Source organism: Caulobacter sp. GW821-FHT12A07 (genome assembly GCF_058807655.1).
Map to the genome: position 1 here is coordinate 1 of NZ_JBXAQX010000010.1, position 57,671 is coordinate 57,671.

General features: G+C 69.2%; 40 protein-coding genes (1 of these 40 running past the window's edge). 29 read left to right on the forward strand and 11 right to left on the reverse strand.

Annotated features, from left to right (window positions below; translation table 11 throughout):
* Positions 1-426 precede the first annotated feature (426 nt).
* Positions 427-3,663 (reverse strand): autotransporter domain-containing protein, encoded by a 3,237-nt coding sequence (locus AC1RRS_RS18675; protein ID WP_492856404.1) that lies wholly within the window; start codon positions 3,661-3,663, stop codon positions 427-429.
* A gap of 240 nt (positions 3,664-3,903) precedes the next feature.
* Between AC1RRS_RS18675 and AC1RRS_RS18680 the strand changes: the two genes are divergently transcribed.
* A complete protein-coding gene (locus AC1RRS_RS18680) occupies positions 3,904-4,128 on the forward strand; it encodes a hypothetical protein (protein WP_110133049.1) in 225 nt (74 codons plus the stop codon).
* A gap of 30 nt (positions 4,129-4,158) precedes the next feature.
* On the opposite strand, the gene AC1RRS_RS18685 is transcribed toward AC1RRS_RS18680, so the two are convergent.
* Positions 4,159-4,743 carry a hypothetical protein gene (locus AC1RRS_RS18685; RefSeq protein WP_492856405.1) on the reverse strand — a complete coding sequence of 195 codons (585 nt, stop codon included), beginning with the start codon at positions 4,741-4,743 and terminating at the stop codon, positions 4,159-4,161.
* A gap of 622 nt (positions 4,744-5,365) precedes the next feature.
* Here AC1RRS_RS18685 and AC1RRS_RS18690 point away from each other — a divergent pair.
* The 9 genes from AC1RRS_RS18690 to AC1RRS_RS18730 all read left to right on the forward strand — a co-directional run bounded on the left by AC1RRS_RS18690 (position 5,366) and on the right by AC1RRS_RS18730 (position 20,547).
* Positions 5,366-8,236 (forward strand): M16 family metallopeptidase, encoded by a 2,871-nt coding sequence (locus tag AC1RRS_RS18690; RefSeq protein ID WP_492856406.1) that lies wholly within the window; start codon positions 5,366-5,368, stop codon positions 8,234-8,236.
* 39 nt (positions 8,237-8,275) lie between these two features.
* Positions 8,276-10,453 (forward strand): porin family protein, encoded by a 2,178-nt coding sequence (locus AC1RRS_RS18695; RefSeq protein WP_492856407.1) that lies wholly within the window; start codon positions 8,276-8,278, stop codon positions 10,451-10,453.
* Between the two features lie 168 nt (positions 10,454-10,621).
* Entirely contained in the window at positions 10,622-12,304 is a 1,683-nt protein-coding gene (locus AC1RRS_RS18700) for an MFS transporter (RefSeq protein ID WP_492856408.1), read from the forward strand.
* Complete coding sequence (locus AC1RRS_RS18705) at positions 12,301-13,449, forward strand: HlyD family secretion protein (protein WP_492856409.1); 1,149 nt, start codon at positions 12,301-12,303, stop codon at positions 13,447-13,449. Before AC1RRS_RS18700 ends, AC1RRS_RS18705 begins: the two co-directional genes overlap by 4 nt.
* Positions 13,449-14,834: an efflux transporter outer membrane subunit gene (locus AC1RRS_RS18710; RefSeq protein WP_492856410.1), complete on the forward strand. Its 1,386-nt coding sequence runs from the start codon at positions 13,449-13,451 to the stop codon at positions 14,832-14,834. Before AC1RRS_RS18705 ends, AC1RRS_RS18710 begins: the two co-directional genes overlap by 1 nt.
* Before the next feature lie 400 nt (positions 14,835-15,234).
* Positions 15,235-17,733, forward strand: a complete 2,499-nt coding sequence (locus AC1RRS_RS18715; protein ID WP_492856411.1) for a TonB-dependent receptor plug domain-containing protein — start codon at positions 15,235-15,237, stop codon at positions 17,731-17,733.
* 276 nt (positions 17,734-18,009) lie between these two features.
* Positions 18,010-19,590 (forward strand): flavin monoamine oxidase family protein, encoded by a 1,581-nt coding sequence (locus tag AC1RRS_RS18720; protein ID WP_492856412.1) that lies wholly within the window; start codon positions 18,010-18,012, stop codon positions 19,588-19,590.
* Positions 19,591-19,621: 31 nt separating this feature from the next.
* Positions 19,622-20,023 carry a c-type cytochrome gene (locus tag AC1RRS_RS18725; RefSeq protein ID WP_110118707.1) on the forward strand — a complete coding sequence of 134 codons (402 nt, stop codon included), beginning with the start codon at positions 19,622-19,624 and terminating at the stop codon, positions 20,021-20,023.
* 29 nt (positions 20,024-20,052) lie between these two features.
* Positions 20,053-20,547: a RidA family protein gene (locus AC1RRS_RS18730; RefSeq protein WP_492856413.1), complete on the forward strand. Its 495-nt coding sequence runs from the start codon at positions 20,053-20,055 to the stop codon at positions 20,545-20,547.
* 924 nt (positions 20,548-21,471) lie between these two features.
* On the opposite strand, the gene AC1RRS_RS18735 is transcribed toward AC1RRS_RS18730, so the two are convergent.
* The 3 genes from AC1RRS_RS18735 to AC1RRS_RS18745 all read right to left on the reverse strand — a co-directional run bounded on the left by AC1RRS_RS18735 (position 21,472) and on the right by AC1RRS_RS18745 (position 24,263).
* A complete protein-coding gene (locus AC1RRS_RS18735; protein ID WP_492856414.1) occupies positions 21,472-22,923 on the reverse strand; it encodes a serine hydrolase domain-containing protein in 1,452 nt (483 codons plus the stop codon).
* 151 nt (positions 22,924-23,074) lie between these two features.
* Complete coding sequence (locus tag AC1RRS_RS18740) at positions 23,075-23,620, reverse strand: DUF1697 domain-containing protein (RefSeq protein ID WP_487291865.1); 546 nt, start codon at positions 23,618-23,620, stop codon at positions 23,075-23,077.
* A 175-nt stretch (positions 23,621-23,795) separates the two neighbouring features.
* Positions 23,796-24,263 carry a MarR family winged helix-turn-helix transcriptional regulator gene (locus AC1RRS_RS18745; protein ID WP_492856415.1) on the reverse strand — a complete coding sequence of 156 codons (468 nt, stop codon included), beginning with the start codon at positions 24,261-24,263 and terminating at the stop codon, positions 23,796-23,798.
* A gap of 143 nt (positions 24,264-24,406) precedes the next feature.
* On the opposite strand from AC1RRS_RS18745, the gene AC1RRS_RS18750 reads away from it, so the two are divergent.
* From AC1RRS_RS18750 to AC1RRS_RS18770, 5 genes are all read left to right on the forward strand, one after another.
* Positions 24,407-24,826, forward strand: coding sequence for an organic hydroperoxide resistance protein (locus tag AC1RRS_RS18750; RefSeq protein WP_492856416.1), 420 nt, complete (start codon positions 24,407-24,409; stop codon positions 24,824-24,826).
* 133 nt (positions 24,827-24,959) lie between these two features.
* Positions 24,960-25,991, forward strand: coding sequence for an alpha/beta fold hydrolase (locus AC1RRS_RS18755; RefSeq protein ID WP_492856417.1), 1,032 nt, complete (start codon positions 24,960-24,962; stop codon positions 25,989-25,991).
* A 26-nt stretch (positions 25,992-26,017) separates the two neighbouring features.
* Positions 26,018-27,094 carry a hypothetical protein gene (locus tag AC1RRS_RS18760; protein WP_492856418.1) on the forward strand — a complete coding sequence of 359 codons (1,077 nt, stop codon included), beginning with the start codon at positions 26,018-26,020 and terminating at the stop codon, positions 27,092-27,094.
* A gap of 32 nt (positions 27,095-27,126) precedes the next feature.
* Entirely contained in the window at positions 27,127-27,903 is a 777-nt protein-coding gene (locus AC1RRS_RS18765; protein WP_492856419.1) for an alpha/beta fold hydrolase, read from the forward strand.
* A gap of 24 nt (positions 27,904-27,927) precedes the next feature.
* Positions 27,928-28,752 (forward strand): oxidoreductase, encoded by an 825-nt coding sequence (locus AC1RRS_RS18770; protein WP_492856420.1) that lies wholly within the window; start codon positions 27,928-27,930, stop codon positions 28,750-28,752.
* A gap of 235 nt (positions 28,753-28,987) precedes the next feature.
* On the opposite strand, the gene AC1RRS_RS18775 is transcribed toward AC1RRS_RS18770, so the two are convergent.
* The 3 genes from AC1RRS_RS18775 to AC1RRS_RS18785 form a co-directional block, all read right to left on the reverse strand.
* Positions 28,988-30,820 (reverse strand): DUF885 domain-containing protein, encoded by a 1,833-nt coding sequence (locus AC1RRS_RS18775; protein ID WP_492856421.1) that lies wholly within the window; start codon positions 30,818-30,820, stop codon positions 28,988-28,990.
* Between the two features lie 186 nt (positions 30,821-31,006).
* A complete protein-coding gene (locus tag AC1RRS_RS18780; protein ID WP_492856422.1) occupies positions 31,007-31,978 on the reverse strand; it encodes an HAAS signaling domain-containing protein in 972 nt (323 codons plus the stop codon).
* An 11-nt stretch (positions 31,979-31,989) separates the two neighbouring features.
* A complete protein-coding gene (locus AC1RRS_RS18785; protein ID WP_110118688.1) occupies positions 31,990-32,319 on the reverse strand; it encodes a PadR family transcriptional regulator in 330 nt (109 codons plus the stop codon).
* Between the two features lie 215 nt (positions 32,320-32,534).
* Here AC1RRS_RS18785 and AC1RRS_RS18790 point away from each other — a divergent pair, with 215 nt between their 5' ends.
* The 3 genes from AC1RRS_RS18790 (at position 32,535) to AC1RRS_RS18800 (ending at position 35,488) form a co-directional block, all read left to right on the forward strand.
* Entirely contained in the window at positions 32,535-34,052 is a 1,518-nt protein-coding gene (locus tag AC1RRS_RS18790) for a hypothetical protein (protein ID WP_492856423.1), read from the forward strand.
* A gap of 47 nt (positions 34,053-34,099) precedes the next feature.
* Positions 34,100-34,513: a DUF1810 domain-containing protein gene (locus AC1RRS_RS18795; protein WP_492856424.1), complete on the forward strand. Its 414-nt coding sequence runs from the start codon at positions 34,100-34,102 to the stop codon at positions 34,511-34,513.
* Positions 34,514-34,585: 72 nt separating this feature from the next.
* The gene (locus AC1RRS_RS18800; protein WP_492856425.1) at positions 34,586-35,488 is read left to right on the forward strand and encodes a hypothetical protein; all 903 of its coding nucleotides are present in this window, start codon (positions 34,586-34,588) and stop codon (positions 35,486-35,488) included.
* 177 nt (positions 35,489-35,665) lie between these two features.
* Here the strand turns inward: AC1RRS_RS18800 and AC1RRS_RS18805 are convergent, their stop codons facing one another.
* Positions 35,666-38,593: a DUF2135 domain-containing protein gene (locus tag AC1RRS_RS18805; protein WP_492856426.1), complete on the reverse strand. Its 2,928-nt coding sequence runs from the start codon at positions 38,591-38,593 to the stop codon at positions 35,666-35,668.
* 154 nt (positions 38,594-38,747) lie between these two features.
* Here AC1RRS_RS18805 and AC1RRS_RS18810 point away from each other — a divergent pair, with 154 nt between their 5' ends.
* From AC1RRS_RS18810 to AC1RRS_RS18840, 7 genes are all read left to right on the forward strand, one after another.
* A complete protein-coding gene (locus tag AC1RRS_RS18810) occupies positions 38,748-40,271 on the forward strand; it encodes a hypothetical protein (protein WP_492856427.1) in 1,524 nt (507 codons plus the stop codon).
* A 93-nt stretch (positions 40,272-40,364) separates the two neighbouring features.
* Positions 40,365-42,632: an excinuclease ABC subunit UvrB gene (gene uvrB, locus AC1RRS_RS18815; protein ID WP_492856428.1), complete on the forward strand. Its 2,268-nt coding sequence runs from the start codon at positions 40,365-40,367 to the stop codon at positions 42,630-42,632.
* Positions 42,633-42,821: 189 nt separating this feature from the next.
* Entirely contained in the window at positions 42,822-44,939 is a 2,118-nt protein-coding gene (locus tag AC1RRS_RS18820) for a DEAD/DEAH box helicase (protein WP_492856429.1), read from the forward strand.
* Positions 44,914-45,636 carry a DUF2290 domain-containing protein gene (locus AC1RRS_RS18825; protein ID WP_492856430.1) on the forward strand — a complete coding sequence of 241 codons (723 nt, stop codon included), beginning with the start codon at positions 44,914-44,916 and terminating at the stop codon, positions 45,634-45,636. The genes AC1RRS_RS18820 and AC1RRS_RS18825 overlap by 26 nt, the downstream gene beginning before the upstream one ends.
* Positions 45,637-46,417: 781 nt before the next feature.
* Positions 46,418-46,711 carry a hypothetical protein gene (locus AC1RRS_RS18830; protein ID WP_492856431.1) on the forward strand — a complete coding sequence of 98 codons (294 nt, stop codon included), beginning with the start codon at positions 46,418-46,420 and terminating at the stop codon, positions 46,709-46,711.
* 119 nt (positions 46,712-46,830) lie between these two features.
* On the forward strand, positions 46,831-47,523 hold the full coding sequence (locus AC1RRS_RS18835) for an RDD family protein (protein ID WP_492856432.1): 693 nt from the start codon (positions 46,831-46,833) through the stop codon (positions 47,521-47,523).
* Between the two features lie 124 nt (positions 47,524-47,647).
* Complete coding sequence (locus AC1RRS_RS18840; RefSeq protein ID WP_492856433.1) at positions 47,648-48,544, forward strand: pirin family protein; 897 nt, start codon at positions 47,648-47,650, stop codon at positions 48,542-48,544.
* 170 nt (positions 48,545-48,714) lie between these two features.
* Here AC1RRS_RS18840 and AC1RRS_RS18845 read toward each other — a convergent pair whose 3' ends face one another.
* Complete coding sequence (locus AC1RRS_RS18845) at positions 48,715-49,938, reverse strand: serine hydrolase domain-containing protein (protein ID WP_492856434.1); 1,224 nt, start codon at positions 49,936-49,938, stop codon at positions 48,715-48,717.
* A 129-nt stretch (positions 49,939-50,067) separates the two neighbouring features.
* On the opposite strand from AC1RRS_RS18845, the gene AC1RRS_RS18850 reads away from it, so the two are divergent.
* The 3 genes from AC1RRS_RS18850 to AC1RRS_RS18860 all read left to right on the forward strand — a co-directional run bounded on the left by AC1RRS_RS18850 (position 50,068) and on the right by AC1RRS_RS18860 (position 54,703).
* Positions 50,068-51,987 (forward strand): hybrid sensor histidine kinase/response regulator, encoded by a 1,920-nt coding sequence (locus AC1RRS_RS18850; RefSeq protein ID WP_492856435.1) that lies wholly within the window; start codon positions 50,068-50,070, stop codon positions 51,985-51,987.
* Positions 51,988-52,073: 86 nt separating this feature from the next.
* A complete protein-coding gene (locus AC1RRS_RS18855; protein ID WP_492856436.1) occupies positions 52,074-53,303 on the forward strand; it encodes a TetR/AcrR family transcriptional regulator in 1,230 nt (409 codons plus the stop codon).
* A 95-nt stretch (positions 53,304-53,398) separates the two neighbouring features.
* Positions 53,399-54,703 (forward strand): metal-dependent hydrolase family protein, encoded by a 1,305-nt coding sequence (locus AC1RRS_RS18860; RefSeq protein ID WP_492856437.1) that lies wholly within the window; start codon positions 53,399-53,401, stop codon positions 54,701-54,703.
* A gap of 184 nt (positions 54,704-54,887) precedes the next feature.
* Here the strand turns inward: AC1RRS_RS18860 and AC1RRS_RS18865 are convergent, their stop codons facing one another.
* Positions 54,888-55,916 (reverse strand): adenosine deaminase, encoded by a 1,029-nt coding sequence (locus AC1RRS_RS18865; protein ID WP_492856438.1) that lies wholly within the window; start codon positions 55,914-55,916, stop codon positions 54,888-54,890.
* 467 nt (positions 55,917-56,383) lie between these two features.
* On the opposite strand from AC1RRS_RS18865, the gene AC1RRS_RS18870 reads away from it, so the two are divergent.
* Positions 56,384-57,671 carry the 5' portion of a 3-hydroxyacyl-CoA dehydrogenase NAD-binding domain-containing protein gene (locus AC1RRS_RS18870; protein ID WP_492856439.1) on the forward strand. 791 nt of this gene lie beyond the right edge of the window, so only the first 1,288 of its 2,079 coding nucleotides appear in the window; it begins with the start codon at positions 56,384-56,386; its stop codon lies off the right edge, out of view.

The window sequence follows — 57,671 nt, forward strand, 5'->3', positions numbered from 1 at the left end:
ATTTGACCGAGGGGAAAACCTCAGTCGCGTATCTGGTTTGCATAGTTTCTTGACGAGTTCCCATCACACAATGACCAAGCCATAAAGCTCAGCCACCGTATAAATGGTGTCTTCAAGAGACCGCATTCGTCAGCGCCTATTGCGCCATCCCGAAGGATGGCCGCCAGAGCGCCGCCGCCTGCGTTTCTCTTTCCAAATCAACAATGTCAAAGACCTGGGCCTGAGCCCTAGACCGCCTCGGAAGTCCCGGGAGCGGCCCCCGCCGGTGCGTTGCGCTGCGGCGGAGGCGGCTATCTAGACTACCCTACGGAGATGTCAAACAGGTTTTTCACGTAACGTTGGTTTAAATGCATTCTGCCTCGGGAACATCGCCCCCTGGGCCTTCACGAACCCGGCGCGGGCGCACCCGAAACCCAGGAACGGCCCCTAGAACATCGCCCGCCCGCTGAAGCTCAGCTTGTAGGCCTTCTGGTGGCGCGTGGCCTCCACCCCGCCCTTGACGGCGAAATAGGACAGGGCCGAGCCCGCCTTGACCCCGAAGTCGAGCGTCAGCGCGCCCTGGCGGTTGTCGATCGAGCTGATCGTGAAGCTGGAGCCGCCGCCGGTGAAGGCCGCCACGGTCTCGCCGATGTCGCCCGCCACGGTCTGGCGATAGCCGACCCGCACCTCCGGCTCGAACCATACCCCGTCGGCGTTCTCGTAGCGCTTGCCGTAGGCCACGCCGAGATTGGCCGACAGGTTGCTGAACGAGCGCGCCTGGATGACCTGGTCGAAGCCGTCGCCGCCGCCGTACTGCTCCTGCTTGCTCTCGTAGAGATAGGTGTAGTCCATCCGCGCCTCGGGCCGCAGATAGGCCTTGCCGAAGTCCTGGCGGTAGGCGACGCCGCCGAAGGCGTAGCCGGTCAGGCCGTACCAGGCCGAACGGTTCTTGAGATAGACGTCGGCCTCGCCGTCGCTGTCGACGTCCTCGGAGATGAACACCCGCCGGCCCTTGAAGCGGCCGCCGCCGCCTCCCCCGCCGAGATTGAACCGCCAGCCGCCGACCGAGCGACGCCAGTAGACGCCGGTCTGGCCGAACATGCCGCTGTTCTGCTCGCCCACCTTGGCGGCGGTGTCCTTGGACTGCAGATTGACCAGCGACAGGGTGACGCCCAGCGCCCCGCCCGCGTCGCCCATGGCCTCGTAGCCGGCCACGAAGCCCACCGCATAGGTGTCCGAGCCCAGGGTGTCGCCGTCGTCGATGCGCACCAGGGCGTTGACCTCCTGCACCCAGACGCTGTCGGGACCATAGCGGTCGCCGGCGTCGGGCCGGTCGGCCGTGGCCTCGCCGATCTGCTGGTTGATCGAGGTCAGGGCGCGGAACGCCCCTACCCCGGTGTCCGGCAGCATCTGGTTGTAGAGATTGTAGAATCCGTCGCGCGTGTACTGCACGAGGAAGGCGTCGGCGATGCTCGAATCCGCCCCCAGGGCGCCGAACACCGCGTCATAGGCCGAGGCCTGGCCGCTGCTCATCCCCGCCTCGGCGGCGGTGCGGCGGCGCACGTCCAGATAGACGCTGTTGTCTTCGGCATAGGCGCTGGCGACATAGAGATAGGGCGCCTGCGAGACGCTGCTGGCCAGGGTTCCCGCCGTCAGGGTGTCGGCGGTCAGCACCGTATAGGTGGTCGGCTCGGTCAGCAGGCTGGTCAGGCGCACGCCGATGGTCGCGCCGCTGGCGATGGTCGCCGTGCCCACCGTGAACGAGGTGTTCTCCCCGGTCGTCGGGTTGGCGGTGATGTAGAGTTCGGACTCCGAGCCCAGGTTCAGGCTCTTGACCGCGATGGTGTCGGTGTTGGTCACCGTCAGGCGGCCATCGCCGATGGTCAGCGAGCCCAGGCCGTCCGGGTCGATCAGGTCGCCATAGGCGGTGGCCCCGCCGTCGATGTTGAGGACGTCGTCGCCCTCGCCGAACGACATCGCCCCGATCAGGTAGCCGGCGTAGATGTTGAGGGTGTCGTCGCCCGAACCGAACAGCACGTCGCCATAGATGTAGGGCGTGATCGTCGTGGCCGTGCTGGTGGTCAGGGTCACCGAGGTCGTGCCGGCCACCGAGCCGCTGTTCGAGGTGGCGGCCGTCTGGGTCAAGGTCACGCCGGTGGTGTTGGCCGTCAGGTCGAAGGCGATGGCAGAGCCGGTGGCCGTGGTCGTCACCGTGTCGCCCGCCGTGGTCACGGTCGGGGCCACCACCGCGGCGTAGATGTGGCCGCTGTTGGTGATCGAGGTCAGGGTGCCCGACTCGTCGAGCACCGCCACCGCATCGCCGCTCTCGCCGGTGCGGGTCACCGCGATCGTGCCGGTGTTGTTGAGGCTGCTGAGCGTCGCGCCGGAATCGATGACCAGGCCGTAGGCCGTCGCCGTCGTGCCGGACTCCGCATAGGAATAGGAACTGGCGCTGATCGTGCCGCGATTGAACAGCGTCTCGACGTCGGCCCCGGACTTCAGGTGGATCGCCGTCGAGTCGGCCTCGTAGGACGACGACGAGATCGAGCCGTCCAGGCGGATGCCGCCAGTAAGCGTCGTGGTGTAGCCGGCGTCGCCGCCGATCTGCAGGGCCGTCGACGTCACCCCGTCATAGATGCCCGCCGCCGAGATCGAGCCCTTGATGATCAGGGCGTAGGCGTCGGCGTCCGTGCCGACCGCCCCGATGGTGACGTCCTGGGTGTCCGAGCCGATCAGCAGGGCCGGCGCCTCGCCCTGCACCGAGATCGAGCCCGTGCCGGTCGAGGAATAGCTGGTGGTCACCGTGGTGGTCGTGGTGCCGTCGACGGTGACGGTGCTGTCCGAGCCGGTCAGGATGATGCCGCCGGCCACGTCGGCCGAGACCACCACGGCCGAGCCGCCCTGCAGCAGGTTGTCGGCGTAGGAGGTGATCTTGGCCAGGGTCGAGGTCGCGCTGGCGCGGCTGGTGTAGCGATAGCCGGTGGCGTTGACGCTTCCCTCGATCGACAGCGCGCCCGAAACGGCGGAATCCACCGACAGGCCGATCGAGTTCTCGCCCTGCACGCTGATCGAGCCCGACTGGGTGACATTGCCCGTCACCCCGCCCGAGATCTTGATGCCGGTGCTGTCGTCGCCGACGATCGAGATCGAGCCGCTGTTGATCAGGTTCCCGATCAGCGGGGATTCCAGCAGGATCCCGTAGGAGTCGTTGCCCTCGATGGTGATCGTGCCGCTGTTGGTGACGTCGCCGGTGAAGGCGTCGGTTCCCTTCAGATAGATGCCGTACCGGCCCGAGCCCTCGGCGAAGGCGCCGTGGACGATGCTGGAGGTGGTCGTGGCCGAATAGTCCTCGGTCAGCGAGATCGTGCCGTCGTTGGTCACCGTGCCGGTGTTGCCGCCCAGCACGAGGATGCCGATGGAGTCGGAGACGTCCTCCGAGCTCAGCGTGCCGTTGTTGGTGACGGTGTTGCTGCTGTCGAGCGTGACGATCGCGCCGGAGGTCGACAGGGTGATGGCGCCGGCGGTCGTGATCTTGACGTCGTCGGCCGTGCCGTCGCTCGCCGTCGAGGTGGCGATGGGCGTGGTTCGGGAGTCGCTGGTGATCGTCTTCTCGGCGTGCGCCACGGGGCCGATCGCAAGCAGTGGCGCGGTCGCCACGGTCGCGATCAAGGTCAGTCTCTTCATGACGCGTCTCCTGTATGAGCGCGTCGATAGGGACCGTGTGCAGCGAGACGATGGCCCCGGATTTGCGGCGAAGCTACGATAACCGCGTTCTCTGCAAGGATCGGCCGATCCCTGCAAGACTTGGTCATGAGCACGCCATCTCGAGGGGTTTTCTTGCAGTGCTCGCGCCCCCGGAGCCCCCTCCCCCACTCCCGCCGGCGGCGCCCCAGTCCGCAAGCTGGCGACGATGGAGAGCGTTTGATGTCGACCCGACTGGCCCTGAAGTGCGAGGCCTGCGGCGGCCCCGCCGTGCTGACCCTCAAGCAGGACGTGCTCGACCTGCTCAGCAGCAAGGTCTCCGTGAACAAGCCCTGCCCGGCCTGCGGCGGCGCCCTCAGCTCGCCCGGCGGCTACTACCGCAAGAACGCCGAGGGCGTGCTGGTCCGCCTGGCCGGCTACAGCCCGCCGTCCGCCGCGATCAACTGAGGCGGCGAGTATGGGCGGACCGAGACACTGCTAGTCCGCCACTTCCCCCGATTGCTCAAGACTTTCCGCAACCTTCCACGCGGCCGTCACCAGGGACGTAAGCAACAGGGTCTGGGCGACAAGCAAAGATCCCGTGAGTAGCAACGCTGTCTCTGCCGATTGTTGATCCATCAGCGTTCGCACTCGGCTCGAGATGGATGAGCTGGCCAACGCCTCGATCCAATCGTACTGCAAAGGCGCAACCAGTTGATCCAGTTCGTGGCTTGGCCGAAGGGGAACCAGAACGACATCTTCCGTATCGTTCGCCGCGCCAGCGGTGATCACATGCGTCATTGCGAACACGGCGGCGAAAGAACCGGCGATGGCGCCGAGTACGCCGGTTACAAGCACGAGGATCACGACGAATTTCGCGGACAAACGCGTCAGGAAATCACGAAGCAGATAGATCGACAGCACAACGGCTACGCCCAGGCAAAGCGCCAAGCTGCCCACAAGCGTCTGGAACTTGGGCGGCAACTGCACAGCACGCGCGAGCAGCGCCACGCCCGGCGCCACCGCGACCAAGCCGCTCGCTCCCTTGAGTACGTTTTCGAGTCTTTGGAACGGAGAGTTCACGAACACCCCACAACGACAGCTTCGCTCTCGCGACGTATCGTTGGATAGACCGTACGCTCCCAGGCAGGCCCGGCGCTGCAAATCGGCACCAGGCGATACTGCGCATTCGTTCGAAGAAACTGCTCATCGCCGACCTGGAAGGGTCCAAACGCAGCGCCTGATATCAGGCCCTGGCGCCGCTCGGCCTCGTTCCTTCCCAAACCTGGCCAAAGGTCATTGCGAATGGCGTAGAAGCGCGACGCGCTTGTCGATTCAACCTTGACCGACGCGTACTTTACGTAGCCTGGCCACCGAAACCACGTCCCCTTGGTAGCGCATCCACTGAGTATGGTCGCCACGGCCCCCAACCCTATGATCAAACGCATCTTGGGGCTCATGCCCCGTCGACGCCGTCCAACAGTCATGTCCCGCCCCCGTCGCTGGCGACAAACTCAACCATGGAATGCATCTTCAGTAAATTCCCGCAAAATAAATGCTGCTTGGCAGAATATTTCGCGAGGAAAAGCGCAGCTGCACGGACTTGACTTCCTGCGAGGGAAATCGCGACAAGTGACACAACTGTAAATTGCCTATGGGCGCTCGGGCGCCTATGCCTAGGCGGTCAGCTTCGGAGTATTCGAGAATGATCCGCCCCGCCGCCGTGTCCGCCTTCGCGGCCCTGGCCGTCGCCACCACCGCCCTGACCCCGATTTCGGCCGCCCAGGCCGCCTCGCCCGCCGAGCCGGCCGCCGCGGCTTCGGCTCCGAAAGCCTCGATCGCCGTGCCGCCGATCGTCTATCGCGAGCGCACCCTGGCCAATGGCCTGAAGGTCTACGCCTCGCGCGACGTGACCACGCCCAACGTCACGGTCCAGGTCTGGTACGGCGTCGGCAGCAAGGACGATCCGATCGGCCGCTCCGGCTTCGCGCACCTCTTCGAACACCTGATGTTCAAGTCGACGCGCAACATGCCCAACGAGATGCTCGACCGCCTGACCGAGGACGTGGGCGGCTTCAACAACGCCTCCACCGCCGACGACTTCACCAACTATTTCGAGGTCGTGCCGGCCAACCACCTGCAGCGCCTGCTTTGGGCCGAGGCCGACCGCCTGGGCTCGCTGGTCATCGACGAGGCGGTGTTCAAGTCCGAGCGCGACGTGGTCAAGGAAGAGCTGCGCCAGCGCGTGCTGGCCAATCCCTACGGCCGCTTCTTCATCAACATCCCGCGCGCCTCCTATTCCGCGCACCCCTACCAGCGCCCGGGCATCGGCTCGATCGAGGAGCTGAACGCGGCCACGGTGGACGACGTGCGCGCCTTCCACGCCGCCTACTACCGGCCCGACAACGCCGCGCTGATCGTGGTCGGCAATTTCGACGACGCGCAGCTCGACGCCTGGATCGACCAGTATTTCGGCCCGCTGAAGACCCCGGCCGCGCCGATCAAGGCCGTCACCGCGGTCGAGCCGCCGCGCGCCGGCCCCAGGACCGTCACCACCTACGGCCCCAACGTGCCGCTGCCGGCGGTGGCGATCACCTGGCTGGCCCCGCCGGCCGCCGATCCCGACGTGCCGGCCCTGGCCGTGCTCGACGCCATCCTGTCGGCCGGCAAGTCCTCGCGGCTCTACGACGCCCTGGTCTATGACCAGAAGATCGCCCAATCGACCTTCTCGGCCGCGCCCGACAGCGCCCAGCAGGGCCTGTTCTACGTCGGCGCGATCATGGCCGGCGGCAAGACCGCCCAGCAGGGCGAGGCCTCGCTGCTGGCCCAGGTCGCCCGCCTGCGCGACGCCCCGCCCACCGCCGCCGAACTGGCCGAGGCCAAGGCCGGCCTGCTGGCCGACGCCGTGCGCGAGCGCGAGACCATCGACGGCCGCGCCTCGGCGCTCGGCTACGCCCTGCGCACCGAAGGCGACGCCGGCCGCGCCAACACCGACCTTGCCGCCCTGCAGGCGGTGACCGCCGCCGACGTCCAGCGGGTCGCGAAGAAGTATCTCGCCGCCGACCGCCGCACCGTCATCCGCTACCTGCCGGAAAGCGCCAGGCCCAAGGGCGAGGCCGATCCCTTCCCCGCCCCGCCCAAGGTGGCCTCGGTCGGCTATGACGGCCCGGTCACCACCCTGGCCCCCGAGGCCGAGCGGATCGCCCCGCCCGCCCCCGGCCAGCCGGTCTCGCCGGTGCTGCCGACGCCCGTCGAGAAGGTGCTGGCCAATGGCCTGCGGGTCATCGTCGCCAAGTCCAGCGACCTGCCGCTGGTCACCGCCGACCTCACCGTCAAGGGCGGCTCCAGCGCCGATCCCAAGGGCCTCGCCGGCGTCTCGGCCCTGACCGCCGAGCTGCTGACCGAAGGCGCCGGCGCCCGCACGGCCACGCAGATCGCCCAGGCCACCGAGGCCCTGGGCGCCGACCTCTCGGCCGGTTCGGGCTGGGAAAGCTCGTCCCTGACCCTCAGCGTCATCTCCGACAAGGCCGCCGAAGGCCTGGCGATCATGGCCGACGTCGCCGAGAAGCCGGCCTTCAAGGCCGAGGAACTCGACCGCGTGCGGGCCGAGGCGCTGGACGGCCTGTCGGTGACCTATCAGCGTCCCGGCGGCGTGGCGGGCTTCGCCGTCGCCCCGGTGATCTACGCCGGCTCGGCCTATGGCCACGTGGCCGGCGGCACGCCGGGCTCGCTGCCCAAGATCACCCGCGAAGCGCTGGTGCGCACCCACGCCGCCTACTGGCGTCCCGACAACGCGGTGCTGGTGCTGACCGGCGACCTGACGCCCGAACAGGGCTTCGCCCTGGCCGAGAAAGCCTTCGGCGGCTGGACCAAGCCGGCCGGTCCGCCCCCGACGCCCGCCCCCGGCCCGACCGGCTATGCGCCGCGCGAGGTTGTCATCGACCTGCCAGGCACCGGCCAGGCGGCCGTGGTCGTGGCCAAGCCGGCCATCCTGCGCTCGGATCCCCGCTACTACGCGGGCCTTGTGGCCAACGGCGTGCTGGGCGGCGGCTATTCGGCCCGCCTGAACCAGGAGATCCGCATCAAGCGCGGCCTCTCCTACGGCGCCGGCTCCAGCCTGACGCCGCGCGCGGCCTCGGGCGGCTTCTCGGCCACAGTGCAGACCAAGAACGAGTCCGCCGGCCAGGTGGTCGAGCTGATCAAGGGCGAACTGACCCGCCTGGGGACCGAGCCGGCTTCGCCGGCCGAGCTGCAGGCCCGCAAGTCGGTGCTGATCGGCGACTTCGGCCGCGATCTGGGCACCTCCGGGGGCCTGGCCGACATCCTCGGCAGCCTGGCCGTCTACGGCGTGCCGCTGAACGAGATCCAGGCCTATACCGACAAGGTCTCGGCGGTCAGCGCCGGCGACGTCCAGGCCTTCTCGAAGGCCGAGCTCGACCCGGCCAAGGCCAGCGTCATCGTGGTCGGCGACGCCAAGGCGATGGGCGAGGCGATCAGGACCGCCGCGCCCAAGGCGCTCGCCATCCCGATCGACAAGCTCGATCTCGACAGCCCGACCCTGATCAAGGGCAAGTAGCCGTGAGCGCGACGTCGCCAGCAGCCGGACGCTAGGCCGATGCTGTGGCTGCTGTGCGTCCTCGCCGACCCCGCCGTCTCGGCCCAGGCTCAGGCCCAGGCCGAGGCGGCGCGGCCGCAGGCGACCGACGAGGCGCCGGTCGCCCTGGACGGCGTCGAGGTCACGGCCCGCCGGGGCGCGGCCCTGATGCCGCCGGAGTACGAGCTGGGGCCCGACCAGATCGACGCCCTGGCCCTCGACGACATCAGCCAGGTCGTCAACGAGGTGAACAAGCGCTTCGGCGGCGGCCCGGCGCCGGTGATCATCGTCAACGGCCAGCGGGTGTCGGACGCCGACGCCTTCACCGGCTTTCCGCCCGACGCCCTGGTGCGGGTCGAGGTGCTGCCGCCCTCGGCCGCCACGGCCTACGGCGTCGGCGGCGATCCCACCCGCCGGGTCGTCAATATCGTGCTGCAGAAGTCGTTCGCCGCCCGCGACGGCCTGGCCAGCGCCGCGGGGCCGACGGCGGGCGGAACCGTCAGCCTGTCGGGCGACCTGCGCCGCTCGCGCATCCAGGACCTCAACACCAGCCGCATCGGCCTGCGGGTCTCGACCGACACCGCCCTGCGCGCCGCCGAGCGGCCGGACTATCTGGAAAGCCACCCCGACAGCGCCGAGGCCACCCTGCGCCCGGAGTCGCGGCGGGTCGGCGTCGACATGGCCCGCACGGGCGGCGTCGGCCAATGGCGCGGCTCGGTGCGCGCCATGCTCCAGGCCAGCGAAAGCAGCTTCACCTCCGACACCGGCGGAGCGCCCGTGGTGAGCCGCAGCGAAAGCCGCAGCGCCAACCTCACCGGCGGTCTGGGCGGCCAGGCGGCGGGCTGGCAGGTGCGCTCCACCCTGACCGGCCTGCTCTCGCGCACCCAGTCCTCCGGCCTCAACGACGCGACGACCGACAACCGCTCGGCCAATCTCATCCTGGGGGCCAACCGCACCCTGCTGACCCTGCCGACCGGGCCGGTGATGACCGACCTCTCCGGCCGCGCCACCGTCTCGCGCTCGCAAACGCAGGGGCAGGCCCTGAACCGCTCGGTCTCCAGCAGCGGCCAGGACCTGGACGCCTCGCTGTCGGTTCCGCTGCTGAGCTCGGCCCTGGCGCAGGACTGGCGCGGCCCCAAGCTCGGCGACGTCACCCTGCGGCTGTCGGCCGGCCTGCGCCGCGCCGACGCCGGCCGCGGCGACAACCTGGGCGCCAATCTCTTCTGGACGCCGATCCGCAAGCTGAACCTCTCCACCGCGTGGTCGCGGGCCACCGACGTCCCCACCGAGGACCAGCGCTTCGCCCCCGCCCTCTACGGCAGCCCGACGGTGGTGTTCGACTTCCGCACCGGCCAGTCGGTGGAGATCACGCCCCTGACCGGCGGCAACCCCGACCTGCGGGCGGCCAGGCGCGACTCCGTGACGGTCGCGGCCTCGGCCGGCCCCTACACCCGCTGGTCCCTGAACGGCGGGGTGAACTACCAGCGCGGCGAGGCGACCGACGGCATCGGCTCGCTGCCCACGCCCACCGCCGACGTCGAGGCCGCTTTCCCCGAACGCTTCCAGCGCGACGCCGACGGCCGGCTGACCAGCATCGACCAGCGGCCGATCAACATAGCCTCGTCGACCTCCAGTTCGCTGACCTCGAACTTCAACTTCACCATCCCGCTCGGCGATCCGAAGCTCCCGGGTGGTGGCGGCGGCACGGTGCAGGTCTCCCTGAACCACACGGTTCGGCTCGAGGACGCCACGGTGATCCGCGCCGGCCTGCCCAGCATGGACCGCCTGGCCGGCGACGGCGGCGGCCTGTCGCGCCAGGACTTCGGCCTCAGCGTCAGCGCCCGCCGCGGCCCGTGGAGCCTCAACGCCGGCGGCGCCTGGCGCAGCGCCTACCGCATCCGCAACCAGAGCGGCCAGGACGGCGACGGCGACCTGAAGGTCGACGCCTTCGGCACGGTCAACGTCCGGCTCGCCTATCTGGTCAACCGCAAGGTCGCCCCGCCCCCGGCCGGCGACAGCCCCCTCGCCGCCGCCGCGCGCCGCAACCGCGGCTTCACCCTCGCGCTCGACGTCGACAACCTGCTCGACGCCCGCCCTCGCGCCCGCCTGGGCGACGGTCGCCCCGCCCCCGGCTACGGCCGCGACGACCGCGACCCGCTCGGCCGCATGGTCCGGATCGGGCTGGCCAGCCGGTTCTAGGGTCCGAACCCACTGTGCCGCATTTGACCGACCGCGCGAGGCGGCCCACAGTCGCGTCGCTGGACAGGACATGAGGGCGCGATGACGTCGTTTCCGTTTCCGATCGCTTCGCCAGCGCCGCGCGCGCGCCGCCTGACCGTGTCGCCCTCCGCCTGACGGGGCCGCGCGATGCCCCAGCACGGCGAGCAGATCGGACCGGTCCCGGACTGGCTGCCGCACGAGCGGCCGCTGATGCCCGGCTCGCCGTCTACGCCCGCCTTCCCGACCCACTTCCGCATCATCCACGGGCTGATCAGCCTGCTGATCGGGATCACCGGCTCGCTCGGCACGGCGCTGGTCTCGGTCAACCTGCCGGCCATCCAGGGCTCGCTGGGCCTCAGCCCGGTCCAGGGGGCCTGGCTGACCACCATCTACGTGATGACCAACATCTCGATGAACCTGCTGCTGGTGAAGTACCGCCAGCAGTTCGGCATCCGCCGGTTCGCCCTGGTGTTCCTGACGCTCTACACCGTCACCGCCTTCGCCCACCTGCTGCTCGACAACTTCGCCATGGCCCTGCTGCTGCGGGCGATCAGCGGGGTGGGCGCGGCGGCGCTCACGGCCCTGGCCATGTTCTACATGCTGCAGGCCTTTCCGGCCTCGTTCCGGATGGGCGCGCTGGTGCTGGGCGTCGGCGTCTCGCAGCTGGGCGCGCCGCTGGCCCGGCTGATCTCCACCGGCCTGCTCGACGCCGCCTACTGGCACGGGCTCTATGCGCTCGAAGCGTGCCTGGCCGCCGCGTGCCTGGCCGCCGTCACCCTGTTCCGTCTGCCCCAGGGCGTGCGCATCCACGTCTTCGAGGGCATGGACATCCTCACCTTCGGCCTGCTGGGCGGAGGCCTTGGCCTGCTGGTCGCGGTGCTGGGCCTGGGCCGCATCGTCTGGTGGTTCGAAGCCCCCTGGCTGGGCTGGTGCCTGGCCGCCGCCGTCATCCTGCTGGTCGCCGGCGCCCTGGTCGAGCACGGCCGCACCCACCCGCTGATCGACACCCGCTGGGTGGCCACCGGCGCCTTCCTGCGCTTCTGCCTGAACGTCGCCCTGGTGCGGGTCATCCTGTCCGAGCAGAGCGTCGGGGCCGCCGGTCTGATGCAGGCCCTGGGCCTGGCCCAGGAGCAGCAGCGCCTGCTCTACGGGGTGGTGCTGGCGGCCACGGCGGCCGGCATCGTCACCAGCGCCATGACCCTAAACCAGAAGACCCTGGCGCCGCAGTTCCTGGGCTCGATCCTGCTGATCGCCATGGGCTCGTTCCTCGACGCCCAGGCCACCGTCCAGACCGCGCCGGCCAACCTCTTCGTCAGCCAGGCCCTGCTGGCCTTCGCCGCGGCCATGTTCCTGGGCCCGTCCTTCATGTTCGGCATCGGCCAGCTGCTGACCCGGGGGCTGGGCTCGATCATCACCTTCTCGGTGATGTTCGGCGTGGCCCAGAACCTCGGCGGCCTGTTCGGCGCGTCGATGCTGGGCACGCTGCAGACCGTCCGCGCCCAGTCGCACGCCGTGGGCCTGGCCGAGCGCCTGACCGGAACCGACCCCACCGTCGCCGCCACCCTGCAGGCCTATGCCGGGGTCTACGCCCCCACCCAGGCCGACCCGGCCTTCCGCGCCGCCGACGCCAGCGCCCTGCTGACCCAGCAGCTGACCCAGCAGGCCAATGTCCTGGCCTTCAACGACGTTTTCCTGGTGGTCGGCCTCATCGCCCTGCTGCAGTTCGCCTACGCCGGCTTTCTGTTCTTCCTCCTGGCCCGACGCATGGCGGCCTCGCCGCCGGCGCCGGCGCCGGCCGCCCCGTCCGCCCCCGCCCGAGAGACCGCATGACCGACGCGCCCTCGCCGCCGCCCCCTTCCCAGTCCGCGCCCCAGCCGGAGGACCGCGCCGCCGCGGCCGCCCCGCCGCCGGCCCGGCCCAAGCCGCCCAGCGCCCGGGCCATCGTGCTGACGGCCCTGGTCACCCTCGTCGTCGTGCTGCTGATCCTGTTCCTGTGGAAGCTGCCGCCCTTCGCCGGCTCGGTGCAGCGCACCGACAACGCCTATGTCCGCGGCCAGGTGACCACCATCGCCCCCCAGCTCAGCGGCTACGTGGTCAAGGTCATGGCCCAGGACTTCCAGACCGTGCGCGCCGGCCAGCCGCTGTTCGAGGTCGACCAGCGGATCTACGCCCAGCGCCTCGACCAGGCCCGCGCCACCCTGGCCGCCCGCGAGGCCGACCTGGCCAACTCCGTCCAGGCCCGCGCCTCGCGCGAAGCCACGGTCCTAAGCCGCGCCGCCGACATCCGCTCGGCCCAGGCCCAGGTCGAGCGGGCCCGCGCCGACATGGCCCGCGTGGCGGATCTCGCCACCGACGGCTCAGTGTCCCTGCGCGAGCGCGACCAGGCCCGGGCGGCCCTGCGCGCCGCCGAGGCCACGCTCGCTTCCGCCCAGGCAGGACACGAGATCGCCCGCCAGGACGTCCGCTCGGTCGGGGTCTCGCGCCAGGGGCTGGAGGCCGCCGTCGCCGCCGCCCGCGCCGCCCTGCGCCTGGCCGAGATCGACATGGCCAACACCATCGTCGCCGCCCCCACCGACGGCCAGCTGGGCCAGGTCGGGGTGCGGCGCGGCCAGTACGTCACCGCCGGCAGCCAGTTGGTGGCGCTGGTGCCGCCGCAGCGCTGGGTGATCGCCAACTTCAAGGAGCGCCAGTCGGGCCGCATGCGGCCGGGCCAGACCGCCGCCGTCACCGTCGACGCCCTGGGCGACCAGCGCTTCACCGGCCGGGTCGAGCAGGTCTCGCCGGCCACCGGCTCGGAGTTCAGCATCCTTCCGGCCCAGAACGCGACCGGCAACTTCACCAAGATCGCCCAGCGCCTGCCGGTGCGGATCGTGCTCGACGCCGGCCAGCCGGACCTGGCCCGCCTGCGCCCCGGCATGTCGGTCGAAGCCGAGGTCGATGTGGCCACATCCAAGCAGAATGGGGCCCGCCGCTGATGGCGCGCCGCCTTCTCCTCGCGGGTCTGTCTCTGGCCGGCCTGCTGAGCGCCTGCGCGACGCCCGGCCCGAAGACCGCGCCGCCGGCTGAAGCGAGCCTCGCCCCGCCCGCCGGCTGGCGCGCCCCCGCCGAGACCAGCGCCGATGCGATCGCCGCCGACTGGTGGAAGGGCTTCGGCGACCCGCGCCTCTCCGACCTGGTCGCCGCCGCCCTGGCCCGCAACGCCGATCTCGGCGCAGCCGAAGCCCGGGTGCGCGAGGCCGAGGCCCAGAGCCGCCTGGCCCACGCCGCCCTGCTGCCCTCGCTCAACCTGACGGCCGGCGCGCAGAAGGAGCGAACCTTCAACGCCTTCGGCGTTGCGACCACCAGCACCGCCGTCCAGTCCGAGCTCCAGATCGCCTACGAGGTCGACCTGTGGGGCCGCATCCGAGCCAGCGACGCCGCCGGCCGCGCCAGCCTGCAGGCCAGCCGCGACGCCCGCGACGCCGCCCGCCTGTCGGTGGCCGCCGCCGTTGCTCGCTCCTACGTCGCCCTGGTGTCGCTGGACGCCCAGCTGGCCACCGCCCGCGCCACCCTGACCTCGCGCCAGGAAGCCGCCGCCCGCGCCCGCCGCCGGGCCAGCGAGGGCGTCACCTCCGACCTCGAACTGCGCCAGGCGCAGGGCGAGCTGGAGTCTGCCGTCCAGCGCGTCCCGGCCCTGGAGCTGGCCGTCCGCCGGCAGGAGAACGCCCTGACCCTGCTGGTCGGCGACGTCCCCGGCGCGGTGACGCGCGGCGGCCTCGACGCCCTGGCCATCCCGCAGCCCGCCGCGCCCCTGCCCTCGGCCCTGCTGGCCCGCCGGCCCGACATCGCCCAGGCCGAGGCCGCCCTGGCCGCCGCCGACGCAAGCCTGGCCGCCGCCCGCGCCGCCTTCCTGCCCCAGGTGCGGCTGTCGGCCGCTGGCGGCGGGCTGCATGTCGAGCCCCTCGACTCGATCGCCATCTGGAGCCTGGGGGCCAGCGTCCTGGCGCCGATCTTCGACGGCGGCCGCCTGCGGGCCCAGTCCGACGCGGCCACGGCTCGTCGCGACCAGGCCGCCTTCGCCTATCGCAAGGCCGCCCTCACCGCCTTCGGCGAGGTCGAGAGCGCCCTGGAGGGGACCGGCCGCCTGGCCGAACAGGAAGAGGCCGCCGTCCGCCAGCGCGCCGCCGCCGCCTCGGCCCTCGACCACGCCCGCCGCCGCTACCGCGCCGGCTACGTGTCCTACCTGGAAGAGCTGGACGCCCAGCGCAGCCTGTTGGCCGTCGACCTCGGCCTCGCCCAGGTGCGCGAAGCCCGCCTCCAGAACGCCATCGCCCTCTACCAGGCCCTGGGCGGCGGCTGGGCGGTCGGCGAGGGGCGGTAGGGCGTCTCGAAAAGGCGAACTGGCGACCACCGCTCCACCCCGCCGTGAATCCGCGGATCGGATAGGCGCCGAAGGCATGACCCCGTTCGTGCGCGCAAGATCAAACATCGTTATCCGAGGCGCCAGTCGGATGATCAGGCCAATTGGTAAACCGCCGTTCGGCGCCGCGAAATGAAGCGGCACGCCGCTTAGCGGCCATGTAACAGCCTCGCAACGCCCCCTGCCCATTGCCGAACCCAGTGGCCTGCCCGACGCTCACCCTTGGCATAGCCACTGTGCAGTCTTGTATTCGCGTTCAACAATAAGAATACATCTAGGGCGGAACCCCACGGAGGAGTCATCAATCATGCGTTGATTTTGCGAAGAGGGGGCTACAATGAATAATAATCTAAAGAATAATTTGATCGCGGGGATTTCGACCCTGTCGATTGCTCTCTGCACCACCACCGTGGCGCTGGCCGCGGAACCAGCCCCGGCGCCGGATTCCGTCGAGCTCGACACCGTCATCGTCACCGGCACGCGCCAGACCGGCCTGCGGGTCGCCGACAGCCCCGCGCCCGTGCAGGTGGTCGACACCGCCACGCTCGAGCGCACAGGCCAGGTCGACCTGCGCCTGGGCCTGGCCAATCTGGTCCCGTCCTTCAACGCCCAGGCGTTCGGCGGCGACACGGCCAACCTCACCCTTTCGGCCCGCCTGCGCGGCCTGTCGCCCAACCAGGCGCTGGTGCTGATCAACGGCAAGCGCCGCCACACCACGGCCAATTTCGCGGTGCTGTCGGGCCCCTACCAGGGCGCCGCCGCCGCCGACCTCGGCTTCATCCCGATGTCGTCGATCGGTCGCATCGAGGTGCTGACCGACGGCGCCGCCGCCCAGTACGGCACCGACGCCATCGCCGGCGTCGTCAACATCATCCTCAAGAAGGCCAATTCCGGCGGCGTGGTCTCGGCCACGGGCGGCGAGTATTTCGACGGCGGCGGCAAGACCGCCTCGTTCTCGGCCAACATCGGCACGACGCCGACCGAGAACAGCTATCTGAACCTGACCGTCGAGAGCAAATACCACGGCTTCTCCAACCGCGGCCTGCCCGACCAGCGCGTCTACAACACCGCCAGCCCCAGCTATTCGGCCACCAACAACGCCGTCGAAAGCCAGATCTCGGGCTATCCGAACCTGAACCTGATCTCGGGCGACGCCGAGTACCGGATGCACGTCCTGGCCTTCAACGCCGGGGTCGAGCTGCCCGAGGACTTCGAGGTCTATTCGTTCGGCACCTACGGCCACAAGGACGCCTCGGCCTACGAGAACTACCGCCGCTACAACCGCGTGCAGGGCAAGATGGGCGCGGCCGACCGTCCCTTCCCCAACGGCTTCAGCCCGCGCGAACGGATCATCGAGGACGACTACGCCATGACGCTGGGCCTCAGCGGCAAGGTGCTGGGCTGGGATCTCGACGTGTCGTCCACCTACGGCCTCGACGACATCGAGGTGCGGGTCGAGGACTCGGCCAACGCCAGCCTCTATTCCGACACCTCGACGACCACGACCAAGGGCTTCACCCCCACCTCGTTCCACGCCGGCAGCTGGCGCACCACCCAGTGGACCAACAACATCGACCTGCGCCACGACTTCGAGGTCGGCCTGGCCACGCCGCTGAACGTCGCCCTGGGCGTCGAGCAGCGCCGCGACACCTACGCCATCGGGGCCGGCGACGCCGCCTCGACCTACAAGGAAGGCTCGCAGTCCTACCCCGGCTTCTCCAAGACCGACGCCGGCGGCCACAGCCGCACCAGCTGGGCGCTCTACACCGATCTGGCCGTCTCGCCGATCGAGCCCTGGAAGATCGACGCGGCCCTGCGCTACGAAGACTTCAGCGACTTCGGCGACACCACGGTCGGCAAGCTGACCAGCCGCTATGACTTCAACCCGATGATCGCCGTCCGCGGCACGGTCAGCACCGGCTTCCGCGCCCCGACCCTGGCGGAGTCCTACTACTCGGCCACCAACGTCTCGCCGACCAGCGCCTTCGTGCAGTTGGCGCCGAACTCGGCGGCGGCGGCCCTGCTGGGCATCTCCAAGCTGAAGCCCGAGAAGTCGACCAACTACAGCCTCGGCGTGGTGGCCCACCCGCTGCCCAAGCTGACGGCGACGATCGACTTCTACCGCATCAAGCTCGAAGACCGGATCTTCGGCTCCAGCTCGATCTACGGCATCCGCAACGGCGTGGTGGTCAACGCCAACGTCAACGCCGCGATCGCCGCCAACGGCAACGTGCTGGACAGCACCGTCACCAGCACCGGCATCAACATCTTCTCCAACGGTCTGGACACCCGCACCCAGGGCGTCGACGTGGTGCTGTCCTACCCGACCAGCCTGGGCGACTACGGCCGCATCGACTGGACGCTGAGCGGCAACTTCAACGAGACCAAGATCACCAAGGTCAAGGCCGCCCCGGCCGCCCTGGCCACCACCAGCACGGCCTTCCCGAGCGGCCAGGTGCTGTTCGCCGGCAACGCCGCCTCGCTGCTCGAGACCGCCTCGCCCAAGTACAAGATCGGGCTGAACGGCCTCTACAGCTTCGGCCCGCTCACGGTCAGCCTGACCGAGACCTTCTACGGCAAGGCCTCGGCCCTGGCCGATCCCGGCACCGGCCCGCTGCTGATGACCGTGGTCAGCGCCACGGCCATCACCGACCTGGAGGTCTCCTACAAGTTCCCGGTCGGGGTCACCGCGGCGATCGGCGCCAACAACCTGTTCAACGAGTATCCGGACAAGTATTCGGCCGCCTTCCAGACGGCCTGCGTCGCCTCCGGCGGCGGCTGCGTCACCCAGTATCCGTCCTACTCGCCCTTCGGCATCAACGGCGGCTACTACTACGGACGCCTGACCTACACGTTCTAAACACTGGCTAAGCACTGGAAAATCCAGCGTTATGGGGGAGCCGGGCCCAGTGTCCGGCTCCCTTCTTTCGGGGCCTCCGATTCCCGCGTCATGCGCCCCGCGCCCAGACTTCGCTCATGCCGAAGCGCGGGCGCCCAAGGGCTCGGCACAACGGCGTTCAGCGACCCCATGAATGGTCTCCAGGCGGCAAATGGATTGCCCCGGCGAGACGGTGATTTCGAGATGGACCTCGCCGCCGGAGCATCGGTCGGCGGAACAAGACAACAGGGCGGGCATATGGACGGAGTTCTGACGCGTCGTCGGTTTTTCGAGGGCCTGGCGGCCTATGGCGGGGTGTCGCTGGCCATGGCCGGCATGGACGCCCTGGGCTACGGCTTCGCCTCGGCGCAGGCGGCCCCGCCCTCGCTGGAAGGCGGCGGCAAGGGGATCAAGGTGGTGGTGCTGGGCGCGGGGCTGGCCGGCCTGACCTCCGCCTACGAACTGACCAAGCATGGCTACGAGGTGCAGGTGCTGGAGGCCCGGGGCTTCGCCGGCGGCCGCTGCCAGACCGCCCGCAACGGCTTCCGCCACGTCGACCTCAACGGCAACGACCAGACCTGCCAGTTCGACGAGGGGCTCTACATCAACCACGGCCCGTGGCGGATCCCGTATCACCACCGCTCGACCCTGCACTACACCAAGCTGTTCGGCGTGCCGCTGGAGAGCTTCGTCAACGACAACGACGCCGCCTACGTCTATTTCGAAAAGGGCGAGGGCCCGCTGAAGGGCAAGCCGGTCCGCAAGGGCGAGATCGCCGCCGACGCCCGCGGCCACGCCGCCGAGCTCATCGCCAAGGTCGCCGCCAAGGGCGGGCTGGACAGCGCGATGACCGCCGAGGACCGCGACCTCTTCGTCGCCTACATGGTCAACGAGGGCCGCCTGTCGCCCACCGACTTCGCCTACACGGGCACGGACGGCCGCGGCTTCGACGTCCATCCCGGCGCCGGCGTCTCGCCCGGCCCCGGCAAGCCCTCCACCCCGCGCAGCATGGCCGACGTCCTGCACTCGGGCGCCTGGCGCACCCTGACCTCGGTCGCCGGCTACGAGCAGCAGCGCACCATGCTCCAGCCGATCGGCGGCATGGATCAGGTCGCCAAGGCCTTCGAGCGCAAGGTCGGGGGCCTGATCCGCTATTCCAGCGTCGTCGAGACCATCCGCCAGGACGCCAAGGGCGTGAAGATCGGCTACCGCGACGCCTTCGGCGAGAAGGCCGAGATCAGCGCCGACTACTGCATCTGCACCATCCCGCTCAGCGTGCTGCGCGGCGTCGACCTGCAGGCCTCCAAGCCGTTCAAGGCGGCGATGGAGGGCGTGGCCTACGCCCCGGTCAACAAGATCGGCCTGCAGATGAAGCGCCGCTTCTGGGAAGAGGACCACTTCATCTACGGCGGCCACATCTACAACGACATGCCCGGCATCGGCACGATCAGCCTGCCCTCCACCGGCTGGCAGTCGCAGAAGGGCGTGCTGCTGGGCTACTACGCGTTCGGCGGCGAGGCGGCCAAGATCAGCGCCAAGAGCCCGGCCGACCGCGCCGCCTTCGCCGTGGCCGCCGGCCAGAAGGTGTTTCCCGAATACGCCGACAGTTACGAGAACGCCTTCTCGTTCTGCTGGCACCTGGCCGAGTTCAATCTCGGCGGCTGGGCCGAGTGGAGCGACGAGGGCCGCAAGAGCGCCTATCCGGTGCTGTGCGAACCCGACGGCCGCCTCTACCTGGCCGGCGAACACCTCAGCTATCTTGGCGGCTGGCAGGCCGGGGCCATCGAGTCGGCCTGGCAGCAGATCGGCAAGCTGCACGCCCGCGTCCGCGCCGCCTGACCACCGCTTTTCTGACCCTCGGGGAGACTTGATGCTTCGCAACGCCATCATCGCCGCCCTGGCCGCCGCTCCGCTGGCCCTGGGCGCGTCCGCCGCCCTCGCCGCGCCGCCGACCGGCCAGAGCCTCTACGCCGACAACTGTTCGGCCTGCCACCAGGTCACCGGCAAGGGGGTGAAGGGCGCTTTCCCGGCCCTGGCCGGCGCGCCGATCGTCCAGGGCGACGGCAAGCTCATGGCCGCCGTCGTCATCAACGGCCGGGCCGGCATGCCCTCGTTCAAGGACGACCTGTCCGACGCCGAGCTGACCGGCATCCTCAACTACGTGCGCGGCGCCTGGGGCAACAAGGGCAAGCCCGTCAGCTTCGCCGACATCTCCAGCGTCCGCGCCCAGTCGAACGCCAAGGCCAAGGCCCGCGGCCTGCAGGCCCACTGAGTTCCGAAACGACAAACCAGGAGACGCCCATGAAACGCCTCGCCCTCGCCCTGCTCGGCGCCGCCGCCTTCGCCGCTCCGCTCGCGGTGCAAGCCCAGGGGATCGTCCGCGGCGGCGACCCCAAGTCGGCCATCGCCAGCGTCGTCACCGTGCCGGCCGGCTACGACACCATCTATGTCAGCGGCATGACCCCGCCGGTCGTCGACGCCAACGCCACGGGCGTCGCCAAGTTCGGCGACACCAAGACCCAGACCATCGGCGTCATCAAGCGCCTGGAAGACGCGCTGAAGAGCCAGGGCGCGACCCTGTCCGACGTCGTCATGATGCGCGTCCTGCTGGTCGGCGACCCGGCCAAGGACGGCAAGATGGACTTCGCCGGCATGATGGAAGGCTACAAGACCTTCTTCGGCACCGCCGAACAGCCCAACAAGCCCTCCCGCATCACCAGTCAGGTCTCCTCGCTGGTCGCCGACGGCATGCTGGTCGAGATCGAAGTCCAGGCCGCCCGCCCGCCGAAGAAGTAAGGAGAATCCCTCTCTCATAGAGAGAGGGAGGGGCCCGCCGCGCAGCGGTGGGAGGGTGAGAGGTTTCACCGCATCCGGCGAACCCCGATCCCTTCCATCGCGGGCCTCAGGTGCGCACGCCCCCGCCTCCCGTCATTCCCGCCCCTGTGGCGGGGACATCCACCGCTGCCGACAACCCGCCAGGAAGCGGACGGTTCTTGTGTCGGCTGAGGGTGGAAAACAGACCTTACGACGGCTAGCGTCACCGCATGAGTGACTGGTTCAGCAAGGGTTGCGAGATTTGCCGACAAGGCATTCTCTCCGGAGATAGCTCTACTCCCGCACGGATTGGGACGAGCGTGCCCATGCACGCACATCTACGCCGATGCCAAATGTGCGGCTCATGGTGGGAAGAGAACGAGCGCGAAGCCCACGTCATTGGTGAGCGGGAGGCGCGCACGACCTTTCAAGAGCTGTTCTAACCGGCCGCAATGGGTGGTGAGCAGAAGCTGACTCTGCGAGATTGCCGAAATGAGCATTCTTAGGACGAAGCTGTTTGAGGTTCCCCGCCCGACGCTGTTGCTACAGCTCGCTCGTGGCATCACCGAGCTGACAATCCGGAGCCGTTACTACTATGACCAGCCAGACGGGAAATCGCGGCTTGTCGAAGGCAATGAGGCAATCCACAGGCTCAACGGCCACCTTCGTGACTTGCTCGATCCAAATGAAGAGCTAACCGAAAGTCGGAAGGATGGGATCGTAGAGCAACTGTGCGTCCTGTCGCCCCCAGCCTTGGATCGCATTTTCAGCCAACGAACTTGAGAAAATTCACTTCGACTCCGCTTCGCAGCTAAGCGCGCTTAATGGCTGCTAAGGGTGGAAAGAGGGCATTGGACTTGCTCGCGGTCTGCTGCGTGCAAAGGCCGCAGGTACCGGGTCGCAACGCTACCGCCGAACGTAGGTCTGGCCGTCGTAGACCAGCTTACCGGGCGCCTCGAAGCGCACGATCTGCCCGGTGAGCGGGATCAGCTCGACCCGGACGCTTTCCGGATCGGCGGCCGCCTCGGCCGGCGAGGCCATCGCGCCGGCCTTCACAACCATGCGGCCGTCTTGCTCGACGACGTCGATGCGCCCCATGGCCGGGTTCTCATAGGCGCCGACATAGGTCGGGGTCGGCGCTCGCAGCGGCCACGGCCGCGCGGCGCGCTCGGCCCGGCTGGCCGCCAGACCCTTCAACCGCTTGTCGCGGCGTGCGACCAGCGCCGCCAGTTCGGCGTCGTAGTGGGCCTCGAGGTCCGGGCGGACCGCGAAGCGGTCATAGACGTAGTCGGCCACGAGATCGACCAGTTCGCCGGCCACGGCGTCCTCGTTGGCAATCACCGCCACGCCCAGCCCGCGCGCGGGCATGAACGAGACGTGGGCTCGCGATCCGGCGAAATTGCCGAAGTGATGGATCAGCGCCGCATCGCCATAGCGGCCGATCTGCCAGCCCAAGCCGTAGCCGTCGCGGACATAGGGGCCGAACGTGGTCTGCTGGGTGACCAGCGACTGGTGGGTGGCGGCGACGAGGCCGGCTGGGAACACCCGGCGCCCGTCCACGACGCCGTCGTTCAACTGGATTTCCAACCAGCGCGCCATGTCGTGAGCCGTCGAGACCAGGCCGCCGGCCGACTGCATGGTGGCGTTGCTTTTCTGCAGCGGGCTTGGGGCCATGCGCCCATCGGGCCCTGGCGTGTGGCCGACCGCGACCCGCATCTTGCGCCGCGCCTCGTCGATCCGGGCCGTGGTGTGGGTCATCCCGGCCGGGGCCAGGACCTCCTCGTCCACCATCGCGCGCCAGCCCCGGCCGAAGCGGTCCTCGATCAGCGTGGTGGCCAAGTTGTAGCCGGTGTTGGTGTAGCGGAACGTTCCGTATGGCTGGCTCCGGCGCGTGTCCGCCAGCAGAGCGCTCATAAGCCTGGTCGTGTGCACACCTGAATAGGCTGCCCGGAAAGCGATCGGCTCGTTCTCCAGGCCCGAGCGATGGCTCAGCAAATCGTTGAGGCTGGTCGAGGATGCGATGTCGGCCGGTAGCGAGCTCCTTCCGATCCAGGTTTTGAGCGGCGCGTCGAGAGCGAGCTCCCTGCGCTCGGCCATGGCGGCGATCGACAGCGCGGTGAAGGCCTTGGTCGCCGAGGCGATGTAGAAGCCCGTGTCGGCGTCGACGGCCTTGCCCGTGCTTAGGTCCGCCACGCCGTAGCCCGCCGTCATGACAACGTCGGGTCCCTTGACCACCGTTACGGAGAGGCCGGGCACTACCTCGACCCGATCCATCGCCTTGCGAACGAAGGCGTCGATATCCTTGGCCTCCGGACTCGTGGCCAGCAGGGCGATGGTGAAGAGCGCGACGATGGACATGATGGAAGCCTCCCGCAGGTTAGAGGCTTCGGCAGCGGTGTTTGGAGGCGCGCACGTACGAAAATTTACGATGCGGTTTCCCAAATAGCCCCGGCGAAGCCGGCGCGGTTGAAGAGGGGCGGGGCGATGGCGACAGGAAAGGCAGTGAGGACTAGATCGGCTCGAGCATGTCGGCGAGCGCCAGCACCGCCGTCCACGTCCGCCCCGTGATCCGCGTGCCGAGGGTCTTCTCGACCAGGCTGGTGGTCAGTTTCGAGCCGCCGACGCCGTCGGGATAGATCGCATAGATCTGGCGGCTTTCGGCCCGCGCCTGCTCGGTCCCGCGGATCGCCGCGCGCAGGGCGCCCATGGCCTTCTTGTCGGGGGTGTCCTTGCAGAACAGAGTCATCAGCCAGCCCGGATCGGCCGCCGCGAAGTCCGGGAACGGGTTGGCCGCGACCAGGGCCCGCCAGGCCTCGGCGGTTCGGACATAGACATCGGTGCGCAGGCCCAGGCGCGCCATCAGCTCGGTTTCGATCTGGGTCTGAAGTTCCGCGCCGGTGCGCTCGCCGCTCTCGAACACCAGGTCGCCGACCTTGGGGCCCATGCGGACTTCGGTGTGGCCGAGATCGGTCAGCAGGCCGGTCAGCTCGTCGGCGGTGATCAGACGACCACCGGCGGCGTTGACGCCGCGCAGCAGGGCGATGTGGAGGGACATGGTCGGGCCTTTCGAACGAGGCGGCTGTTTAAGCCCTGGGCGGGCCGCCGTCGCGGGGGATTTGAGGCCGGCGCTTCGCGCGCCGGGTCCGGCGGACCTTTCGCCATGAAATGACAGACGCAACGCAAGGTCCGGCGCCCTTGGCGAAGACCCTAGCCGTGGATGGGCGGCCCCCTCACCCGTCGTTGGCGTGCTTGATCAGGTTGTCGCGCACCTTCGTCACCGTCTTCTGCACCTGCGCGAACTCCTCCGGCGCCAGGCCCGTGGCCTTGACCAGGGTCTTCTGGCCGCCCTTTTCGCGCAGGGCGCGCCCCGCCTCCGTCAGACTGACGATCACCTGCCGCTCGTCGGCGGGATCGCGGCGGCGGGTCAGATAGCCCAGGCTCTCCAGCTTCTTGAGGATCGGGGTCAGGGTGTTGGACTCCAGGAACAGCTTGTCGCCCAGGCTCTTGACGCTCTGGCCGTCCTCCTCCCACAGCGCCACGATGATGATCCACTGGGTGTAGGTCACGCCCAGTTCGTCGAGGATCGGCTTGTAGGCCCGGCCATAGGCCAGGTTGGCCGAATAGACCGCGAAGCACAGGAAATCGGCGAGGCGCGGGGCCTTCTTCTCGGCGGCGGGAGGCGTCTCTGGGGTCGTCATGGCGGCCTTTGCGAAGCGGGATCGGGTCGGACGCCGCGAATATAAATCGGATCCGATTAAATCGGAAGGTTGACACGCGCTCGAACTCCGATTTATGAGATCGATACCGATTAAATCGGATCCGATTGAAAAGGAAAAACGCCATGACCACCCCGATCGACGCCGTCCTCTACACCGGCGCCACCCACGTCACCGGCGGCCGCGACGGCGCGGCCCGCAGCACCGACGGCAAGCTCGACGTGCGCCTGTCGCGCCCTGGAAGCGCCGGTCCCGGGACCAATCCCGAGCAGCTGTTCGCCGCCGGCTGGTCGGCCTGCTTCATCGGCGCGCTGGGCCTGGCCGCCCACGCCCAGGGCGTCGCCCTGCCCGCCGACGTGGCGATCGACGCCGAGGTCGACCTGGCCAAGGCCGGCGAAGGCTTCGTGCTGCGCGCCCGCCTCAATGTCAGCCTGCCGGGCCTGGCGCCGGAGACGGCCCGCGTCCTGGTCGAGGCCGCCCACCAGACCTGCCCCTATTCCAAGGCCGTGCGCGGCAATATCGACGTCGAGCTGAACCTGATCTGACCCGGCCGGCGGGCCGATCCCCTTCCCTGTCGGCCCGCCTCGCCGCTTCCAGCCGGTCCAAATCACGATCGCCGCCGCCAATCCCCGTCCGCCCGTCCGCGCCACTCTCGCCGCCCAACCGGAGAGCCACCCCATGACCGCGTCGTCCGCCTCGCCCGCCATCGATCTTCGCCGTCGCCGCCTGTTCCAGGCCGCCGCCGTCCTGGGCGGAGCCGCCGCCCTCACCGCCCTGGCCGCCTCCTCCGCCCGCGCCGCCCCCGCCCAGCCGGGCTGGACCCTGCGCCAGGTCGAGGCCGGCGACCTCGTGGTCGGCTATGCCGAGCAGGGACCCGTCGACGGCGCCCCGGTGATCCTGCTGCACGGCTGGCCCTACGACATCCACGCCTTCGCCGAAGTCGCCCCGATCCTGGCCGCGGCCGGCAAGCGAGTGATCGTCCCGCACCTGCGCGGCTACGGGACCACCCGCTTCCGCTCCGAGGCGACGCCCCGCAACGGCCAGCAGGCCGCCCTGGCGGCCGACGTCATCGCCCTGATGGACGCGCTGAACATCCCGAAAGCCGTGATCGCCGGCTTCGACTGGGGCGCGCGCACCGCCGACATCGTCGCGGCCCTGTGGCCCGAGCGCTGCCAAGCCCTGGTCAGCGTCAGCGGCTACCTGATCGGCAGCCAGCAGGCCAACGCCGCTCCGCTGCCGCCGCAGGCCGAGCTCTCCTGGTGGTACCAGTTCTATTTCGCCACCGAGCGCGGCGCGAAGGGCTACGCCCAGAACACCGACGCCTTCGCCAAGCTGATCTGGAAGACCGCCTCGCCGAAGTGGGCCTTCGACGACGCCACCTTCGCCCGCTCGGCCGCCTCGCTGGCCAATCCCGACCACGTGGCCATCACGATCCACAACTACCGCTGGCGGCTGGGTTTGGCCCAGGGAGAAGCCCGCTTCGACGCGATGGAGGCGAAACTCGCCCAGGCCCCCGTCATCACCGTCCCGACCATCACGATGGAGGGCGACGCCAACGCCGCGCCCCACCCCGCCCCCGCCGCCTACGCCGGCAAGTTCAAGGGCCGCTACGAGCACCGCCTGGTCGGCGGCGGCGTCGGTCACAACCTGCCGCAGGAAGCGCCCCAGGCCTTCGCCAAGGCCGTCCTCGACGTCGCCCGCTGGGCCTGACGCTTACCGGAGAAGGAGCCATCGCCATGGCCGATCCGAACCCGCTGTCGCGCCGCGCCTGGCTGAAGGCCGCAGGCCTCGGCGCCCTGTCGCTGGGCGGCGTGCTGGCCCTGCCGCCGGCCCGCCAGGCCCTGGCCCGGGCGCTGGAGCCCTCGCCGGCGCTGAACGCCCTGCGCCTGTCGGGACCCTGGCTCAACAGCCCGCCGCTCGACGCCGCGTCCCTGAACGGCAAGGTCGTCGTGGTCTGCTTCTGGACCTATTCCTGCATCAACAGCCTGCGCGCCCTGCCCTATCTGCGCGCCTGGCGGGCGCGCTATGGCGAGCGCCTGGCGATCGTCGGCGTCCACACTCCCGAGTTCGTGTTCGAGGGCGAGACCGCCAATGTGCGCCAGGCCCTGACGGATCTGGGCGTCGACTTCCCGGTCGTGCTCGACAGCGAGCGGCGGATCTGGAGCGCCTTTGGCAACAACGCCTGGCCGTCGTTCCACTTCATCGGCGCCGACGGCCGCGCCCGGGGCCATGTCGATGGCGAGGGCGGCTACGACGCCTGCGACCGCCGGATCCAGGAGTTGCTGGCGCAGATCCCCGGCCCGGCCGTTCCCACCGGCCCGACATCGGCCGTCGGGCGCGGTCCCGAGGCGGCCGCCGACTGGAACGACCTCGGCTCGGGCGAAAGCTATGTCGGCTATGGCCAGGCCCAGGCCTGCGTCTCGCCGGGCGGCCTGCGCCCCGACCGCGGCCACCTCTACCGCGCCCCCGACCGCCTGCCGCTGAACGGCTGGGGCCTGACCGGCGAGTGGGTCGCGGGCCGCGAGTTCGCCGCCTCCGCCGCGCCGAGCGCCGGCCTCGTCCACCGCTTCCACGCCCGCGACCTGCACATGGTGCTGGCCCCATCGGATCGGCCCGTGCGGTTCCGCGTCACGCTCGACGGCGCCGCGCCCGGCCAGGATCACGGCTGGGACGTCGCCGCCGACGGCGCCGGCGTGGTCGACCGCCCCCGCATGCACCAGCTGATCCGCCAGGCCGGCTCCATCACCGACCGCACCTTCCAGATCGAGTTCCTCGACCCCGGCGCCCGCGCCTACGTCTTCACCTTCGGCTGACCGCCCTTCCCCACGCCTCCAGGAGACCTCCCATGTCCAAGACCGCCCTCGCCTTCGCCCTGGCTTTCAGCCTCACCGGCGTCGCCGGCGCCCAGGCCGCCCCGCCCGCCGCCAAACCGACCATCGTGCTGGTGCACGGCGCCTTCGCCGACTCCAGCAGCTGGGACGGCGTGGTCGCCGACCTGACCCGCGACGGCTACCACGTGGTCGCCGCCGCCAACCCGCTGCGCGGCGCGGCCTCCGACGCCGCCGCCGTGCGCACGGTGATCAATTCCATCCCCGGCCCGGTGGTGCTGGTCGGCCACTCCTACGGCGGCACGGTGATCTCGGCCGCCGCCGACGGCGCGCCCAACGTCAAGGGTCTCGTCTATGTCGCCGCCTTCGCGCCCGAGGTCGGCGAAAGCACCTTCGACCTGGCCGGCAAGTTCCCGGGCGGCACGCTGGGCGAGGCGCTCGACAAGCCGGTCGATCTGCCCGGCGGCGCCCACGACCTCTATATCCAACAGGACAAGTTCCCGGCCCAGTTCGCCGCCGACGTGCCGCTGGCCAAGGCCCGGCTGATGGCGATCGCCCAGCGCCCCCTGACCGACGCCGCCGGCGCCGAGAAGGCCGTGGCCACGGCCTGGAAGACCATCCCCTCCTGGTGGGTCTATGGCGAGGCCGACCGCAACATCCCGCCGGCCGCCATGGCCTGGATGGCGAAGCGCGCCCACGCCCGCCAGGTCGTCACCGTGCCCGGCGCCTCGCACGTGGTGATGATCTCGCACCCGCACGCCGTCTCGGCCCTGATCGAGACCGCGGCCCGCTGATCCCGGCCTGAAAGGAGAACCGCCATGTCCCGCAGATGGCTGATCACCGGCGGCTCGCGCGGTCTTGGCCGGGCCCTGGCCCAGGCCGCGCTCGAGGCCGGCCAGCGCGTCGTCGCCACCGCCCGCGACCCGGCCGCCCTGGCCGACCTCGCCGAGCAGTACGGCGACGCCGTGCGCCTGGCCGTCCTCGACGTCACCGACCCCGCGGCGGCCGATCGCGCCGTCGCCCTGGCGACGCGCGAGTTCGGCGGCCTCGACGTCGTGGTCAACAACGCCGGCTACGGCGACATCGGCTCGGTGGAGGACACCTCGCTCGACGACTTCCGCAGGCAGATCGACGCCAACCTGTTCGGCGCGATCAACGTCACCAAGGCCGCGATCCCCCTGCTGCGCGAGCAGGGCCTTGGCCGCTTCATCCAGCTGTCGTCGGTGGGCGGACGCCTGGGCGCCCCCGGCCGCGCGGCCTATTCGGCCGCCAAGTGGGCGATCGAGGGCTTTTCCGAGGTGCTGGCCCAGGAGATGGCCCAGGTCGGGGTGAAGGTGACGATCGTCGAGCCGGGCGGCTTCCGCACCGACTTCGCCGGCTCCTCGACCACCCTGGCCGCCGGCCGGGCCGAGTACGACGCCGTCGTCGGCGCCGCCGCGCGGATGCAGGCCCAGTATCACGGCCGCCAGCCCGGCGATCCGAACCGCGCCGCCCAGGCCATCCTGCAGTTGGCCGCGATGGACGAGCCGCCCCTGCGCCTGCCCCTCGGCTCCGACGCCCTCGCCGCCATCCGCGCCGCCAGCGCCCGGCGCGCGGCCGAGCTGGAACGGTGGGCGGCCTTGAGCGCGTCTACGGATTTCTAGGTCGGCATTCGTCCGCTTGGCCCAATTTTGAAGCCGAGCATCCCCGCGAAGGCGGGGACCCAAGCCGAGTCAGCGGGTCGTCCACGGCCGCGCCACATCCGGAACGTCAGCTTGGGTCCCCGCCTTCGCGGGGATTTTACGGGTGGGGGTGCGAACCAGGCGCCCCCCCCAACGAAAAAGGGGAGCGCCCTCACAGGCGCTCCCCCTCCTCGAACCTTCCGAAGAAGCCCGAGCCTTACTTCCCGGCCTTGGTCGCGGCGATATAGTCGTCGACCACGCGGTCCAGCACGGTCAGCGGGGTCATGCCCGACAGCAGGCCCGCGTCGTGGAACTTCTTGATGTCGAACTTCTTGCCCAGTTCCTTCTTGGCGCGCTCGCGGGCCCGCAGCCAGGTGATCTTGCCCAGCATGTACGAGCAGGCCTGGCCCGGCCACACGACGTAGCGTTCGATCTCGGTGATCGTGCCGCTTTCCTCGTCGCCCATGGTCTCGGACATGTACTTCACGGCCTGTTCGCGGCTCCACTTCTTGTAGTGCATGCCGCTGTCGACCACGAGGCGGACGGCGCGGAACAGGGCGTCGTGCAGCATGCCGATGTGGCCGCGCGGGTCGCCCTTGTAGATGCCCATCTCGACGGCCAGCTGCTCGGAATAGAGCGCCCAGCCCTCGGCGTAGCCCGAGAAGCCGATCACCTTGCGGATCATCGGCAGGCCCTGCGCCTCGTTCGACAGCGACAGCTGCAGGTGGTGGCCCGGGACGCCTTCGTGCACCGTCAGGGTGGTCAGGGTGTACTTGGCCTGCTCCTTGGTGTCGCGCAGGTTGATCCAGTAGATCCCCGGGCGCTTCCCATCCAGCGAGGGCGAGTTGTAGTAGCCGCCCGGCGCGCCGGCCTCGATGGCCTTGGGCACGCGGCGGATCTCGAGTTCAGCCTTGGGCAGCGCGCCGAAATAGGCCGGCAGCTGCTTCTCGATCCACTTGGCCTTGACGTTCAAGTCGGCGATCAGCTGTTCCTTGGCCGCGTCGGTGTTCTCGTAGATGTCCTTGCCCAGCTCGGCCATCCGCTCGCCCACCGTGCCCTTGGACATGCCGATCGACTTGAACAGCTTGTCGGCCTCGACCGAGATCGACTTCACCAGGTCCAGGCCCAGCTGGTGGATGTCGTCGGGGCTCATGGTCGCGGTCGTGTAGTTCTTCAGCGACACGGCGTAGTAGTCGCCGCCGTCCTTCAGGCGCCACACGCCGGCGTCGTGGGTGGCCTTCGGGCGCACGCTCTCCAGCAGGGCGATCTGGCGCTTCAGGGCCGGCAGCACCGAGTTCTCATAGACCTTCGAAGCCTCGCCGGCCCAGTCGCCGTCGATCTTCTTTTCCTTGGTGCGGCGGGCCACCGACTTGACCAACGGCGCGTCGGCCGTGGGCGTGTCGGCGAAGGCCTTCATCTGCACCAGGGCCTTGTCGATGACGAAGTCCGGCGGGATCACGCCGTCGGCGTAGTCCTTCTTGGCGATCAGGGTCTCCTGATCCATCAGCCGGGCGAAGCCTTCCATGCGCTGCAGGTAGGCGTCGGCGTCGGCCTTGGTCTCGATGCTGTGCTGGGTGTCGAGGAAGTCGGGCATCGACTGGTAGGCGCCGGTCAGCTGGCTGAGGATGTAGGGCGCGCCCGAACCGCCGCCGGCGTAGCTGAACTTGCGATTGCCCTCGTCCTGCACCGCCAGGGTGAACTCGACGGTGTCGTAGTTGACCGCGTCCATGCCGGTCAGGGCCTTGCGGTCGATCGAGCGCAGCTGGGCCAGCTGGGCGCTGGTCTGGGTCACGCCCGCGGCGATCGCCTCGAACGAGCGGTCGCTCAGCAGGCCCTTGGTCCAGGCCAGGTCGCCGCTGTCGAGGCCAAGGCCGGTGGCCAGTTCCGGCGCCTGGCGCAGCAGCTTGGCCATGGCGTCGTCGAAGAAGGCGTTCAGCTTGGCGGCTTCACCGGCGTTGGACGCCGGCTGGGCGAAGCCCAGCGAGGGCGCGGCGGCGGCGGCGAGGCCGGCGGCCACGGTCGACAGCAGAAGTTCGCGGCGGTTTTGCAAGAGAGAGTCCCCTTCCCTGGAGCCCCTCCCCCAAGGGCGGGCTCGATCCTTACGTCCGGGCGCGATCATGCCGCGCCCGAAACAGCTGGGGCGAAGGCGTAAATGTCCGCGTCAGGCGGGGCAACCGGGGACGGATTAATTCCGTGTCATCAAAGCACTGGAAGATCCGTCCCCATGCCGGCCCAATCAGCGAGCGCCCCTGTAGAGGCGCCACAGGGCCGCGCCGATCTGGCAGGCGAAGATGATCCCGGCCACGAACATGCCGATGTGGAAGCCGGTGTCGACCATGTGCTGCAGCTGGCCCACGTCCTTGGCCGTCGCGGTCACCGGCGTCAGGGTGAACAGCGGCAGAGACTTCCACAGCAGGGTGGTCAGGACCATGCCGCCGATGGCCGTCAGCAGGTCGAACACCGCCCGCGCCCGCACCAGGCCCGGCCTGACCAGGGCGATCAGCGAGGCGACCAGGCTCAAGCCCGCCCAGACCAGGATCGGCCAGTAGAGGGTGGCCCACACCGGCGACGGCGTCAGGGCGATCGCGCCTTTCAGGGTCACGGCCCCGGTCAGGTCCACCCGCCACAGCCCCGTCCACCACAGGATGAACAGCGCCGTGGCGACCACCTCGAACAGGGCCTCGAAGCGCGCCTCGAACATCCCCTTCTTGCGGGTCAGCTGCGGCAGGTCGCGCACGTTCCAGTCGGTCAGGCCGGTCAGCGGCACCCAGCCGCGTTCGATGCCGGCCGCGACCAGGGTCACCAGCCCGGCCAGCATCAGGGCCGAGCGCGGGAAGTCGTGGGTCAGCGCGTCCAGCGTCACGTCCAGCGCCTCGCCCCGGCCCAGCAGGGCGACCACCACCGCCGGCACGACGGTGACGATCGCCGCCAGGGCCACCGCCAGCTTCAGGGCGAAGACGTAGAACGGATAGAGCGTCGGGCCGATCAGGCTCTGCTGCGGGCCATAGCGGCCGGCCACGGCCAGCGGATGGCCGAAGTCCTTGAGCACCGCCTCGCGCTCCTTGTCGGTCAGGGGAGCGCCCTTGGCCTCCTCCTTTTCCTCGATGCGGTTGAGCAGCACGTCGCGCAGTTCGGCGACGATGTCCTCGCGCTGCGCCTTGGGCAGCAGGGCGCCCACGGCGCCGAGATAGCGGTCGAGCAGGTCCATGTGGGATCCCCTCAGATCAGGTTTTGCAGGGTGTCGTTGATGGCGCGCCACTCGGCGGCCAGGCGGGTCAGTACGGCTTCGCCCTCGGGCGACAGGCGGTAGAAGCGCTTCTTGCGCTTCTCCTCCTCGCGCCATTCGGAGGTCAGCAGGCCCTGGCCCTCGAGCCGGCGCAGCATCGGGTAGAGCGCGCCTTCGTCGATCTCCAGTCCCACTTCCGAAAGGGCCTGGCGCAGGCTGTAGCCGTAGCGCTCGACCTTCAGCTGGGCCAGCACGGCCAGGATCAGCGTCCCGCGACGCAGCTCCTGGCGCAGGGATTCGAAGATGTCGGTATCGGTCGGCATGGGCCTTCCTGTCTTGGTGTGCGCCGCATGGTGTGCAACACATAGTGTGCGATACACACTGTGTGTCACACAGTAACTTTGCACGCAACCGCCGTTCGCTGAATCTTTCGTAATGTGCGAGGAGAGGAGCGATCACGGCCCCGACCGCCGGCGCCCGGCGTTGCGGCGCGAAGGGCGTCGTGGTCTTAAGGTCCCGCTTGAGTTGGGGGCTTTCGATGAGACGCATTTCGATCCTGGGGGCGGCCTTGGCCGCGGGACTGTCTGTGGGATCCGCCGCCCGGGCCGACGAAGCGGCCCTGCGGGCGCGCAGCGAGCCGCTCCTCGCCGAACTGCAAGGCGCCCGGCTCCGCGCCTGCGAGGGCGACCTCGCCCAACGCCTGCAAACCGTGACCAACGATCCCGACTTCGATCGCCTCGCGGCCGACCGTCGCGAGACCCTGCTGTTCGCCGAGCTCGGCTGCCAGCAAAAGGCCAAGGACGGCCCCGCCGTCATCGCGACGGCGCGACGCCTGCTCGGGGTAGCGGTTCGCCCGGAGGTCCGCGCTCAGGCGGCCCTGGCCCTGGTGATCGACGCCAGCCGCCGCGGCGCGCCCGCCGACATGGCGGCCAATGTGCAGATCGTGCTCGAGACCGGCCCGGAGCTGCTCACCGGGGCGCCGGTCCAACTGTTCGACTGGTCTCTGACCGGGCTGACCGACGATCCGGCCGCCGCCGGCGCCTTCGTCTCGGTCCTGCGCCGCGCGCCCTGGACCACCGAGGACGCCCACCAGGCCGTCGACAACCGCTGGGCCCTGCGCGAGGCGACCTTCGCCGCCGACGCGGGCGACATGACCCGCGCCGCCGCCGTCCTGTCCCGGGCCACCGAACTGCCGACCCTGATGGCCGTCTACCAGGACCGCCGCTTCGAGCCCCTGTGGCCGGACATGGCCGCCGCCGGCCGCTTCGACTGGCGCGCCCTGGAGACCGCCCGCCTGGCCGGGATCGACGAACGCATCCGCCGCGAACCGCGCCGCCTGGAGCTGGTCGTCCAGCGCATCCAGGCCCTGCACAATCTCCAGCGCTATGACGAGGCCCGCGCCGTCGGGGCCGACTACGTCGCCCGCATGCAGCGCAAGGACGCCTTCGACGATCAGGCCGAACAGAAGGCCTGGGTGCTCTACGCCTACGCCAACATCCTCAGCGACCTGGGCGAGCGCTCGCCCGCCGACCAAGCCCTGGCCGAAGGCGCCCAGGGGCAGGACAAGATCAGCCAGAACGTCAACCGCGCCGCCCTGCAGCTGACCCTCGGACATCCGGCCCAGGCCCTGGAGGCGATCGAGCAGGTTCCTCCGGACTACGGCACGGCCTACGGCCGCATGGTCGTCGCCAGCAACAAGCTGTGCGCCCTGGCCATGCTCGACCGGCGGCCGGAAGCCGAGGCCGAACTGCCCAGGCTGCGATCGAACTGGCGCGACGCTCCCGGCGCGACGGTCGAAGGCCTGGCCTGCCTCGAACGCGACGACGAGGCGGCCGCCGCTCTCGTCCGCTGGCTGCAGGACCCGGCCTTGCGGGGCGACGCGCTCGCCTGGTTCCGCCACGGCCAGAAGTCGCCCGCCGCCAAGGCCGCCGAGCCGACCCGGCCGGCCTACCTGCGCCGCCAGAGCGCCCTGAAGACCCGCACCGAGGTCAAGGCGGCCCTCGACAAGGTCGGCCGCGCGCTCTCCGTCGACCTGGCCGGCGAATACGGCGGCTGACCGGCTCCGCGCGAGACAAACGCCCCTCCCCGGCCCAAACTCTCGCCATGGCCCACGACCTCCAGCGCTTCGTCGACGCCCAGGCGAGCACCTACGCCGCCGCCCTGGCCGAGCTGCGCGCCGGCGCCAAGCGCAGCCACTGGATGTGGTTCGTCTTCCCGCAGGTCGAGGGCCTGGGCCGCAGTTCGACGGCCCAGTTCTATGCGGTCGCGGGCCTCGACGAGGCCCGCGCCTATCTCGCCCATCCGGTGCTGGGCGCGCGGCTGGCCGAGGTCGTCGACGCCATCCTCGCCCTGCCCGGAAACGACGCCCACGCCGTGTTCGGCTCGCCCGACGACCTCAAGCTGCGCTCCAGCCTGACCCTGTTCGCCGCCGCCGCGCCTGGCGAAGCCCGCTTCCGCGCCGCCCTCGACAAGTACTTCGGCGGCCAGGACGATTTGGCCACCCTGGCGCGCCTGTGACATTCGCCACACCCGCATAGGGCGAATCCGTGCATTTGTGACTCCTGATTGTTCAACCAGGGGGCCTTGGCCATGCACAGACTCACACCCGCGCGTCTCGTCGTCGCCGGATTCGCCGTCGCGACGCTCGCCCTCGCGCCACAAGCCCTGGCCTTCGGCACGATCCGCAGCCTCGGCCAGAACGCCGAGCACGAGCGCATCACCCGCACGGGCCTGGGCGGCGCCGGCTTCGGCTCCGCCACCCTCGACCTGCTGGCCGGCAAGAACGGAACCTTCGGCGCCGTCGGCGCCCCCGACCGTCCCGGCCGCGGCCTGATCAGCGTCTCCCAGGCCCACTGCGACGACGGCGACTGGTTCGACAGGCCCGGCTACGCCCAGAACCTGTCCCAGGCCAACGCCGCCCTGCGCGCCTGTCGCAGCCTGATGTACAGCAACCTCGACCAGGCCCTGCTCCGCGCGGGCGACCTGGTTCGCCCCGACCTCTCCTACGGCGACACCACCACCGGCTCGGACTGCCCGTTCGACGGCGAGAAGGGCTCGCCCAAGTGCCGGACCCTGGAATATCTCGGCCTGGCCCTGCACGCCTCGCAGGACTTCTACTCGCACAGCAACTGGGTCGACGCCCCGCGTCCCAAGCCCACCGTCGAGAACCCGCCGGGCCTCAACAACAACGGCCCCGCCGACTGGCTCGGCCCCAGCCTGCCCGCCCAGGTCCCGGCCGGCCTGATCACCGGCTGCTACGGCTTTCCCGAGTGGGCCAGCTGCCGCGGCCGGGTCAAGCACGACTACCTGAACAAGGACACCGCCGGCACGAGCCGCGGCGGCTACGACAAGGCCATGCGGGTCGCCGCCCAGGACACCCGCGCCAAGTGGGACCAGTTCTCCGGCAAGGTCCGCGCCCGCTACGGCGACACCCGGGGGAACAAGATCCTCTGCGTCATCCGCTCGGACCGTCCGCGCGAGAGCTGCGGCTGAGGCTTCGGCAAACTTCCTGAGTAATTTTTCACCGAGCATCCCCGCGAAGGCGGGGATCCAAGCCGAGCCGGCGGGTCTTTCAACGACTGCGCCTTATCCTGAAAGTCAGCTTGGATCCCCGCCTTCGCGGGGAACACGGATCTAAGAGCGGGCGTCGGGCGACCTCCCTCTCGCCCCCTACTTCTTCTTCCTTCCCGCAACCGGCCCCACCTGGAAGCTGCCCAGCCGCGCCTCGCCGTTCTGGCCAGCCTTCAGCTCGATCTCGAACCGCTCCTCGGCCTGGTCGGGCCGGCCCCAGTGGCGGAACAGTCGCACCCGCACCACGGTCGGTCCGTTGGGGTCCAGCCGGTCGGGGGCGAAGACATTGGCCCGCACCACGTACTGGCCCGCCGGCGCCCGGCGCAGCAGGTATTCCTCGGGGCCATAGCCGGCGGTCATGTCGTTCGACAGCCGCCCGCCGATGGCCGTGGCCGGATTGTTGTAGATCGCCCGTTCACCGGTCGGCTCGTCCACCCACAGGTCCATGTCGCTGTGGTCGGTGTTCCACTCCAACACCACGCGGATGTCGACGTCGAGCAGGGCCGTCAGGCGCGGATCCAGCACCTCCTGCTTCATGCCCTGGGCCGCCATGCGGGCGACCAGGACGTTGGCCTCCATCAGCGCCGCCATCTCGATCCCGTCATAGGCGCCGTTCCACGGCTTGACGATCACCGCGTTCAGCAGGTCCAGCGCCCGCCGCCAGTCGGCCTCGCGCGCCGCGCCCTTTCGGGCCTCGCCCCGCGCGATCAGGGCCAGGGCCAGGTCGCGCCGAGGCTGCGGCCGGTCGGGTTCCAGGAACAGGATCCGCTCCTGCAGCCAGATCGCCCGGTCGAGGTCGCCGTAGCGCGCCAGCCGGTCGGCCAGAATGGCCAGGGTCTTCATGCCCGACGACGGCAGGTCCACGGCGTTGACCGCCACGGCGATCGCCTGCTCGCGGCGGCCGGCGCGGAACGCCTGCTCGGCGACGTCGAAATAGAAGGCCGGCGCGTCGCCGTCGGTCTTCTCCAGCGCCGCGAAGCGCTCGGCCCAGGCCTCCGGCGTCTTGGCCGCCGCCAGCGCCTTCAGATAGGGCCGGTCGGGATTCCATTCGGCCGCCTCGATGGCGATGGTCGGCCCCGACGCCCGCGTCCCGGCGACCACGATGCTTTCGGCGACCGAGTCCGCATCGGCGTTCGCGGCCGGCGCCCGGGCCTCCATGACCGCGGGGATCGGCAGCGGCGGCGGCGGCGTCACGTCCGGCGGCGGCGCCATGGCCGGCCGAGCCTGGACGCCCGGACCTCGGCCGGGCGGCCGCTTCGGCTTGCCGCTCGGCTTGCTCGCCCACCAGGTCTTCTGCGCGGCCCAGGCCTTGACCATGTCGTCCAGGCGGTTGGCGGCGGCCAGGGTGTCGCCCTGCTTCTTGTCGGCCATGCCCTGGCGCCAGGCCGCGATGATCGCCTCGCCGGCCGAGGCGGGCGGCGCGACCCCGGCGTCGACATAGTCCTGGGCGTTCTCCAGCACCACGAAGCTGGCCTCGCCGCTGGCCACGTTGTAGCGCCGCGCCAAGGCCAGGGCCTCGTCGCGGTCGGGCCGGTCGGCGGCCAGCAGGTCGGCGATCGCCTCGCGCCCCCACAGCGCGCCGGCCCCATCGAAGGTCCGCACCGGCAGGCCGGCCAGCGGCAAGGTCCGCCGCGTCCCGTCGGCGCCGGTGAAGACCAGGTCCCCGGCCGGCGTCTTGCCGACGATCTGCCAGCGGCCGGCCGGACCGGCGATCAGCCGGCTCTCCACCGCCTGGCCGTCGGCCGTGGCCAGGGTGAAGGCCGGCGCCCCGGCGCTGGTCAGCCGCGCCAGGGCCGCCTCGGCGTTCACCGCCGTCAGGTCCACATGCTGGCCGCCGCCACGCGTCGCCAGCACGCCCAGGAAATTGCGGTCGGCGTCCCTGGCGCTCGACAGGGCGAAGGTCCGGCAGGGCGGCGGCATGGCCGTCCACGCGCCCAGGGTCATGCGGCCGTCCGACACGAAGACGCAGGTGTCGGCCGACTCCCGCCCCGCCGCGAACACTCCCTCCAGCGTGGTCGCCCCGCCGTAGCTGACGCCGCGCAGCGCCGCGGCCAGGGCCTCGCCCGTCGGCGCCGAAAGCCGCGTCGCTCTGGCCCCGTCGCTGGCGAAGGTCACCAGTTCGACGCTGGCCGGCCGCGCGGCGTCGACATAGCGGGCCAGCAGCGCGATCTCGCCGGCCAGGTCGTCGTCGCGGCGCGAGCGCGAGCGGTCCCAGTAGATCCGCAGGCTCCGCACCGTCGCGGCCCTGGCGTCATAGGGCAGCCGCAGCTCGAAGAAGCGCTCGCCGCTCGCATGGCGGCTCAGTTCCAGCGGCGAGGCCGCGCGCCACGCGCCCACGGCCAGGGCGCCGTCCAGGCTCACGCCCTTGGCCGCGCCCACGGCGGTCGCGCCCTCGGGGCCGTCGCTCCAGGCCAGGGCCAGGCCCGCCGGCGCGGTCACGGCCGGGCGCTCGGCCGCCCCGGCGATCGTCACCTTCACCGCCGCCTCGCCCACCGGCTGGTCCGAGGCCAGCGGCAGGCTGAACGACCCGTCGGCGGCCAGCGGCGCCACATAGGACAGGCGGACGGTCCGCCCAGACCCCGGCAGCACCGGAAACACCCGCGTGTGGAACGCTCCGTCGTCGGTCACCTCGGCCAGGCCCGGGTCGATCCCGGCCCGCACGCGGTTCTCGTAGACCTCCCTGGCCTGGCGCTTGCCGGTCAGCACCCCGTCGACCATCCGCCCGCCGACGTCGAGGGCGTAGCCGTCGACCACGGCCCCGGCCGGCAGGGCCAGGGTGAAGTCGCCTTCCAGCGCCTGCTTGGTCGGATTGTCGAACCGCGCCTCGACCGTGGTCCTGGCCAGGCCGCCGACCAGCACCACCTCCACCTTCAGCCGCGACAGCTTCAGGACCCTGGCCGGCGCGTCCGGATCGCCGCCGTTGTAGATCTTCGCGGTCAGCACGGGATTGGCGGCTTGGGCGGCGCCTCCGCAAACCGCTCCACTGACCAGGGCGACGGCGAAAACGGCGATCCAGACGCGGCGCATGACCGGCTCCCAAGCTTAATACTACATTTGTAATCAGATATCGCGACGCTCGCCAAGGGCGAAAAGCCAAGCTCGCACGCCAGAATGTTGTCCCCGGCGTTGCGGCGCGAACGGCGCCGTGATTTCTGAGCCGTCAGTAACGCGGGGGCTTCGCATGATCCGGAAACTCGACCTGGCCGCCCTGGCCGCGGGCGTCGCCATGGCGCTGGCGGCGGCTTCGCCCGCCTCGGCGGCGAAGACCTCGTCGGCCAGCCTGGTCGCCGACGCCGACGCGCTCCTGGCCCGGATCACCGCCCTGCCGGACGACGCCGGCTGCCCCGCCGCCCTGGCCGACCAGATCGACGCCCTGGTCGCCCGCAAGGACTTCGCCAAGCTCGACGCCCCGCGCCGCGACGCGCTGCTGTTCGACGTCCTGGTCTGCCGCGAGTACGACGCCCGGGCAGTCGCCGCCGCCCGCCTCCTCGACCGCGACGACGCCGCCCCGCCGTTCGTCGTCCAGGCCAACATCGTGCTGATGGTCGACGCCGCCGACCACGAGGACGGCCCCGGCCAGCTGCGCGCCATGGAGCGGATCGCCGCCCTCGACCCGACGCGCCTCGCCGCCTTCCCGCCCGACACCTTCAATCAGACCCTGTCCGACCTGAAGACCGACCCCGCCGGCCAGGCCCGCGCGCTCGACCTGCTGCGCGGTCTGGAATGGCCCACCGAGGACGGCCACCACCTTGTCGACAACGCCTGGGCCCTGAAGCGCGCCGAACTGGCCGCCGACGCCGGCGACATGACCCGCGCCGCCGCCGTGCTCGACCGCGCCACCGACGTCGCCGTCCTGGCCGCCGTCGCCCAGGACCTGCGCTTCGCCCCGCTCTGGCCCGACATGCAGGCCGCCGGCCGCTTCGACTGGATCAAGCTGGTCGAGGCCCAGCTGGCTCGCAGCGAGGAGCAGTCCCGCCGCGAACCCGGCCGCCTCGACCGCGTCTCCGACCGCATCGACGCGCTGCGCACGCTCGGCCGCTGGGAGGAGGCGCGCGTCCTCGGCGCCGACTACGCCGCCCGCCTGGCCCGCGGCGAGCGCTTCGACGATCTCGACGACCAGCGCCCCTGGCTGCTGAGCAGCTACGCCGAGGTCCTCGCCGACCTGGGCCAGGCCGACGCGGCCGACGCCCAGATGGCCGCCGCGATCGGCGAGGACCGGATCAGTCAGCACCTGGCGCGGGCCGGCATGCTGCTCGACGCCGGCCGCGACGCCCAGGCGCTGAAGGTGCTGGCCGACGCCGACCTCGTCGACGCCCGCGTCATCGGCCTGCAGTGGCACCGCGCGCTGCGCGCCTGCGCCCTCGCCCACCTGGGCGACAAGGCCGCCGCCGAGCGCGAGCTGCCCGCCCTGCGCAAGGACCGCCGCCACGGCGCCCAGGCCCTGTCCATCGCCCTCGTGTGCCTGGACCGCCAGGACGAGGCCGCCGCCCTGATGATCGAGCGCCTGGACGATCCGGGCATGCGCCGCGAGGCCCTCAACGCCTTTCGCAACGGCCGCCTGCCGCCGGTGGTCACCCCCGCGCAGCAGGACCTGACCGCCCGCCGCGCCGCCCTGCTGGCCCGTCCCGACGTGCAGGCCGCCCTGCGCAAGTACGGCCGGGCCCTGGTCCTGCCCCTGGCCGGCCCCTACGAGGGCGGGCTGTAGAGCGCGCCCTCCCGCCACCTGCCGCCAGCCTGCTGACAGGGCCTGTCAGCAGGACCCCTGGCCTTGAGGCCTCCGCGCCCCTAGATTTGGGCCATGCCCAGCAGCCAGAACCCCGGCGTCTCCGACGCCTCGACGCCCTTCGTGCTCGACGCCTCCCTCGAGGCCATGGGGGCGGAAGGCATGCCGATGCTGTGGACGCCCCACCGCCCGGCGCGGCCGGAGAAGTCGGAAGGCGGCAAGACCTTCAAGCTGGTGTCGTCCTACGAGCCGGCCGGCGACCAGCCGACCGCCATCAGGGAGCTGGTCGAGGGCATCGAGAACAACGACCAGGACCAGGTGCTGCTCGGCGTCACCGGCTCGGGCAAGACCTTCACCATGGCCAAGGTCATCGAGGCCACCCAGCGCCCGGCGCTGATCCTGGCCCCCAACAAGACCCTGGCGGCCCAGCTCTACAGCGAGATGAAGGCCTTCTTCCCGGAGAACGCGGTCGAGTACTTCGTCAGCTACTACGACTACTACCAGCCCGAAGCCTACGTCCCGCGCACCGACACCTATATCGAGAAGGACAGCTCCATCAACGAGCAGATCGACCGCATGCGCCACTCGGCCACGCGGGCGATCCTCGAGCGCGACGACGTCATCGTCGTGGCCTCGGTGTCGTGCATCTACGGCATCGGCTCGGTCGAGACCTACACCGCCATGACCTTCACCCTGACGGTGGGCGACCGGGTCGACGAGAAGCAGCTGATGGCCGACCTGGTGGCCCAGCAGTACAAGCGCAACGACGCCGCCTTCGAGCGCGGGACCTTCCGCCGCCGCGGCGACACCATCGAGATCTTCCCCGCCCACTACGAGGACCGCGCCTGGCGCGTCACCCTGTTCGGCGACGAGGTCGAGGCCCTGTCGGAATTCGACACCCTGACCGGCAGGAAGACCGCCGAGCTGGAGACCATCAAGGTCTACGCCAACAGCCACCACGTCACCCCGCGCCCCACCCTGCGCCAGGCGATCATCGAGATCCGCAAGGAGCTGAAGGAGCGCCTGGAGTGGCTGACCGCCAACGGCAAGCTTCTGGAGGCCCAGCGCCTGGAGCAGCGCACCACCTTCGACCTGGAGATGATCGAGACCACCGGCTCCTGCGCCGGCATCGAGAACTACAGCCGCTACCTGTCGGGCCGCCAGCCCGGCGAGCCGCCGCCGACCTTCTTCGAATACATCCCCGACAACGCCCTGCTGTTCACCGACGAGAGCCACCAGACGGTTCCGCAGATCGGCGCCATGTACAAGGGCGACCGCAACCGCAAATGGACCCTGGCCGAGTTCGGCTTCCGCCTGCCCTCGGCCCTCGATAACCGCCCCCTCAAGTTCGAGGAGTGGGACGCCATGCGCCCGCAGTCGGTGCACGTCTCGGCCACCCCCGCCAACTGGGAGCTGGAGCGGGCCGGCGGCGTCTTCGCCGAGCAGGTCATCCGCCCCACCGGCCTGATCGACCCGCCGGTCGAGGTGCGCCCGGTCTCCAAGGACGGCGCCTCCCAGGTCGACGACGTCGTCGACGAGATCCGCCAGACCATCCAGAAGGGCTACCGCACCCTGGTCACCGTCCTGACCAAGAAGATGGCCGAGGACCTGACCGAATATCTCAACGAGCAGGGCATCCGCGTCCGCTACATGCACAGCGACGTCGACACCCTCGAGCGCATCGAGATCATCCGCGACCTGCGCCTGGGCAATTTCGACGTGCTGGTGGGCATCAACCTGCTGCGCGAGGGCCTCGACATCCCCGAATGCGGCCTGGTCGCCATCCTCGACGCCGACAAGGAAGGCTTCCTGCGCTCGGAGACCTCCCTGGTGCAGACCATCGGCCGCGCCGCCCGCAACGTCGACGGCAAGGTCATCCTCTACGCCGACCGGATCACCGGCAGCATGGAGCGGGCCATGGCCGAGACCTCCCGCCGCCGCGACAAGCAGAACGCCTACAATATCGAGCACGGCATCACGCCCGAGAGCGTCAAGCGCGACATCAAGGACATCCTCGCCAGCCCCTACGAGCGCGGCGACCGCGTCCTGGTGCCCATGGGCGTCAGCGACGCCTCCGGCGCCGAAAAGCCCTTCAGCGGCGACAACTTCAAGTCCGCCCTGCGCGACCTCGAAGCCAAGATGCGCGAAGCCGCCGCCAACCTGGAGTTCGAGACGGCCGCCCGCCTGCGCGACGAGATCAAGCGCATGAAGCTGCTCGACCTGGAATTCGCCAACGAGATCCTGACCGGGGCCGGCGAGACCGTGGACAAGTCAGCGCCCAAGCGGGTGCGGGCGGAACACCGGGCGGAGCAGGCAGAGGCGTTCAGGAAGGGGCGGCGGTAGGGGGAGGCCAGAGCATCAGGCCAACTCGAAAAGGAACCCGTTTGCCCAGATCGATGGATAGACCCAGACAGCAAGGCAGACCTTGGCAGCGGCGATGGTAGAGGTACACAAGCGTATCCAGCTACCATTCCGCGCAACCGGAATGACGCAGACACCATCCGCTTCGCCGCCCAGATGACGAGGAACTTTATGCCGGTCGAATTCATACCTACCCGGATCGATCGGACCCCCAACCCGATAGTCAACGATCTGGTAGCGGCAATCCGGACCACAAGACCCGACTTTGATCCCGGAAACGGCGTCCTATACTACGGATGGCCTAAATATACGGACTATGAAGCTGTCCGCCATTTCGCGGACTTGGCGCTAGTGAGCGAACATTTTGGCGTCGTACTGATACGAGTGGTCGCAGCCCCCACACCCAAGACGGTAGCGGCGGCCTCTGAAAGTATTGGTCAAATGGCAGCCAGCGCCATATCCCAACTCGTCAAGAGTGCGCGATTACGCACGAGAAGCCGGCAACTGAAAGTTTCGGTGACGCCAATTGTCTTTGCGCCGGGCTACGACGGGTTAGTAATCGATGACGTTGACACGTTGACGTCCCTGCCATCAGTTACGCGTCTAATTTCTGAAATAGTCGCACAATCTTTGACATCGGATGAAGTATCCGAAATCAGATCGATCTTTGAAGGTGCGAAATCACTTGCACGCCCCAGCCGACGAGCAATCGACGATCCTCACACTCAGGGCCTAGCTGTTTCCTTCAACGCGCTTGAAGATGAAATCGCGACATTTGACGCGAAACAGCGGCACGTCGCTCTCACAGCAATTGCCGGGCCACAACGCATTAGAGGATTGGCCGGATCGGGCAAGACGGTCATCTTAGCGATGAAAGCTGCCCTTGCACACCTAGACGATCCATCCGCGAAGATATTGATTACCTACTATACAAGAAGCCTTCGCGATCACTTGACCAGGATGGTCACGCGCTTCTGCAGACACTTTGGCGAAGGCGACCCAGATTGGTCACGGATTGATATTCATCATGGCTGGGGAAGAAAAGATCTACCAGGCGTACACCGAGAAGCCGCCTTGCGCGCAGGCATTGCTCCAATGTCCTATAGCACTGCTGTGGCAGGCGCAGCTGCGGGACAACAGCCATTCGACTTCGCTTGCCAAGAGTTAATTCAGACAGGGCGCATCAAACCATTTTACGACCTAATTCTCATAGATGAGGGACAAGACTTTCCAGACGGATTTTATCAACTTTGCTTTGAGCTGGCAAAGGGGAATCGCGACCTAAAGCAAATCGTTTGGGCCTACGATGAACTTCAAAATGTATTTAACGTAAATGTCCGCAACCCAACCGAACTGTTTGGGCGCGACACCGACGGTGAGCCGCGAATTTCACTGGAACGATCACTCCCCAACGGAGCAGAAACCAATGATTTCGTTCTACCCAAGTGTTACAGAAATCAACGCAACACGCTTGTCCTGGCTCACTCTATTGGATTTGGCATCTACGGCACTCAGGTCCAGATGCTCCAAAATCGAGATCACTGGGAAGACGTAGGCTATGAGATCGCAGAGGGCGACCTCCGCCCCGGACAGGAAGTCGTTATTACGCGCCCAGAAAGAAATAGCCCGACGCAACTGATAACTGACGTACCACTCGTTCAATCTCATCAATTCGAAATGCCCAATGACGAGGTTGAATATGTTGCAGATGAATTTAAACGCTTCCTAGACGGTGGACTCCAACCCGAAGACCTGATGGCGATAGCTATTGATGATCGCGCCTCACAGATGTACATCTCTAAGTTGTCGGAAGCATTGGCGATCCGTGGAATATCTTCAAATAACATTATCGCCGACAGATATAGCGAACCTGCTTTTCTGATAGAAGGGAAAGCAACCCTATCAACCGTGTATCGAGCAAAAGGAAATGAAGCGGCGGTTGTGGCGGTACTCGGCTGCGATGCAGTCCCCCTAGGCAGCCGCAATGGCCGCAATCGACTCTTCACCGCCTTCACCCGCAGTAAAGGCTGGTTACGGATCACAGGGATGGGCGACCGTTTTGCGCCACTGCATGCAGAGATTACAAAAGCACTTCAGCTTGCACCCGAAATGCGGTTCGTGGTCGGCGACCCGCAACAGATTGAGTTAATTCAACGAGATCTTTCCGAAAAGGATGCCAAGCTCCAACGCGCCCAAGCGGAAATGGATCGCCTGAAAGAAGAACTGGGACTTACTGACGACGACCTGCGCACGTTGATGGCCGATGGAGCGCGCGGTGGAACTCGGTGACTTCAATCGAGAAATTGTGGCGGCCTGGACGATCGCGAAAAGGCTCCGCATCGACCGTTCGGTGGCGGCACTTGCCTCGACCGCTTTGGACGAAGAACACAGGCGTGTAGCCTTAAACCCCGCCTCAACCTACGCCGATATATATAGATCCGCCTCCTCACGATCATCGTATAATTTCATTCTCAATGACCACGCCATATTCCAATTTTCCTGGTCAAGCGAAACTGACTGGAGACTTGCCTATTTGCCAAATCCATGGCTGACGGGCGTACCTTCATCCATGGAAGAACTTCAATCTCTGGAGCGACATGTCGAAAATGGAGATCTAGAGCACGACGAGGCCGATAGCCTCCTTGAGGCTCTCCCCTACCATGGAGCCGTACCTCCAATACGGTTCGAGTACTCTCGCATGCAGTACAGAGAGCGCATTCATCCGGCCGCGCATTTCCACATCGGCAGAGACGCCGAAAACCGCTGGCCAAGCGGTGTTTTGCTGGGACCTCGCGTCTTCAGTCTAATGGTTTTTCGGCTATATTATCCAGTTCAATGGCGCACGTGCAGCCGCCTCTTTGGGGAGGAGGTTGAACCGTGCCTAGACGAGGAGATGCAGCGTCTCGTTGATAACGCAAGAATGTCTCCAGACTTCTCCGCCTTGGAGCGCCGAGGTATTCATATAGGGCGCGCAATTGGAGCATAGCGTTCAGGACAACATTCGCGACGAGCAGAGTTAGGTGACTTGCACGTTCTGCACAGAAGACGAATTTGAATCCCCAATCCCCCTCCGCCGCCCCCAAAACCCCAACCCAATCAACGCCCTACAAAATTCCCAGCGTTTTCCATCCGCCCCTTCCAAACCGGCCGCATAATGGACCTCGTCCCGTCGCGGGGAGAGGGCGTTAGGATCCGGCCCGATGCGTGCGGCGGTGATGCGATCGAGCGGGGCTGAAGGAGCGGCGTGAGCCGGGCCGGCGGGGCTTGAACGGAGGGCGGGGGACGTAAACCCGCCTATCGGGGGTTTGCCTGTATCGGCTCCCGCCCGCCCGAGGGTCCGCTCCGGCGCCTTCTGTCTGCACGCGATGGCTAGCGAAGCTTACAGCCCGGTTCCGGGGAAGGCATACGCCGAAGGGGGTGAAGGGCGGAAAAGGCCCGCGCGCCCCGGCCTGAGGTCAAACGATCGCGCGGGGCGTCAAGGCTTCGTCGAAACGGTACATCCAAACACAGCTCCGGACGCGGTCCGGACGCCCCGCGCCCTCTCCATCCCCTCAGCGGCTCGCCGCGTGAGATCGCCCACCCGTTCCCTCTCCCCTTGCGGGAGAGGGTGGCCCCCGCGAAGGCGGGGTCGGGTGAGGGGTCTCTCAGACCTCAAAGCCGCGTGCAGCGGTCAGGCGGGGGCGCAGCGTCCGATTTCCGAGAAACCCCTCATCCGACGTCCTTCGGACGCCACCTTCTCCCGCAAGGGGAGAAGGAAGGAGCACCCCATGAACCGCCGCAACCCCTCCCCCGTCCGCCCGCACCGCACGCGCGGCCCGGTTCCACCGCCGCCGCCCCCGACGCCGGCGCAGTTGCGCGCCTCCAGGCGCGCCGCCGAACGCGCCGAGGCCGAGGTCCGCGCCGCCGCCAAGGCCGCCGCTCGCGCCGAGGCCCGGCGCCTGGCGGCCGTCGAGGCCGAGAAGAAGGCCGAGTTCAGGCGCCGCCGCGGCTGCCCGCCCAGCGTCGTCGACGAGTATGTCGAGATCCTCCGCCGTCAGGGCGCCTGGTGGAACGACCGCTAGCGGCGCCCTCTTCCGAGCCCCCCCCACCAGCCCCCAAGGTTGAGCCCGCTCGCGCGGCGGTCCATGGTGGCGCTTCCCGAGGGGGCTCGGGGATTCTTCGCGTATCGGGGGCTTTGCACATGACCGACATCACCGCGGGCGCCGCGCCCGAACTCGAACCCACGCCTGGGCCCGCGCCCGCGCCCGAGGCCACGCCGGAAACGGCCGCGCCCGAGACGGCCCCCTCTGGCCGCAAGCCGCATCCGTGGACCGACGCCTCGCCCCATCCCTGGCGGCGCTATTTCGCCCGGTCGGTCGACATCTTCGTGTTCGGCATGATCGGCATCGTGCTGGTCGGCGGGATCGGCGCCCTCGTCGCCCCGACCGCCACCGACCAGTTCCTGGCCCTGTTCGACATGGACTTCGTCGGCCAGCTGATCGCCATGCCGACCCTGGTGATCCTGGCCGGACCGTTCATCGCCGTGTCGATGGCGCTCAGCGGCGGCAGCTTCGGCAAGTGGCTGTTCGGGGTGCGCGTGGTCCGCGCCGACGGCAAGCGCCTCAGCCTGATCCAGTCGATCAAGCGCGAGGCCAGGGTGGTGGTGTTCGGCATGGGCCTCGGCGCGCCGCTGATCTGCCTCTACACCATGTGGCAGGGCAAGGAGACCCTGGAGGACAAGCGCGTCGCCCCGTGGGACGCCGACGACGGCTACCGCGTCACCTATCGGCCGATGGGGGTCTGGCAGGGAACGCTGATGGTGGTCGGCGGCCTGATCTGGGGCGGCGAGCGGCTGCTGGGCGTCATCGACCGCTTCTCGTCGATGGCGGGCTAGGCTTCCCGCCGGGACGAGGACCACGCACCGAGGCGAAGGGTCAGAAACTGCAAGACGCCGCGCGCGGGGCGTGGGATTCTCCGGCGGCGCAACAGCTTCCCCCCGGACCGACACGGAGCCCCCCATGATCGACCTCGTCATCGACGCCCGCCGCCGCGACATCGGCGGTTTCGAGGTCGGGCGGGTGCTGCCGTTCGCCAGGCGGCGGATGGTCGGGCCGTTCGTGTTCCTCGACCACATGGGGCCGGCCCAGTTCCAGCCAGGCTTTCCCCGGAGCGTCGACGTGCGGCCGCATCCGCACATCGGCCTGTCCACCCTGACCTACCTGTTCGACGGGGCCATCACCCACAAGGACAGCGTCGGCTCCGACATCGAGATTCTGCCGGGCGAGGTCAACTGGATGACCGCCGGCTCGGGCATCACCCACTCCGAGCGCTTCGAGACCCTGCGCCACGACGGCGGGCTGATGGACGGCATGCAGGCCTGGATCGCCCTGCCCACCGAGCTGGAGGAGATCGACCCCGGCTTCACCCACCACGCCGGCGACCTGGACCTGCCCTTCTACGAAAGCGCCGGCCTGAAGGCCCGGCTGATCGCCGGCGAGGCCTTTGGCGCCAAGTCCAAGGTGCCGGTGCACTCGCCGCTGTTCTACGTCCACTGGCAGCTGGCCGCCGGCGCCAAGGCCGCCCTGCCCGCCGAATATCCCGAACGCGCCGCCTACGTCTCCAGCGGCCGGGTCGAGGTCGCCGGCCGCGTGCTGGAAGCCGCCCAGATGGCCGTGTTCGAACCCGGCGAGACCGTGGTCTTCGAGGCCCTGGAGCCTTCCGTCGTCATGCTGCTGGGCGGCGAGCCGATCGGCCCGCGTTTCATCGAATGGAACTTCGTCTCGACGTCCAAGGACCGCATCGAACAGGCCAAGGCCGACTGGCGCGCCGGGCGGATGAAGCTGCCGGATCTCGACAACGGCGAGTTCATTCCGTTGCCGGAGGATCCGACGCCTCCCGCGCCGCCGATGTCCTAAGATCCTTCTCCCCTTGCGGGAGAAGGTGTCAGCGAAGCTGACGGATGAGGGGTCGAAAGTCCGCTCAGCCGCGACAGGCGGCACGACCGGATGCGGCGGCTGAAGGGTCTGAGAGACCCCTCATCCGTCGCCTATCGGCGCCACCTTCTCCCGCAAGGGGAGAAGGGTCCCTAAGCCGCCTCCTCGAACGCAGCATAAACCAGCGTCCTAAGCTCCCGCCGGATCGGATAGACGCTCGACGGCATCAGCTGGGTCATGAACACCACCGCCAGGTCCTCGATGGGATCCACCCAGAAGGCGGTCGAGGCCATGCCGCCCCAATAGGCCTCGCCGGGGCTGCCGATATTGCGGGTGCGGGCCAGGTCCACGGTGACGGCGAAGCCGAGGCCGAAGCCCAGGCCCTCGAAGACGCTCTCGCTGAACAGCGACTTCGACATCTGGGTCAGCTCTCTGCCGCCCGGCAGGTGATTGAGCATCATCGCCTTCAGGGTCTTGGGGCTGACGATGCGGGCGCCGTCCAGCTGGCCGCCGTTCAGGATCATCCGGCAGAAGCGCATATAGTCCGACGCCGTCGAGACCAGCCCGCCGCCGCCCGACTTGAACAGCGGGTCCTTGAGGAACGGGCTGGTGGCCGGATCGTCCTGCAGCACTACCCGCCCCTTGGGATCCAGGCTGTAGCAGGCCGCCAGGCGCCCATGGTCCGCCTCCGGCGCGAAGAACCCGGTGTCGACCATCTTCAGCGGCTCGAAGATCCGCGCCTTGAAGAACTCATCCAGCGGCTGGCCGGAGATCTGCTGGACGAGGTAGCCCAGCACGTCGGTGCAGACCGAATAGTTCCAGGCCTCGCCCGGGCTGAACTCCAGGGGGAGTTTCGCCAGCTCGGCGATGAAGCCGTCCAGGTCGCGCGGCCCCGGCAGGTCGTCCAGGTGCAGCTTGCGATAGGCCGCGTCGATATTGCCCCGCTGCTGGAAGCCGTAGGTGAAGCCGGCCGTGTGGCGCAGCAGGTCGATCATCCGCATCGGCTCGGCCAGCGGCCTGGTCTGGAACGCGCCCAGCGCCCCGGCGGCGAACACGCCCAGGTCCTTGAAGGCCGGGATGAAGCGGTGGACGGGGTCTTCGAGGGCGACCCTGCCCTCCTCGACCAGCATCATGAAGGCGATCGAGGTGATCGGCTTGGTCATCGAGTAGATGCGATAGAGGCTGTCGGCCTTCAGCGGCGTATTGCGCTCACGGTCGGCCAGGCCCAGCACGGCCTCGTGGGCCAGCTGTCCGCGCCGCCAGACCTGCACCTGCGCCCCAGGCAGCAGGCCGGGACCGACGTACTTTTCCTGCAGAAAGGCGTCGATGCGTTTCAGTCGGCTGGATGACAGACCGACGGATTCGGGCGTGCTCACTTGCGTTCTTCCCCACACTGGCGCGACCTTGCGTCACGGTCGCCTTCTTTTCGCGGATCGAATAGGCGGTACGGATAACGCAACCTTCACCTCATCCTGCGTTGATCGATTGAAGACGAGGGGAGCTTGATGGGCAAGGGGCCGGACGAAGAGACGCCCGCCACCAGCACCGACCGCGCCGCGGCCGACTGGTTTTTCCAGAACAGCCTCGACATGTTCGTGGTGGTGCAGGGCCGCGCCATAGTCCGCGTCAATCCGGCCTGGAGCCAGATCGCCGGCTGGAGCGCCGAGGAGACCCTGGGCCGCCACATCCGCGACTTCCTGCATCTGCACGACACCGAGGTGCTGGAAAGCGCCGGCCGCATCCTGCGGGCCGAGGGCCAGGTGCAGTCCGAGCACCGCCTGGCCCGCAAGGGCGGCGGCTGGCTGTGGGTGCGCTCGCGCTCCAAGATCCTGCCCGACGGGGCGCTGCTGATCGTCTTCCAGGACTTCTCCGAGGAGCGCGTGCGCCGCCTCCAGCGCCAGCAGGCCGACCGCGCCAACGAGATGCTGCGCAACGCCGCCGGCGTCTATGTCTGGCGGTTCGAGACCCGCAAGGGGATCTATTTCTTCGAGCAGGAGATCACCACCCTGGCCGCCCCGATGGGCGACGCCCGGCAGATGACCGTGCCGGAGATGATGGCCGCCATCCACCCCGACGACCGGACGATGATGAGCCAGGCCTTCGTCCGCACCCAGGAGACCGGCGAGCACGCCCAGCTCGTCTATCGCCACGCCGATCCGACCAGCCGCAACTGGATCTGGATGCGCACCGACTGGCGCGGCGTGCGGGCCGGGGCCGGCGAGCTCTTCGACGTCATCGGCATCAGCCAGGACGTCACCGAACTGCTGGTCGCCCGCAACGCCGCCCTCGACGCCGCCGAGGCCAAGTCGCGCTTCCTGGCCAATATGAGCCACGAGATCCGCACCCCGATGAACGGGGTGCTGGGCGTACTGCACCTGCTGGAGCACGAGCGCCTGTCCGACGACGGCCGCAACCTGCTGGCCGAGGCCCTGGGCTGCGGCGCCATGCTGGCCGAACTGCTCAACGACATCATCGACTTCTCCAAGATCGAGGCCGGCAAGCTGGAGCTCTCCCCCGAGCCGCTCGATCCGTCGGCCCTGCTGCGCAGCGTCGCCCACCTGCTGGAGCCCCAGGCCGACCAGAAGGGCCTGCGTTTGACGGTCGAGGCCCCGCCCGTGGGCGCCGGCTGGGTCCTGGCCGACCCGGTCCGCCTGCGCCAGGCGCTGTTCAACCTGATCGGCAACGCCGTGAAGTTCACCCTGGAGGGCGGCGTCACCGCGCGCCTTTCCGTCTCGCCCGACCCTGGGGGTCTGCGCCTGCGCTTCGAGGTCGAGGACACCGGCGTCGGCATCTCGCCCGAGGCGGCCGAAACCCTGTTCGAGCGCTTCAGCCAGGCCGACGGCTCGACCACCCGGCGGTTCGGCGGCGCGGGCCTGGGCCTGTCGATCACCCGCCGGCTGGCGGGGATGATGGGCGGCGACATCGGCTTTTCCAGCACGCCCGGCCAGGGCTCGACCTTCTGGCTGGAGATCCTGGCCGCTCCCGCCGAGGCCCCGGCCCGCAACCCCGCTCCCGCCGAGCCCGACACGCCGCTGCTGGCGGGCCTGGACGTGCTGCTGGTCGAGGACAACGCCGTCAACCGGCTGATCGCCACCCGCATGCTCGAGGCCCTCGGCGCCCGCGTGGCCACGGCCGAGGACGGCGCGGCCGGCATCGCCGCCGCCCGCCTGGGCTACGACCTGATCTTCATGGACATCCAGATGCCGGTGATGGACGGCGTCGAGGCCACCCGCGCCATCCGCAAGCTGCCCGGCCGGGCCGGCGCCGCGCCGATCCTGGCCATGACCGCCAACGCCATGGCCCACCAGCAGGCCGCCTATGTCGAGGCCGGCATGAACGGCGCGGTGGCCAAGCCGCTGTCGCCGGCCGCCCTGATCCGCGCGGTCGCCAACGCCCTGCCTGCCCGCACGCTGGAGACCTCCTGAACGAAGGCCTTTCTGCCGCCTCGTTCCAGGCCTAGATTGGACCAGAGAGTCCAACGCCTGCACGAGGCGTTGCAGGGGGCCTGACCATGGACGACGGCCACACCGTCACCGCCGCGACGGCGCGTTACGCACAGAAGAAGGAAGCCATCTTGGCGGCCGCGACGGCGGTGCTGAACCGCCAGGGCGTCAAGGGCATGACCCTGGCCGACGTCGCCGCCAAGGTCGGGCTGATCACCACCAGCGTCACCTACTACTACCGCAAGAAGGACGACCTGGCCGCCGCCTGCTTCATCCGCGGGCTGGAGCGGCTGGACGCCATGATCGACGAGGCCGCGGCGCAGCCCGACGCCGCCGCGCGCATCCGCAAGTTCCTGACCCTCTATCTCGATCTTTCCCGCCAGGTCCGCGCCGGCGAAGCCCCGCCCCTGGCCAGCTTCACCGAGATCCGCGCCCTGAAGGAGCCGATGCGGGCCTCGGTCCAGGCCGCCTTCGCCGACATCTTCCGCCGCGTGCGCGGCTTCTTCGACGGCGAGGCCTTCGCCCATCTCGACAAGGCCGAGCGCAACGCCCGCGCCCACCTGCTGCTGGAACAGGTCTTCTGGACCGGCGCCTGGCTGCGCCGCTTCGACCTCGACGACTACGAGCGGGTGCGCGAGCGGATGTACGACATTCTCGTGGGCGGCATCGCCGCGGCCGGACGCGACTGGGCGCCGCCCGCCCTGCCCGACCCGACCCCCGCCTCCGACGAAGGGCAGGAATGGCGCGAGACCTTCCTCGTGGCCGCCACTCGCCTGATCAACCAGCGCGGCTATCGCGGAGCCTCGGTCGAGGACATCTCGGCGGCGCTGAACGTCACCAAGGGCTCGTTCTACCACCACCACGATGACAAGGACGCCCTGGTGGTCGAGTGCTTCAAGCGCACCTTCGCGGTCACCCGCCGCGCCCAGCTCGCCGCCCTCGGCCTATCTGGCGAAGGCTGGACGGCGGTGTCGGCGGCGACGGCGGCCCTGGTCGAGTACCAGCTGTCGGACCACGGCCCGCTGCTGCGCGCCTCGTCGATGGGCGCCCTGCCGATCGAGATCCGCCACGAGATGAGCGACGGCTACGCCCGCGGCTCCAACCGCTTCGCCGGCATGATCGCCGACGGGATCGCCGACGGCTCGGTGCGCGCGGTCGATCCGCTGGTGGCCGCCCACATGATCAACTCCATGCTCAACGCCGCCGCCTCGCTGCAGGCCTGGGCCCCCGGCGTCACGCGCGAAGACGCCGCGCGGCTATTCGCCCGCCCCCTGCTGATGGGGCTGATGGCGCGGTAGGCGGCCGAGCCGTTTTCGCCGCTCTCAAACGATTTGCCCTGTACGCGGCGGTCGCCGCGCGCCAAGCCGGAAGCGTTCATTTCGGGGAAGCGTCCATGCCCAAGTCCACGATCCGCGCCCTCCTGCTGGCGAGCGCGGCCCTGCTCGCCGCGCCCGGCCTGGCCAGCGCCGCCGACAAGGCCGTCCAGGCCGGCAAGCTGTTCGATGGCGCCAAGCTGCGCGGCCCCAGCACCGTCGTGATCCGAGACGACCGGGTGATCGCCGTCGAGGACGGCTGGACCGCCCCGGCGGGCGCGCAGATCGTCGACCTGAAGACCCAGACCGTGCTGCCCGGCCTGATCGACGCCCACGTCCACATCGGCGCGGCCCTGCCCAGCAAGACCAACGCCGTCGAGTACGGCGTCACCCACTCCGACATCGACCGCGCCTTCGACGGCGCGCTCTACGCCCGCCAGATGCTGCTGCAGGGCTTCACCGCCGCCCGCGACCTCGGCGGCGGCCCGGAGACGGCGGCCGTCCGCGACGCCATCGACGGCGGCAAGATCGCCGGCCCGCGCCTCTGGATCGCCCTGGAGCCGCTCGGCCCCACCGCCGGCCATGGCGACAGCCGCAGCGGCGTCGACCCGGCCCTCTCCAACCCCGGCTGGGACAACGGGATCGTCAACTCGCCGCTGGAGGCCCGGCTGAAGGTGCGCGAGCACAAGCGCCGCGGGGCCACGGTGATCAAGCTGATGCCGTCCGGCGGCATCGCCTCGATCGGCGACGATCCGCGCCACCAGACCATGGCCCAGGACGAGATCGAGGAAGCCGTCCGCACCGCCCATGGCCTCGGCCTCAAGGTCGCCGCTCACATCTATCCCGCCCCCGCCATCGAGACGGCGGTCAAGGCCGGGATCGACTCCGTCGAGCACGGCTCGTTCGCCACGCCCGAGGCGCTGAAGCTGATGAAGGAGCGCGGCGTCTACCTGGTGCCGACGCTCAGCGTCTACGACGTCTTCTACGAGACGGCGTCCAAGCATCCCGAACTGCTGCCGCCCGGCACGGCCGAGAAGGAGCTGGCCAACGACCTGATCCCCAAGCGGAACTTCCCCAACGCCGTGAAGGCCGGGGTCAAGATCGCCTACGGCACCGACCTCGGCGAAGGCGACCACACGCTGGAGTTCGACCTGCTGGTCCAGGGCGGCCTCACCCCCACCCAGGCCCTGACCGCCGCCACCGGCGCCGCCGGCGACCTGATCGGCGATCCGGCCGTGGGCCGGGTTGCGCCCGGCGCCTTCGCCGACCTCGTGGCCGTGAGCGGTGATCCGACCGCCGACATCAGCCTGATGCGCAAGGTGGCGTTCGTGATGAAGGGCGGGGTCGTCTACAAGGCCGGCGGGGTGGAAGTGCTGCCGCGGTAGCTCCTGTCCCCTCTCTCTTTGAGAGAGGGAGGGGCCCGCCGCGCAGCGGTGGGAGGGTGAGAGGTTTCACCGCCCACAAGCAAACCCACGTGGGTGGAACCGCAACTCCAACCACCGCGCCTCATCCGGAGAGAGTGTAACCTCTCACCCTCCCACGCCCTCGGCGTGGGCCCCTCCCTCTCTCTCAGAGAGAGGGATTTTCAGCCACGTACGCGTCCACCTGCGCCAGCCGCCGCGCCTTCTCGGCTTCGTCGAGGAACGAGCCGGAGAAGCTGTTCCTGGCCAGCACCACCAGGTCGTCCCGCGTCAGGTCCACGGCCTTGGCGGTCTGCAGATAGTTGTCCAGCAGGTAGCCGCCGAAATAGGCCGGGTCGTCGGAGTTCACCGTCGCCTTCAGCCCCAGGTCCAGCATCTTCCGCATCGGGTGCGCCGTCAGGTCCGGCACCACGCAGAGCTTCAGGTTCGACAGCGGGCAGACCGTCAGGGTCGTCCCGTCCGCGACCAGACGGGCCGTCAACGCCTCGTCCTCAAGCGCGCGGTTGCCATGGTCGATGCGGTCGACGCCCACCAGGTCGATGGCCTCCCAGACATATTCCGGCGGCCCCTCCTCGCCCGCGTGGGCGACGATCTTGAGGCCGAGGTCGCGCGCGGCCTTGAACACCCGGGCGAACTTGGCCGGCGGATGGCCGACCTCCGAGGAATCCAGGCCCACGCCGGCGATCTTGGAAAGGTGCGGCTTGGCCAGTTCCAGCGTCTCGAAGGCGCTGTCTTCCGACAGGTGCCGCAGGAAGCAGAGGATCAGCTTCGACGTCACGCCCCAGCGGCTTTCGGCCTCGTCCATGCCGTCCAGCAGGCCGTCGATCACCGTCTCGAAGGCGATCCCGCGTTCGGTGTGGGTCTGCGGGTCGAAGAAGATCTCGGCGTGCACCCCGCCGTCGGCCGCCAGGCGCTCGAAATAGGCCAGGGCCAGGTCCTTGAAGTCGGCCCGCGTGATCAGCACGCCCGCGCCCTGGTAATAGATGTCCAGGAAGTCCTGCAGGTTGGAGAAGGCGTAGGCGGCGCGGATCTCCTCGACCGACTTGTACGGCAGGGCGATCCCGTTGCGTTCGGCCAGGGCGAACATCAGTTCCGGTTCGAGGCTGCCCTCGATGTGCATGTGCAGTTCGGCCTTGGGCAGGCCGCGGGCGAAGGCTTCGAGCGTGGTGTCGGTCATGGGAATTCCATCGGCTCGCGAGGCGCCAGGGTCAAGTCCGCGCGTCAAGCCCGCACAAGGCGGCGCGGGAGCGTGGGGCCCCCGCGCCGAGGTGCGCTTCACCTCTTAGTTTCGACGCGTCGTATGCACCGCGTCGCGCTCGCGCCTGAAACGGTCTTGGAATGTCCCGCACGCCTGCAAGCGGCGGCGGCCGGCCGGCCGGTCCTGGTGCGAACTCCCTCCCCAGTTTGGCCGATTGTTCTTGGGAGACCGTAGGCTTACGCGCCGACGTGGGCGTCACGTCGGCCCGCACCGGCAGGTGCTCTCTCGGCCGAAACTGAACCCTTCGAATGTCCAGTACGACGCCCACGGCGTCAACCTGCGGCGCCCGAAAAAGCGGCGCCGTCCGCGCCCCTCTGGACTCTCGCGCGGCGTCGTGCAGGCTAGGATCAAACAAGCGTTCAAACGAACCAAAAGGGTGGAACCGCATGGCCGCGATCAACGCCGTCACCGATCTGACCGTCGAAGGCGACATCGGCGTCGTCACGCTGAACTCGCCTCCCGTCAACGCCCTGTCGGCCCAGGTCCGCGAAGGGCTGAAGGGCGCCTTCGAGGCGGCGATCGGCGATCCGGCCGTCCAGGCCATCGTGCTGATCTGCGAGGGCAAGACCTTCATCGCCGGCGCCGACATCAGCGAGTTCGGCAAGGCCATGACCGGCCCCTCGCTGCAGGACGTGCAGAACACCATCGAAAACTCGCCCAAGCCGGTGATCGCCGCCATCCACGGCACGGTGCTGGGCGGCGGGCTGGAGGTGGCGCTGGTCGCCCACTACCGCGTCGCCGTGCCGTCCGCGAAGGCGGGCCTGCCGGAAGTGAACATCGGCCTGCTGCCCGGGGCCGGCGGCACCCAGCGCCTGCCGCGCATCGTCGGCGTCGAGAAGGCGCTGGAGATGGTCACCACCGGCCAGCACGTGCCGGCCAAGGCGGCTCTCGCCATGGGCCTGTTCGACAGCCTGGTCGAGGAAGGCGCCCTGCGCGACGGGGCCATCGCCTTCGCCCGCGTGGTGCTGGCCGAGGACAAGCCGCTGGCCAAGGTCCGCGACCTTTCCGCCAAGGTCGAGGCCGCCCGCGGCAAGCCCGAGATCTTCGCCGAATTCCGCAAGGCCAACGCCAAGAAGTTCCGCGGCTTCCTCGCCCCCGAAAACAACATCAAGTGCATCGAGGCGGCGGTGAACCTGCCCTTCGACGAGGGGCTGAAGGAAGAGCGCCGGCTGTTCATGGAGCTGATGACCGGCAGCCAGTCGGCCGCCCAGCGCTACGTGTTCTTCGCCGAGCGCCAGGCCGCCAAGATCCCCGACGTGCCGGACGACACCCCCACGATCCCGGTGAAAAAGGTCGGCGTCATCGGGGCCGGCACCATGGGCGGCGGCATCTCGATGAACTTCCTCAACGCCGGCGTCCCGGTGACGATCATCGAGGCCAAGTCGGAGAACCTCGACCGCGGCGTCGCCACCATCCGCAAGAACTACGAGAACACCGCCAAGAAGGGCCGCCTCACCCAGGACGACGTCGAAAAGCGCATGGGGCTGCTGACCCCCTCCATGCACCTGGAAGACCTGGCCGACTGCGACCTGATCATCGAGGCCGTGTTCGAGCTGATGGAGATCAAGAAGGAGGTCTTCACCAAGCTCGACAAGATCGCCAAGCCCGGCGCGATCCTGGCCACCAACACCTCCTATCTCGACGTCGACGCCATCGCCGCCGTCACCAGCCGGC

Bases quoted from the DNA above. Each gene is read 5' to 3' on its own strand.
- AC1RRS_RS18860 (WP_492856437.1), top strand. From the start codon at position 53,399: ATGCCCAAGTCCACGATCCGCGCCCTCCTGCTGGCGAGCGCGGCCCTG.
- AC1RRS_RS18850 (WP_492856435.1), top strand. From the start codon at position 50,068: ATGGGCAAGGGGCCGGACGAAGAGACGCCCGCCACCAGCACCGACCGC.
- AC1RRS_RS18855 (WP_492856436.1), top strand. From the start codon at position 52,074: ATGGACGACGGCCACACCGTCACCGCCGCGACGGCGCGTTACGCACAG.
- AC1RRS_RS18720 (WP_492856412.1), top strand. From the start codon at position 18,010: ATGGACGGAGTTCTGACGCGTCGTCGGTTTTTCGAGGGCCTGGCGGCC.
- AC1RRS_RS18760 (WP_492856418.1), top strand. From the start codon at position 26,018: ATGGCCGATCCGAACCCGCTGTCGCGCCGCGCCTGGCTGAAGGCCGCA.
- AC1RRS_RS18725 (WP_110118707.1), top strand. From the start codon at position 19,622: ATGCTTCGCAACGCCATCATCGCCGCCCTGGCCGCCGCTCCGCTGGCC.
- AC1RRS_RS18700 (WP_492856408.1), top strand. From the start codon at position 10,622: ATGCCCCAGCACGGCGAGCAGATCGGACCGGTCCCGGACTGGCTGCCG.
- uvrB (WP_492856428.1), top strand. From the start codon at position 40,365: ATGCCCAGCAGCCAGAACCCCGGCGTCTCCGACGCCTCGACGCCCTTC.
- AC1RRS_RS18770 (WP_492856420.1), top strand. From the start codon at position 27,928: ATGTCCCGCAGATGGCTGATCACCGGCGGCTCGCGCGGTCTTGGCCGG.
- AC1RRS_RS18785 (WP_110118688.1), bottom strand. From the start codon at position 32,319: ATGCCGACCGATACCGACATCTTCGAATCCCTGCGCCAGGAGCTGCGT.
- AC1RRS_RS18825 (WP_492856430.1), top strand. From the start codon at position 44,914: ATGGAGCGCGCGGTGGAACTCGGTGACTTCAATCGAGAAATTGTGGCG.
- AC1RRS_RS18675 (WP_492856404.1), bottom strand. From the start codon at position 3,663: ATGAAGAGACTGACCTTGATCGCGACCGTGGCGACCGCGCCACTGCTT.
- AC1RRS_RS18705 (WP_492856409.1), top strand. From the start codon at position 12,301: ATGACCGACGCGCCCTCGCCGCCGCCCCCTTCCCAGTCCGCGCCCCAG.
- AC1RRS_RS18765 (WP_492856419.1), top strand. From the start codon at position 27,127: ATGTCCAAGACCGCCCTCGCCTTCGCCCTGGCTTTCAGCCTCACCGGC.
- AC1RRS_RS18800 (WP_492856425.1), top strand. From the start codon at position 34,586: ATGCACAGACTCACACCCGCGCGTCTCGTCGTCGCCGGATTCGCCGTC.
- AC1RRS_RS18745 (WP_492856415.1), bottom strand. From the start codon at position 24,263: ATGACGACCCCAGAGACGCCTCCCGCCGCCGAGAAGAAGGCCCCGCGC.
- AC1RRS_RS18710 (WP_492856410.1), top strand. From the start codon at position 13,449: ATGGCGCGCCGCCTTCTCCTCGCGGGTCTGTCTCTGGCCGGCCTGCTG.
- AC1RRS_RS18830 (WP_492856431.1), top strand. From the start codon at position 46,418: ATGAACCGCCGCAACCCCTCCCCCGTCCGCCCGCACCGCACGCGCGGC.
- AC1RRS_RS18680 (WP_110133049.1), top strand. From the start codon at position 3,904: ATGTCGACCCGACTGGCCCTGAAGTGCGAGGCCTGCGGCGGCCCCGCC.
- AC1RRS_RS18840 (WP_492856433.1), top strand. From the start codon at position 47,648: ATGATCGACCTCGTCATCGACGCCCGCCGCCGCGACATCGGCGGTTTC.
- AC1RRS_RS18780 (WP_492856422.1), bottom strand. From the start codon at position 31,978: ATGGACCTGCTCGACCGCTATCTCGGCGCCGTGGGCGCCCTGCTGCCC.
- AC1RRS_RS18805 (WP_492856426.1), bottom strand. From the start codon at position 38,593: ATGCGCCGCGTCTGGATCGCCGTTTTCGCCGTCGCCCTGGTCAGTGGA.
- AC1RRS_RS18740 (WP_487291865.1), bottom strand. From the start codon at position 23,620: ATGTCCCTCCACATCGCCCTGCTGCGCGGCGTCAACGCCGCCGGTGGT.
- AC1RRS_RS18795 (WP_492856424.1), top strand. From the start codon at position 34,100: ATGGCCCACGACCTCCAGCGCTTCGTCGACGCCCAGGCGAGCACCTAC.
- AC1RRS_RS18755 (WP_492856417.1), top strand. From the start codon at position 24,960: ATGACCGCGTCGTCCGCCTCGCCCGCCATCGATCTTCGCCGTCGCCGC.
- AC1RRS_RS18690 (WP_492856406.1), top strand. From the start codon at position 5,366: ATGATCCGCCCCGCCGCCGTGTCCGCCTTCGCGGCCCTGGCCGTCGCC.
- AC1RRS_RS18735 (WP_492856414.1), bottom strand. From the start codon at position 22,923: ATGTCCATCGTCGCGCTCTTCACCATCGCCCTGCTGGCCACGAGTCCG.
- AC1RRS_RS18835 (WP_492856432.1), top strand. From the start codon at position 46,831: ATGACCGACATCACCGCGGGCGCCGCGCCCGAACTCGAACCCACGCCT.
- AC1RRS_RS18865 (WP_492856438.1), bottom strand. From the start codon at position 55,916: ATGACCGACACCACGCTCGAAGCCTTCGCCCGCGGCCTGCCCAAGGCC.
- AC1RRS_RS18790 (WP_492856423.1), top strand. From the start codon at position 32,535: ATGAGACGCATTTCGATCCTGGGGGCGGCCTTGGCCGCGGGACTGTCT.
- AC1RRS_RS18820 (WP_492856429.1), top strand. From the start codon at position 42,822: ATGCCGGTCGAATTCATACCTACCCGGATCGATCGGACCCCCAACCCG.
- AC1RRS_RS18750 (WP_492856416.1), top strand. From the start codon at position 24,407: ATGACCACCCCGATCGACGCCGTCCTCTACACCGGCGCCACCCACGTC.
- AC1RRS_RS18810 (WP_492856427.1), top strand. From the start codon at position 38,748: ATGATCCGGAAACTCGACCTGGCCGCCCTGGCCGCGGGCGTCGCCATG.
- AC1RRS_RS18730 (WP_492856413.1), top strand. From the start codon at position 20,053: ATGAAACGCCTCGCCCTCGCCCTGCTCGGCGCCGCCGCCTTCGCCGCT.
- AC1RRS_RS18695 (WP_492856407.1), top strand. From the start codon at position 8,276: ATGCTGTGGCTGCTGTGCGTCCTCGCCGACCCCGCCGTCTCGGCCCAG.